Annotated in this window: 55 protein-coding genes (2 of these 55 only partly in view); 32 read left to right on the top strand and 23 right to left on the bottom strand. The window is 55.4% G+C overall.

The window, feature by feature from the left end; all coding sequences use genetic code 11:
* The 13 genes from ACWI0H_RS17345 to tatC all read left to right on the top strand — a co-directional run.
* A protein-coding gene (locus ACWI0H_RS17345) for a primosomal protein N' (RefSeq protein ID WP_485874062.1) crosses the window boundary here: on the top strand, positions 1 to 2158 show its 3' portion. The gene continues 89 nt to the left of window position 1, outside the view; 2158 of the gene's 2247 nt are visible here — the last part of the coding sequence; the start codon falls outside the window, past its left edge; the stop codon is at positions 2156 to 2158.
* 145 nt (positions 2159 to 2303) lie between these two features.
* Positions 2304 to 3989, top strand: a complete 1686-nt coding sequence (gene argS / locus ACWI0H_RS17350; RefSeq protein ID WP_176302324.1) for an arginine--tRNA ligase — start codon at positions 2304 to 2306, stop codon at positions 3987 to 3989.
* Positions 3990 to 3992: 3 nt separating this feature from the next.
* Positions 3993 to 4727 carry an SPOR domain-containing protein gene (locus ACWI0H_RS17355; protein WP_101147564.1) on the top strand — a complete coding sequence of 245 codons (735 nt, stop codon included), beginning with the start codon at positions 3993 to 3995 and terminating at the stop codon, positions 4725 to 4727.
* Between the two features lie 159 nt (positions 4728 to 4886).
* The gene (hslV, locus tag ACWI0H_RS17360) at positions 4887 to 5420 is read left to right on the top strand and encodes an ATP-dependent protease subunit HslV (protein ID WP_035562093.1); all 534 of its coding nucleotides are present in this window, start codon (positions 4887 to 4889) and stop codon (positions 5418 to 5420) included.
* Positions 5421 to 5471: 51 nt separating this feature from the next.
* The gene (gene hslU / locus ACWI0H_RS17365) at positions 5472 to 6794 is read left to right on the top strand and encodes an ATP-dependent protease ATPase subunit HslU (protein WP_035562091.1); all 1323 of its coding nucleotides are present in this window, start codon (positions 5472 to 5474) and stop codon (positions 6792 to 6794) included.
* 112 nt (positions 6795 to 6906) lie between these two features.
* Entirely contained in the window at positions 6907 to 7290 is a 384-nt protein-coding gene (locus tag ACWI0H_RS17370) for a gamma-butyrobetaine hydroxylase family protein (protein WP_101147565.1), read from the top strand.
* Between the two features lie 161 nt (positions 7291 to 7451).
* Positions 7452 to 8207 (top strand): bifunctional demethylmenaquinone methyltransferase/2-methoxy-6-polyprenyl-1,4-benzoquinol methylase UbiE, encoded by a 756-nt coding sequence (ubiE, locus tag ACWI0H_RS17375; protein WP_035562085.1) that lies wholly within the window; start codon positions 7452 to 7454, stop codon positions 8205 to 8207.
* Positions 8208 to 8238: 31 nt separating this feature from the next.
* Positions 8239 to 8898 carry a ubiquinone biosynthesis accessory factor UbiJ gene (locus ACWI0H_RS17380; protein ID WP_101147566.1) on the top strand — a complete coding sequence of 220 codons (660 nt, stop codon included), beginning with the start codon at positions 8239 to 8241 and terminating at the stop codon, positions 8896 to 8898.
* The gene (ubiB, locus tag ACWI0H_RS17385; protein ID WP_101147567.1) at positions 8895 to 10517 is read left to right on the top strand and encodes a ubiquinone biosynthesis regulatory protein kinase UbiB; all 1623 of its coding nucleotides are present in this window, start codon (positions 8895 to 8897) and stop codon (positions 10515 to 10517) included. Before ACWI0H_RS17380 ends, ubiB begins: the two co-directional genes overlap by 4 nt.
* 31 nt (positions 10518 to 10548) lie before the next feature.
* Complete coding sequence (locus ACWI0H_RS17390; protein ID WP_101147568.1) at positions 10549 to 10941, top strand: phosphoribosyl-ATP diphosphatase; 393 nt, start codon at positions 10549 to 10551, stop codon at positions 10939 to 10941.
* Between the two features lie 76 nt (positions 10942 to 11017).
* Positions 11018 to 11296: a Sec-independent protein translocase subunit TatA gene (tatA, locus tag ACWI0H_RS17395; protein ID WP_035562075.1), complete on the top strand. Its 279-nt coding sequence runs from the start codon at positions 11018 to 11020 to the stop codon at positions 11294 to 11296.
* Between the two features lie 3 nt (positions 11297 to 11299).
* On the top strand, positions 11300 to 11752 hold the full coding sequence (gene tatB, locus ACWI0H_RS17400; protein WP_101147569.1) for a Sec-independent protein translocase protein TatB: 453 nt from the start codon (positions 11300 to 11302) through the stop codon (positions 11750 to 11752).
* Positions 11749 to 12540, top strand: coding sequence for a twin-arginine translocase subunit TatC (gene tatC, locus ACWI0H_RS17405; protein WP_101147570.1), 792 nt, complete (start codon positions 11749 to 11751; stop codon positions 12538 to 12540). The genes tatB and tatC overlap by 4 nt, the downstream gene beginning before the upstream one ends.
* A 101-nt stretch (positions 12541 to 12641) precedes the next feature.
* Here tatC and elbB read toward each other — a convergent pair whose 3' ends face one another.
* Positions 12642 to 13301, bottom strand: coding sequence for an isoprenoid biosynthesis glyoxalase ElbB (elbB, locus tag ACWI0H_RS17410; RefSeq protein WP_101147571.1), 660 nt, complete (start codon positions 13299 to 13301; stop codon positions 12642 to 12644).
* Between the two features lie 168 nt (positions 13302 to 13469).
* Between elbB and hemB the strand changes: the two genes are divergently transcribed.
* Positions 13470 to 14480: a porphobilinogen synthase gene (hemB, locus tag ACWI0H_RS17415; RefSeq protein ID WP_035562063.1), complete on the top strand. Its 1011-nt coding sequence runs from the start codon at positions 13470 to 13472 to the stop codon at positions 14478 to 14480.
* A 121-nt stretch (positions 14481 to 14601) separates the two neighbouring features.
* Positions 14602 to 16791, top strand: a complete 2190-nt coding sequence (ppk1, locus tag ACWI0H_RS17420; protein ID WP_035562061.1) for a polyphosphate kinase 1 — start codon at positions 14602 to 14604, stop codon at positions 16789 to 16791.
* Positions 16792 to 16881: 90 nt separating this feature from the next.
* Here the strand turns inward: ppk1 and metE are convergent, their stop codons facing one another.
* Complete coding sequence (gene metE, locus ACWI0H_RS17425; protein WP_101147572.1) at positions 16882 to 19179, bottom strand: 5-methyltetrahydropteroyltriglutamate--homocysteine S-methyltransferase; 2298 nt, start codon at positions 19177 to 19179, stop codon at positions 16882 to 16884.
* 99 nt (positions 19180 to 19278) lie between these two features.
* Between metE and ACWI0H_RS17430 the strand changes: the two genes are divergently transcribed.
* On the top strand, positions 19279 to 20217 hold the full coding sequence (locus ACWI0H_RS17430; protein WP_101147573.1) for a LysR family transcriptional regulator: 939 nt from the start codon (positions 19279 to 19281) through the stop codon (positions 20215 to 20217).
* Here the strand turns inward: ACWI0H_RS17430 and ACWI0H_RS17435 are convergent.
* The 5 genes from ACWI0H_RS17435 to ACWI0H_RS17455 all read right to left on the bottom strand — a co-directional run bounded on the left by ACWI0H_RS17435 (position 20180) and on the right by ACWI0H_RS17455 (position 25214).
* On the bottom strand, positions 20180 to 21775 hold the full coding sequence (locus ACWI0H_RS17435; RefSeq protein ID WP_485876257.1) for an ATP-binding protein: 1596 nt from the start codon (positions 21773 to 21775) through the stop codon (positions 20180 to 20182). The two genes, ACWI0H_RS17430 and ACWI0H_RS17435, sit on opposite strands and share 38 nt — an antisense overlap.
* A 20-nt stretch (positions 21776 to 21795) precedes the next feature.
* Positions 21796 to 22554, bottom strand: a complete 759-nt coding sequence (locus tag ACWI0H_RS17440) for a winged helix-turn-helix domain-containing protein (RefSeq protein WP_008957562.1) — start codon at positions 22552 to 22554, stop codon at positions 21796 to 21798.
* A 474-nt stretch (positions 22555 to 23028) separates the two neighbouring features.
* Positions 23029 to 23208: a PLDc N-terminal domain-containing protein gene (locus tag ACWI0H_RS17445; protein ID WP_101147575.1), complete on the bottom strand. Its 180-nt coding sequence runs from the start codon at positions 23206 to 23208 to the stop codon at positions 23029 to 23031.
* An 84-nt stretch (positions 23209 to 23292) separates the two neighbouring features.
* Entirely contained in the window at positions 23293 to 23820 is a 528-nt protein-coding gene (locus ACWI0H_RS17450) for a retropepsin-like aspartic protease family protein (protein ID WP_008957564.1), read from the bottom strand.
* 44 nt (positions 23821 to 23864) lie between these two features.
* Positions 23865 to 25214, bottom strand: a complete 1350-nt coding sequence (locus ACWI0H_RS17455; RefSeq protein WP_485874063.1) for an MFS transporter — start codon at positions 25212 to 25214, stop codon at positions 23865 to 23867.
* Between the two features lie 226 nt (positions 25215 to 25440).
* On the opposite strand from ACWI0H_RS17455, the gene ACWI0H_RS17460 reads away from it, so the two are divergent.
* From ACWI0H_RS17460 to ACWI0H_RS17470, 3 genes are read left to right on the top strand one after another with little or no spacing between them, the layout of a single operon-like run.
* On the top strand, positions 25441 to 26157 hold the full coding sequence (locus ACWI0H_RS17460; protein WP_485874064.1) for a substrate-binding periplasmic protein: 717 nt from the start codon (positions 25441 to 25443) through the stop codon (positions 26155 to 26157).
* Between the two features lie 42 nt (positions 26158 to 26199).
* Positions 26200 to 26889: a substrate-binding periplasmic protein gene (locus ACWI0H_RS17465; RefSeq protein WP_485874065.1), complete on the top strand. Its 690-nt coding sequence runs from the start codon at positions 26200 to 26202 to the stop codon at positions 26887 to 26889.
* Positions 26886 to 28178, top strand: a complete 1293-nt coding sequence (locus ACWI0H_RS17470; RefSeq protein WP_485874066.1) for a GGDEF domain-containing protein — start codon at positions 26886 to 26888, stop codon at positions 28176 to 28178. The genes ACWI0H_RS17465 and ACWI0H_RS17470 overlap by 4 nt, the downstream gene beginning before the upstream one ends.
* A gap of 93 nt (positions 28179 to 28271) precedes the next feature.
* On the opposite strand, the gene ACWI0H_RS17475 is transcribed toward ACWI0H_RS17470, so the two are convergent.
* Together ACWI0H_RS17475 and ACWI0H_RS17480 are read right to left on the bottom strand one after the other, a co-directional pair.
* Positions 28272 to 28418, bottom strand: coding sequence for a hypothetical protein (locus tag ACWI0H_RS17475; protein WP_008957566.1), 147 nt, complete (start codon positions 28416 to 28418; stop codon positions 28272 to 28274).
* 76 nt (positions 28419 to 28494) lie between these two features.
* Positions 28495 to 30120: a BCCT family transporter gene (locus ACWI0H_RS17480; protein WP_485874067.1), complete on the bottom strand. Its 1626-nt coding sequence runs from the start codon at positions 30118 to 30120 to the stop codon at positions 28495 to 28497.
* A gap of 231 nt (positions 30121 to 30351) precedes the next feature.
* On the opposite strand from ACWI0H_RS17480, the gene ACWI0H_RS17485 reads away from it, so the two are divergent.
* Positions 30352 to 30726, top strand: coding sequence for a hypothetical protein (locus ACWI0H_RS17485; RefSeq protein WP_336273674.1), 375 nt, complete (start codon positions 30352 to 30354; stop codon positions 30724 to 30726).
* A gap of 27 nt (positions 30727 to 30753) precedes the next feature.
* Here ACWI0H_RS17485 and ACWI0H_RS17490 read toward each other — a convergent pair whose 3' ends face one another.
* The 6 genes from ACWI0H_RS17490 to trmB form a co-directional block, all read right to left on the bottom strand.
* Positions 30754 to 31647, bottom strand: a complete 894-nt coding sequence (locus ACWI0H_RS17490; protein ID WP_336273697.1) for an AEC family transporter — start codon at positions 31645 to 31647, stop codon at positions 30754 to 30756.
* A gap of 67 nt (positions 31648 to 31714) precedes the next feature.
* Positions 31715 to 34687 carry a bifunctional [glutamate--ammonia ligase]-adenylyl-L-tyrosine phosphorylase/[glutamate--ammonia-ligase] adenylyltransferase gene (gene glnE / locus ACWI0H_RS17495; RefSeq protein WP_336273673.1) on the bottom strand — a complete coding sequence of 991 codons (2973 nt, stop codon included), beginning with the start codon at positions 34685 to 34687 and terminating at the stop codon, positions 31715 to 31717.
* 49 nt (positions 34688 to 34736) lie between these two features.
* Positions 34737 to 35108 (bottom strand): diacylglycerol kinase, encoded by a 372-nt coding sequence (locus tag ACWI0H_RS17500; protein WP_008957571.1) that lies wholly within the window; start codon positions 35106 to 35108, stop codon positions 34737 to 34739.
* Between the two features lie 34 nt (positions 35109 to 35142).
* Positions 35143 to 36630: a D-alanyl-D-alanine carboxypeptidase/D-alanyl-D-alanine endopeptidase gene (gene dacB / locus ACWI0H_RS17505; protein WP_485874068.1), complete on the bottom strand. Its 1488-nt coding sequence runs from the start codon at positions 36628 to 36630 to the stop codon at positions 35143 to 35145.
* 9 nt (positions 36631 to 36639) lie between these two features.
* Entirely contained in the window at positions 36640 to 36969 is a 330-nt protein-coding gene (locus tag ACWI0H_RS17510) for a DMT family transporter (RefSeq protein WP_008957573.1), read from the bottom strand.
* Complete coding sequence (gene trmB / locus ACWI0H_RS17515) at positions 36966 to 37631, bottom strand: tRNA (guanine(46)-N(7))-methyltransferase TrmB (RefSeq protein ID WP_336273671.1); 666 nt, start codon at positions 37629 to 37631, stop codon at positions 36966 to 36968. Before trmB ends, ACWI0H_RS17510 begins: the two co-directional genes overlap by 4 nt.
* 253 nt (positions 37632 to 37884) lie before the next feature.
* On the opposite strand from trmB, the gene ACWI0H_RS17520 reads away from it, so the two are divergent.
* From ACWI0H_RS17520 to ACWI0H_RS17555, 8 genes are all read left to right on the top strand, one after another.
* Positions 37885 to 39765, top strand: coding sequence for a beta-ketoacyl synthase (locus ACWI0H_RS17520; RefSeq protein ID WP_485876259.1), 1881 nt, complete (start codon positions 37885 to 37887; stop codon positions 39763 to 39765).
* Positions 39765 to 40259, top strand: coding sequence for a pantetheine-phosphate adenylyltransferase (gene coaD / locus ACWI0H_RS17525; protein ID WP_336273670.1), 495 nt, complete (start codon positions 39765 to 39767; stop codon positions 40257 to 40259). Before ACWI0H_RS17520 ends, coaD begins: the two co-directional genes overlap by 1 nt.
* Positions 40260 to 40331: 72 nt before the next feature.
* Entirely contained in the window at positions 40332 to 40580 is a 249-nt protein-coding gene (locus ACWI0H_RS17530) for a YfhL family 4Fe-4S dicluster ferredoxin (protein WP_008957577.1), read from the top strand.
* A 5-nt stretch (positions 40581 to 40585) separates the two neighbouring features.
* A complete protein-coding gene (locus tag ACWI0H_RS17535; protein WP_336273669.1) occupies positions 40586 to 41884 on the top strand; it encodes an MATE family efflux transporter in 1299 nt (432 codons plus the stop codon).
* Positions 41885 to 42057: 173 nt separating this feature from the next.
* Positions 42058 to 43368 (top strand): short-chain fatty acid transporter, encoded by a 1311-nt coding sequence (locus ACWI0H_RS17540; RefSeq protein ID WP_176302306.1) that lies wholly within the window; start codon positions 42058 to 42060, stop codon positions 43366 to 43368.
* Positions 43369 to 43462: 94 nt separating this feature from the next.
* Positions 43463 to 44002, top strand: a complete 540-nt coding sequence (locus ACWI0H_RS17545) for an acyl-CoA thioesterase (RefSeq protein ID WP_485874069.1) — start codon at positions 43463 to 43465, stop codon at positions 44000 to 44002.
* 34 nt (positions 44003 to 44036) lie between these two features.
* Positions 44037 to 45041 (top strand): ion transporter, encoded by a 1005-nt coding sequence (locus tag ACWI0H_RS17550; RefSeq protein WP_485874070.1) that lies wholly within the window; start codon positions 44037 to 44039, stop codon positions 45039 to 45041.
* Between the two features lie 58 nt (positions 45042 to 45099).
* Complete coding sequence (locus tag ACWI0H_RS17555; RefSeq protein ID WP_176302303.1) at positions 45100 to 45705, top strand: LysE family translocator; 606 nt, start codon at positions 45100 to 45102, stop codon at positions 45703 to 45705.
* Positions 45706 to 45710: 5 nt separating this feature from the next.
* Here the strand turns inward: ACWI0H_RS17555 and ACWI0H_RS17560 are convergent, their stop codons facing one another.
* Positions 45711 to 46082 (bottom strand): I78 family peptidase inhibitor, encoded by a 372-nt coding sequence (locus tag ACWI0H_RS17560; protein ID WP_485874071.1) that lies wholly within the window; start codon positions 46080 to 46082, stop codon positions 45711 to 45713.
* 102 nt (positions 46083 to 46184) lie between these two features.
* A complete protein-coding gene (locus tag ACWI0H_RS17565) occupies positions 46185 to 46316 on the bottom strand; it encodes an entericidin A/B family lipoprotein (RefSeq protein ID WP_176302301.1) in 132 nt (43 codons plus the stop codon).
* 174 nt (positions 46317 to 46490) lie between these two features.
* Between ACWI0H_RS17565 and ACWI0H_RS17570 the strand changes: the two genes are divergently transcribed.
* Positions 46491 to 46910, top strand: coding sequence for an HIT domain-containing protein (locus ACWI0H_RS17570; RefSeq protein ID WP_485874072.1), 420 nt, complete (start codon positions 46491 to 46493; stop codon positions 46908 to 46910).
* Between the two features lie 8 nt (positions 46911 to 46918).
* Here the strand turns inward: ACWI0H_RS17570 and ACWI0H_RS17575 are convergent, their stop codons facing one another.
* The 4 genes from ACWI0H_RS17575 to ACWI0H_RS17590 are packed head-to-tail and all read right to left on the bottom strand — an operon-like array spanning position 46919 to position 49539.
* The gene (locus ACWI0H_RS17575) at positions 46919 to 47920 is read right to left on the bottom strand and encodes a nickel/cobalt transporter (RefSeq protein WP_176302299.1); all 1002 of its coding nucleotides are present in this window, start codon (positions 47918 to 47920) and stop codon (positions 46919 to 46921) included.
* A 52-nt stretch (positions 47921 to 47972) separates the two neighbouring features.
* Positions 47973 to 48632 carry a DUF1007 family protein gene (locus ACWI0H_RS17580; RefSeq protein ID WP_485874073.1) on the bottom strand — a complete coding sequence of 220 codons (660 nt, stop codon included), beginning with the start codon at positions 48630 to 48632 and terminating at the stop codon, positions 47973 to 47975.
* Entirely contained in the window at positions 48629 to 48988 is a 360-nt protein-coding gene (locus ACWI0H_RS17585) for a hypothetical protein (RefSeq protein ID WP_485874074.1), read from the bottom strand. Before ACWI0H_RS17585 ends, ACWI0H_RS17580 begins: the two co-directional genes overlap by 4 nt.
* Positions 48985 to 49539: a hypothetical protein gene (locus tag ACWI0H_RS17590; protein ID WP_336273660.1), complete on the bottom strand. Its 555-nt coding sequence runs from the start codon at positions 49537 to 49539 to the stop codon at positions 48985 to 48987. Before ACWI0H_RS17590 ends, ACWI0H_RS17585 begins: the two co-directional genes overlap by 4 nt.
* Before the next feature lie 119 nt (positions 49540 to 49658).
* Between ACWI0H_RS17590 and ACWI0H_RS17595 the strand changes: the two genes are divergently transcribed.
* Both ACWI0H_RS17595 and ACWI0H_RS17600 read left to right on the top strand, forming a co-directional pair.
* Complete coding sequence (locus ACWI0H_RS17595) at positions 49659 to 50792, top strand: glycerate kinase (RefSeq protein ID WP_485874075.1); 1134 nt, start codon at positions 49659 to 49661, stop codon at positions 50790 to 50792.
* Positions 50793 to 51042: 250 nt separating this feature from the next.
* On the top strand, positions 51043 to 51519 hold the full coding sequence (locus ACWI0H_RS17600) for a Dps family protein (RefSeq protein WP_027958621.1): 477 nt from the start codon (positions 51043 to 51045) through the stop codon (positions 51517 to 51519).
* Positions 51520 to 51611: 92 nt separating this feature from the next.
* Here the strand turns inward: ACWI0H_RS17600 and ACWI0H_RS17605 are convergent, their stop codons facing one another.
* Positions 51612 to 53078: an aminoacyl-histidine dipeptidase gene (locus tag ACWI0H_RS17605; protein WP_485874076.1), complete on the bottom strand. Its 1467-nt coding sequence runs from the start codon at positions 53076 to 53078 to the stop codon at positions 51612 to 51614.
* Between the two features lie 28 nt (positions 53079 to 53106).
* A complete protein-coding gene (locus ACWI0H_RS17610; protein ID WP_485874077.1) occupies positions 53107 to 55305 on the bottom strand; it encodes a tRNA(Met) cytidine acetyltransferase TmcA in 2199 nt (732 codons plus the stop codon).
* A gap of 352 nt (positions 55306 to 55657) precedes the next feature.
* Between ACWI0H_RS17610 and dctP the strand changes: the two genes are divergently transcribed.
* Positions 55658 to 56385 carry the 5' portion of a TRAP transporter substrate-binding protein DctP gene (gene dctP, locus ACWI0H_RS17615; protein ID WP_336273656.1) on the top strand. Its footprint extends 376 nt past the window's final position, so only the first 728 of its 1104 coding nucleotides appear in the window; the start codon lies at positions 55658 to 55660; its stop codon lies off the right edge, out of view.

Consider the following 56385-nt stretch of genomic DNA (forward strand, 5'->3'; position numbering starts at 1 on the left):
CGACTACTTGCCGTCTAACGTGACGCCAGCCTGCGGTTGGCAGCCGGGGTTGAGGGTGCGGGTACCTTTTGGGCGCCGCGAAGTCGTCGGTGTGGTCGTGGAACTTACCGACCACAGCGACCTGCCGCGCAGCCAATTGCGCGCGGTCAGCGAGACGCTGGACGACGCGCCGCTGCCAGCAGACTGGCTCTGGTTATGCCGCTTTGCCGCCCGCTACTATCAGCACAGCCTGGGCGACACCTTGCACCACGCCATGCCCGCGCGGCTACGCCAGGGACACGCGATGGCCGGTCGCACGCAAACACTTTGGATGGCCCAAGGTGACGACGCGCAGGAAACCCTCAGCCGAGCACCCAAGCAAGCAGAACTGCATGCGCTTTTACGCCAACACCCCCATGGCCTACCCGGTCGTGCGGTCAGCGCCCATGGCTTTGCCCGCGACCAGCTACTAGCGTTGGAGAAGAAAGGCTTGGCCACGAGCCAGGAACATATTCTTACCGCCCCATCACCGCCAAGCGGTAACTTACTCGCGGCCCCGGCGCTCCCGCTCAACCGCGAACAGGCGACCGCTCTCGCCGCGCTGCATGAAAAGCTAGAGGGTTATCACCCCTGCTTGCTCGAAGGCGTCACTGGCAGTGGGAAAACGGAAGTCTATCTGCAGCTGATTGAAGCAGTGGCCGCCAAAAGTAAGCAGTCGCTGGTGCTGGTGCCGGAAATTGGCTTAACGCCGCAAACGCTGGCCCGCTTTAGAAGCCGTTTTCGCGTGCCCGTGGTGGCGCTGCATTCGGGCCTTACCGACCCTGAGCGCTTAGATGTATGGGAAGCCGCTGCCAGCGGCCGGGCACTGATTATTATCGGCACCCGCTCGGCCATTTTCACGCCATTGGCTAACCCCGGTGCGATCATTGTCGATGAGGAGCATGATGGCTCCTACAAGCAGCACGACGGTTTGCGCTATCACGCTCGCGACCTTGCGGTTGCGCGCGCGCATTACCATAAAATCCCGCTGCTCATGGGCAGCGCCACGCCGTCCTTAGAGAGCCTGCATCAGGCGCTTAACGGTACTTATCGACACCTACGCCTGACCCAGCGCCCCAGCCGCCACCCGCCCGCTAAGCTGGAACTGATCGACTTGCGCCACCAGCGCCGCCAGGGCGGTTTGCTGCCCGGCGCCATTAAGGCGATCAAAAGCACCTTAAGCGCGGGCAAACAGGTGCTAATCTTCATCAACCGCCGCGGTTTTGCCCCAACGCTTGCCTGCCACGCCTGCGGCTGGATGGCCGAGTGCGGCCAGTGTGATGCACGCATGACGCTACACCGTCAGCCCGCCCTGCTTGCCTGTCACCACTGCGATAGCCGCCGCGCCCTGCCGGATGCCTGCCCCGAGTGCGCCAGCGGCGACCTGCGCGCATTGGGTAGCGGCACGGAACGCACGGAAGAGACATTACAGACCCTGTTTCCAAGGACCACCATCCACCGCATTGACCGCGATAGCACACGGCGCAAGGATAGCTTCGAGCAAGTGTTAAAAGAGATCCATCGCGGTGAGCCGTGCGTGTTGGTCGGCACTCAAATGCTCGCCAAAGGGCACCACCTGCCCCACGTTACCTTGGTCGTCGTCGTTAATGCCGACGGCGGACTGTACGCTGCTGATTTTCGTGCGCTGGAACATAGCGCTCAGCTGCTTGAGCAGGTGGCGGGCCGAGCGGGCCGGGCCGCTCACCCAGGTCGAGTGCTGGTGCAAACGCTACACCCCGACGATCCTCATCTGGGCCAGTTGGCTGAACATGGTTATGGAGCGCTCGCACGCAACATGCTGGAAGAGCGTCGTATTGCCCAGCTGCCCCCGTTCTGCTTTATGGCGCTACTGCGAATTGAAAGCCCCAAGGAAGAGGCCGCCTTAGCCATGGCACAGCAGGCCGCCCAGGCCTTGCGCCAGTGGCTCAAAGAGTCCCGCGTGGCGACCCGCTGTCTGGGGCCGGTGCCCGCTCCGATGGAAAGACGTCAAAACCGTTACCATTTACATGTCATGCTGGCGGCAGATAAGCGTAGCCAACTTCACCCCGCCGTCAGCTGGCTCGTGCAGTGGTTGGAAGCCAATCGCGAGGCCCGCAAGGTGCGCTGGTCGATAGATATCGACCCACAAACGCTCTCCTAACTCCTGAACGCTCTCCTATAAATAGGGGCTCACCATCACGCGGCTTTGAAACTGCGGCTCAATTGCTGATAATAGCCGCTTTATCGACGCACCTTTACAGCTGCGCGTTAGCACACGCCGCCACCGACGACACCCGGATACCTAAATGAAAGACACCATAGTTTCTCTGCTCGAAGGCGCGATCACTGCGCTCAAGCACCAAGGCGTGCTGCCGAACGACCTTCAACCCACGATCAAAGTCGACCCCACCAAAGACAAAGCCCACGGCGATTACGCCACTAATCTAGCGCTGATGCTGGCCAAACCGGCAGGCAAAAATCCGCGTGAATTAGCCACTATGCTGGTGGCCGCGCTCCCCGAAAGCGACGCGATCCAGAATACCGAGATCGCGGGCCCCGGTTTTATCAACTTTTTCGCTGCCGCCGATGCCGCGGCGCAAATCGTTGCCCAAGTACTCGACTGCGGCGATACCTTTGGCCGCAGCCTGATCGGCAAGGGTGAAAAAGTGCAGGTGGAGTTCGTTTCCGCCAACCCCACTGGCCCGCTGCACGTTGGCCACGGCCGGGGCGCGGCGATTGGTGACTGTTTATGCCGCCTGCTCGAAGCCACCGGCTATGACGTGACCCGCGAGTTCTACTACAACGACGCAGGTGCCCAGATCGCCAACCTCGCCCGCTCGGTACAAGCGCGTGTAAAAGGCTTGGGCCCTGACGACGCCAGCTGGCCGGAAGACGGCTATCGCGGTGAGTATATCGTCGATGTCGCCAACGATTACCTGGCGGGTAAAACGGTCAGCGCCGATGACCGCGAAGTCACCGCCAAAAAAGATCCTGACGACCTGGACGCGATTCAAGAATTCGCCGTCGCGTGGCTGCGCCGTGAGCAGGATCTCGACTTAAAAGCCTTTGGTGTAGAGTTCGATGTCTATTTCTTAGAGTCGTCGCTCTACGAAGATGGCAAGGTGGATGCCACCGTTGAGAAGCTGGTAAACGCTGGACACACCTATGAAGAAGATGGCGCCATGTGGCTGCGCACCACCGACTTCGGTGATGACAAAGACCGCGTGATGCGCAAACAGGACGGTGGCTACACCTACTTCCTACCCGATGTGGCCTACCACCTGGACAAGTGGCAGCGCGGCTTCAAAACCGTAATTAACGAGCAGGGTGCCGATCACCACTCCACCGTTACCCGTGTGCGCGCTGGTTTACAGGCGCTGGAAGTGGGCATTCCCAAAGGCTGGCCCGACTACGTGCTCCACCAGATGGTGATGGTCACCCGCTCCGGCGTCGAGGTAAAACTCTCCAAGCGCGCCGGTAGCTATGTCACCGTGCGCGACTTGATCGACGAAGTCGGCCGCGATGCCACGCGTTTTTTCCTCGCCGCCCGCCGCGCTGACTCCCAGCTCACCTTTGATATCGACCTGGCGCGCTCGCAGTCGAACGACAACCCGGTTTATTACATTCAATACGCGCACGCTCGGGTATGCAGCATGCTGCGCAAAGCACAGGATGCCGACCAGCCGTTTGATCATGCATTAGCCATAGCCAATCTAGCCCTGCTGGATAGCGATCAGGAAAAAGCCGTTCTTAACCGCTTGGCACGCTTCCCTGAAGTGGTGGAGACCGCTGCTAGAAACCGCGAACCACAGCAGGTTGCCCAGTATTTGCTCGATCTTTCCGGCGATTTCCACACCTGCTATAACGCCGTCAAGGTAATGGTTGAGGACGACACCCTACGCAACACGCGCTTGGCACTCGGCCTCGCTACCCGTCAAGTGCTGCGCAATGGGCTTGATTTAATGGGGGTTAGCGCCCCAGAGGAGATGTAATCAATGGCTAGCCCGCGTAAAAAGCCCGCCTCCCGCCGCGGAGCCACTTCGCAGCGCAAATCCCCCCGTAGCTCTGGTGGCGGCTTTCGCCTTCCTGGTTGGCTATGGGGCTTGGTCGGCATGGCGGCAGGTTTTTTCTTGGCTCAACACCAGCACGGCACCGCGCCTTGGCAAGAGCAGAGCGAAGCGCCTCAGGCCACGGTTCTGCCCAAGCCCGCGGGTAGTGAGGAGCGCGCTGCGGCTCGGGAAACCGAAGAGGCCGCTGAGCCATCAATGCCGACCTTTGAGTTTTATACACTACTGCCGGAAACCGAGGTCATTGCCCCTGGCGTCACGCTGCCGTCAAGCGTTGTGCGCCCGGAAGCTCCCGAGCAAGAGGCCGAGAGCGATACCGCCTCTGGCTCGGCCAGCGACGACCCCATCGCCCAGGTCATTGCCGCTAATACCCGGCCTGAAGACCAGATTTCAGCAGCCAAGGAGAGTGAAGCGGCTACCAACACTCCCGGGCGTTATATGCTTCAGGCCGCCTCATTTCGTGAGGCAAGTGACGCCGTACAGCTGCGCGGCCGACTGCGCAACTTAAGCCTGTTGGCGGAAGTTAGCGAAGTCCAGGCGGATGGTAATACCTGGCACCGTGTTCAAGTAGGGCCTTACGAGGATACCCGCGAGCTGAACCGCGCTCAGGATTTAATGAACACCCAGGGTATCGAACCACTACTTATCCAGCTACAGAACTAATAATCTCATCTTGAACACCCTGCGGGCGGTTGATTTTTTATCAGCCGCCCGCATTTTGTTGTGAACGCTTACACAATGGTCGCTTCCAGAAGCAGTATGTTAAGGAGCAAGTGACCTGCCAGTCATCGGGAGCGCGCCTCCCACCAAGGAGTTATCTCCATGACCACTATTGTCTCCGTTCGTCGTGGTAACCAGGTCGCCCTCGCCGGCGACGGTCAAGTTTCGCTGGGCAATACCGTAATGAAGGGTAACGCCAGCAAAGTACGCCGCCTCTACCGCGGCAAAGTACTGGCCGGGTTTGCCGGTGGCACCGCAGATGCGTTCACGCTATTTGAGCGCTTTGAAGCGCAGTTGGAAAAATACCAAGGCCATCTCACCAAAGCAGCTGTCGAGCTCGCCAAAGACTGGCGCACCGACCGGGCGCTGCGCCGTTTAGAAGCACTGCTGGCTGTGGCTGACCATAGCGCCTCGCTGATCATTACCGGTAACGGTGATGTGGTCGAGCCTGAGCGCGGCATTATTGCGATTGGCTCTGGTGGCAATTTTGCCCAGGCCAGCGCCCGAGCGCTGTTAGAAAATACCGAGCTTTCGGCGCGTGAAATTACTGAGAAATCGCTGGCGATCGCTGGTGATATCTGTGTGTTTACCAATCATCACGTGACGCTCGAAGAGCTGTCGATTGACGATCGCTAATCACTTTACGCGACTCGCAAACGCCGCTCATTGCCCACAAAGGTTACTTATATGACTCAGATGACACCCCGCGAAATTGTTCACGCTCTAGACCAGTACATTATTGGTCAGCAAGATGCTAAACGCGCCGTTGCAATTGCCCTGCGTAACCGCTGGCGCCGCATGCAGCTCGATGACGACTTGCGCCCAGAAGTCACGCCTAAGAACATTCTGATGATTGGCCCCACCGGTGTGGGTAAAACCGAGATTGCCCGCCGTTTGGCCAAGCTGGCCAAAGCACCGTTTATTAAAGTTGAAGCGACCAAGTTCACTGAAGTCGGCTATGTTGGCCGTGACGTTGAGTCGATTATTCGCGACTTGATGGAAGCCGCGATTAAGATGGTGCGCGAACAGGCGAAAGAAGAAGTTGGCAACCGTGCCGCGGATGCCGCCGAAGATCGGGTTCTAGATGCCCTTCTTCCGCCTCCCCGTGGCCAGGAAGATAAGCCACGTGAAGAAGGCAGCACTCGCCAGTCCTTCCGTAAAAAATTGCGTGAAGGCCAACTGGACGATAAAGAGATCGATATTGAAATATCCTCTCATGGCCAAGGCATCGATATTATGACCCCGCCGGGCATGGAAGAGATGACCAGCCAACTACAGAGCATGTTCTCCAACATGGGCCAGCAGAAGCGTGAGAATCGCCGCGTAACGGTCAAAGAAGCGCTGGTTCTGCTGCGTGATGAAGAAGCGGGCAAGCTGGTCAACGAGGAAGAGATCAAGGCGCGCGCGGTCTACTCGGTAGAACAGCATGGCATCGTCTTCCTGGATGAGATCGACAAAGTGGCCAAGGGCAGCGGCCAGTCCAGCGGTGGCGAAGTCTCTCGCGAAGGCGTTCAGCGCGACCTGCTGCCGCTGATTGAAGGCTCCACCGTGTCCACCAAGTACGGCATGGTCAAAACCGATCACATTCTGTTTATCGCTTCTGGCGCCTTCCACCTATCGCGCCCGTCGGACCTGATTCCCGAGCTCCAGGGCCGTCTGCCGATCCGTGTAGAGCTTGATGCACTGACGCCGAACGACTTCAAACGCATCCTCACCGAGCCCTCTGCCTCACTGACCAAGCAGTATCAGGCGCTGCTGGCGACAGAAGGTCTTGATGTGGAGTTTACTCCCGACGGTATCGAGCGCATCGCGCAGATCTCTTGGCAGGTCAATGAAGGCACTGAAAACATCGGCGCCCGCCGCCTGCACACGGTAATGGAGCGGTTGTTAGAAGAAGCCTCCTTCAAAGGCGGCGATATGGAGAGCCCGCTGGTCATCGACGCTGATTACGTCAATGCCCAGCTTGGCGAACTGGCGGTCGACGAAGACCTGTCGCGGTATATTTTGTAAGCTGCGCCTGCGGTTATTATCAGCGCTGGTATCGTCAGCAACAGCAAGCCCGCTCTTCGCGGGCTTGCTGCTATGACATTTAGCCATGGACACTTAGCCATGAGGTCTCATCATGAACGCCCCTACCCCCACTCGTGTTCACTACCATAAGCAGTCCCGTGAGCTGGAACTTGGCTACTCCACTGGTGAGAGCTTTCGCCTCCCGGTTGAGTTTTTACGCGTCTATTCGCCGTCTGCCGAAGTGCGCGGCCACGGTGGCGACACCGCCGTTCTCCAGGTAGGTAAAAAAGATGTCGGCCTGCAGAATATTACCCAGGCAGGCAACTACGCGCTGAAGCTTCACTTTGACGACGGTCATGACAGTGGGCTGTTTAGCTGGAACTACTTATACGATCTGGCTACTCACCAGGAAGCTTACTGGAACAATTACTTACAGCGCTTAGAAGACGCCGGTGCCTCGCGCGAGCCGGCCAGCATTCAATTCAAGCAACTGTGATGGCATGACTCACACCCCTGCAACAAACTAGGCAGGGACGCTAGGCAGACAAGCCAGGGCGGACAAGGCTACAATGACGCTAACTTTTTAATCGCGTCGGCCCTCAGTCAAAAGACCAAAGGTCGATCTGCCATCGCCTAAAATTCGGGAGCTACCGCCCAATGAGCCCCACAGAAAAACGCACGACTCATTTTGGTTACCAGGAAGTACCGGTTGATGAGAAAGCGTCACGAGTAGCTGACGTATTCCACTCGGTAGCCGCCCGCTACGACGTAATGAACGACTTGATGTCGATGGGTATCCACCGGGTTTGGAAACGCATGACTATTGAGCGCGCTGGTGTGCGCCCTGGTCACCACGTGCTTGATATCGCTGGCGGTACGGGCGACTTAACCCTCAAGTTTTCCCGCCTGGTTGGCCCGCGTGGCAAGGTAGTGCTGGCGGATATCAACGCCTCAATGCTCAAAGTCGGCCGCGACAAGCTGATGGATAACGGCGTCGGCGGCAACGTAGAGTACGTTCAAGCCAATGCCGAAAACCTGCCGTTTCCCGATAATAGCTTCGACTGCATTACGATCGCTTTTGGGCTGCGCAATGTCACCGACAAAGACGCTGCGCTGCGCTCTATGGCGCGCGTTCTTAAACCTGGTGGGCGCCTGTTGGTATTAGAGTTCTCCAAACCCAACAACCCTTTGCTGTCTAAGGCTTACGACGAGTACTCCTTCCGCCTGCTGCCCAAAATGGGCGAACTGGTGGCGGGGGACGGCGAAAGTTACCGCTATTTGGCGGAGTCGATTCGGATGCACCCCGACCAGGAAACGCTCAAAGCCATGATGGAAGCTGCCGGGCTAGAGCGGGTCGAGTACACCAATCTGACGGGCGGTATCGTTGCACTACACCGCGGCATTAAGCTATGAGACTTCAGACGCTACAGACCCAGAGGCCAGCATGCTGGTAACCCCGACCCTGCTGTTGGCCGGATGTGAACGCACGCTCAATGCCCTACTCGCCCGCGACCCGGCAGCCCCCGCACGGCTGGCAGCGCTGGTGGGCAGCCGTTTGCTTATACGCCTGGAGCAGCCACATCTTGAGCTTGTGATCCACTATCACCACGCAGGCTTAGACCTGATGCGTGGCGAAGGTGTTGATGAAACCGAGGTAGATGCAGTCGTCGAGCTGACTCCGGAAACATTTTCAGAGTGGATCAGCGGCGCCTCGATTGAGCGGCTAATGTTCGATGGCAAACTGGCCGTGCGTGGGCGCATCCATCTGCTTGAAGCGACCCGCGAGCTGCTTTTCGATTTAGACATTGATTGGGAAAGCGAGCTGGCCCACTGGCTTGGCGATATGCCCGCTCACTCGCTGGCCGAAGGGTTGCGTCGCGCCGCTCGTTGGGGGCTGCGTGCCAAAGATGAGCTGATGCAGGATGTTTCTGAATATGTCTTTGAAGAAGCCCGCCTGCTACCCGGACAGCAACAGCGCAACGTGCTACGCGATCACTTAACCGAACTGGAAATCGCCACCGATCGTCTGGAAGCGCGCTTTAACCGCTTGCAGCGCAAGCTGACGCAACCGCCGCAGAGCGCCTCTCAGGAGCCACGCCCATGAGCCTGCGCCTGCTACGGATTAGCTGGGTAATCACGCGCCACCGGCTAGACACATTACTGCCGCTGGAACGCTTGCCCTGGTGGCTGCGGACGCTACTGTGGTTTTCACCGTTACGCCTGGTGCCGATCGGCAAGCGATCGCGGGGTGAACGCCTGCGCTTGGCGCTAGAAGCGCTAGGGCCAATTTTCATTAAATTCGGACAGATGCTCTCGACCCGCCGCGACTTGCTACCGGCAGATATCGCCGATGAGCTAAAGCGCCTTCAGGATCAGGTGCCGCCTTTTCCCGGTGATCTTGCCGCTGCCCGCGTCGAGAAAGAGCTGGAAATGTCGCTGGCGGATGCCTTTGCTGAATTTGACCACGTACCGCTCGCCTCTGCATCGATTGCCCAGGTACACGCAGCAAGTCTGCACGGCGGTGAAGACGTAGTGGTAAAAATCATTCGTCCCGGCATTGATCGCGTCATGCGTCAGGACATGGCGCTGATGTACCAAGTCGCCAAGCTATTTTCCAAAATCCCCGAAGCGCGACGTTTGCGCCCGGTGGAAGTCATCCGCGACTACGAAGCCACGTTGTTTGATGAGCTGGATCTCTATAAAGAAGCCGCCAACACCTCGCAGCTTAAACGTAACTTTAAAGACTCACCGCTGCTATTTGTACCTACCATCTATTGGCCCTTCACCCGCCGCCACGTGATGGTTCAAGAGCGCATTCGCGGCATACCGGTCGCCGATTTAGACACGCTAATTGCTCGTGGCACGAACCTTAAAAAGCTCGCCGAGCGCGGCGTTGAGCTTTTCTTTACCCAGGTATTTCGTGACAACTTCTTCCACGCGGATATGCACCCCGGCAATATCTTTGTTAACTGTGACAACCCCGAAGACCCGCAGTACATCGCCATCGACTGCGGCATCGTGGGCAGCCTGACCCGAGAGGATCAGGACTATTTGGCGCGCAACTTATTGGCATTTTTTCACCAAGACTATTACGAAGTCGCCGCACTGCATATTGAGTCCGGCTGGGTGGGTGAAAATACTCGCGCCAATGAGTTCGCGGCAGCCATCCGCACCGTCTGCGAGCCTATTTTAGAGAAGCCGCTGAAAGACATCTCCTTTGGCCAAGTGCTCCTGGGTCTGTTTCAAACCGCGCGACGTTTTAATATGGAAGTGCAGCCGCAATTGGTTCTATTGCAGAAAACGCTGCTCAATATTGAAGGCTTAGGGCGTCAGCTCTATCCTGACTTGGACCTTTGGAGCACCGCCAAGCCGTATTTAGAGCAGTGGATGAAAGAGCGTGCGGGTGTCAGCGGTTTATGGGAATCACTCAAGCGGCAGGCACCGGAGCTTTCACACCAGCTACCTGAATTGCCTGTACTCGCGCACCAAGCGCTTAGCCGCATGGAGCATGAGCATCGTCAACGTCATCAGCAGGTGGACTCCATTAACGCCATGCGCGTACAGATGGTGCGGCAGGGCAAGCGGCTTTACCGCCTGCGCCTGGGTTTGATTCTGCTGGCACTGGCACTGGCTTGGCAGCCATTAAGCGGTTGGATTGAGCTCCAGGAGTGGCCAATACTGGCTGCCGCTGCGATTGGCCTCTTACTGCTGGTATGGCAATAGCGCAGTGCATTAAACGTTTATAAGGATTCCCATGGACAGCAACTCATTATCGCCTGACAATTTACCAACCAACACTTTTTCGACAAACAGTGCGTCTGTGCTGGATACTCTCAATGAGGTACTAAAGCAGCGGCGACACGCAGCAGCAGAAGATTCTTATGTTGCCTCCTTGCATCATAAGGGTTTGAACATGATACTCGAAAAGATTGGCGAAGAAGCGACTGAAACAGTGCTTGCGGCAAAAGATGCGGAGCACGGTGGTGAGGCTGAGCGCCAAGCGTTGATTTCTGAAACGGCCGACCTGTGGTTTCATAGTATGGTGATGCTGTCGCACCTGGGGATGGATCATCAGGCTGTTTTAGACGAACTGGCGCGACGCGTTGGCATTTCCGGGCACGAAGAAAAAGCGTCTCGTCAGCCATAGCGGTCACAGAAACTGTCGTATAGTGAAAACCAAGCTGGAAAAAAGATAGTCAACCTGCTCCCATGAGGAAACGCATATGTTAGGTGGTATTAGTATTTGGCAGTTGCTGATTGTCCTGGGCATCATCATCCTGGTTTTCGGCACCAAAAAACTGCGTAATGTGGGCACCGACCTAGGCGGGGCGGTCAAGGGCTTCAAGAAAGCCATGCACGATGAAGAGAAAAATAAAGAGACGGATAAAGAAGACGCTGACCAACCGCATGCCAAAGTGAGCCATGAAGAGCCTGGCAACACTTATGACGTTCAAGCCGAAGAGAAACAGGCCGCCAACGAACGTAACGAAGAGCGCAAATAAACCATGCTGGATATCGGCTTTCTTGAACTAATGCTCATTGGCATCGTCGGGCTGTTGGTGCTTGGCCCGGAGCGGCTGCCTAGGGCCGCTCGCACGACGGGTATGTGGATTGGCAAAATCAAGCGCACGGTATCCGGCATGCAGCGTGAAATTAGCGCTCAGCTTGAAGCAGAAGAGTTACGCCAAAAGCTTAACGAACAGCAGAAGAAGCTCGACGATAGCTTGAAAAAAGCCAAGCTGGATGTAGAGAGTATTGCCGATACCCCTTCTACTCCTCGGTCAGCGCCAGCAACCAAAGCGACGCAGAGCGAGACAGAGCAGCGCGTCGCCAAGGCGAGCTCCCGATTGGATGATGCCCTGCAAACGGTACGTGAAGAAACGCCTCCTTCATCGATAGAACCTGAGCCGACTGAATCACAAAAGGCTGCATCAAATAAGGATCGTAACCACCAATGAGTATGTCTGGCGATTCAAAGGAGCCGCGTGAAGACCAAAGCCAAGCCCCTCTTATTGAGCACCTGATTGAACTACGTTCACGGTTGATGCGCGCCGTGATCGTGATTCTGGTAGTCTTTTTGGGCCTTTATTCATTTGCCAATGATATTTATACCTTCGTCGCCGAGCCGTTAATGGATCTGCTGCCCGAAGGCTCGCAAATGATCGCCACAGAAGTGGCCTCGCCATTCTTAGCGCCATTTAAGCTTACCCTGGTCGTCGCGGTGTTTATCGCCATTCCCTTTGTGCTGCATCAGGCCTGGGCGTTTATCGCGCCGGGGCTTTACGACAATGAAAAAGCACTGGCGATCCCGATTCTGGTCTCAAGCATTGCGCTGTTCTATGGCGGTGCGGCGTTTGCCTATTACGTGGTTTTTCCGCTGCTGTTTGAGTTTTTCACCCAAACCGGGCCTGACAACATCGCGATCATGACCGACATTAACCAGTATTTGAACTTTGTTCTTAAACTGTTTTTTGCTTTCGGGGTAGCGTTTGAAATTCCTATTGCGACCTTCTTGCTTATCCTCTCTGGCGCCACGACGGTGGAAAGTCTGTCTAAAAAACGTCCCTATATTCTTTTAGGCTGCTTTGTCATCGGTATGCTGCTAACCCCGCCGGATGTGATTTCCCAAAGCCTCCTGGCGATCCCCATGTACCTGCTCTACGAAGTAGGGCTACTGTTTGGCCGTTTGGTGCGCAAACGCAAAGAAGAGAAAGAGGCTGCTGAAGAGCACGAAGCCGATCTCTAAGCGGATCAGCGCAGCACGCAGATACTGAAAAAGCCGTCGCCATTAACCATGGCGACGGCTTTCTTATCTGCAATACGATGTTCTAAAATGCAACGGCGTACTTAATCCATCATTTCAGCAATACGATCTACCAATTTAAAGATACCAGTGGCCGCTTCACTAATGCGCGTAGCCAGCATATAAGCAGGCGTGGTCACCACGCGGTGCTCAAGGTCGACGACAATATCTTCTACTGCACAGCTGCGATGCAACCCGCCCATGGCACTAATCGCCCCGGAAACCGCCGGATCATTACCCACGGTCACTGCAATACCGTCACCCAATAGACGGGGCACCAGTACGGGGGAAATACACATCAAGCCAATGGGTTTGGCCTCTTGACGAAAACCAAACAGCGACTCTTTTAGTGCTTCCAGCACCTGCATATTGTCGCTGGCACTGGCGAAATCCGACAGATTTTTGGCGACACCGAAACCACCGGGCACAATCACTGCATCGAAGTTATCAGCGTCTAGCTCACTCAATGGGCGGATGTTTCCACGCGCCAAGCGGGCAGACTCCTGCAGCACATTACGCTGTTCACCTTCCGCCACCTCTTGCGTGAGGTGATTGATAACGTGATGCTGTTCTATATCCGGGGCAAAACAGTGGTAACCAATACCCAACTGATCCAAGCGCAACAGCGTTAACGTCGTCTCATATATCTCTGAACCATCATAAACGCCGCAGCCAGCTAAAATCACCGCCACCTGTTTGGTCATGCCTATCTCCTTATCCCAGGGTCTGCCGATTGCAATACAGCAAAGCAATTGCTCACTTTAGTCAGTCTACCTTGTTGCCACAAGACGGCTTTCGCCGCAGGGTATGGCTGATATACTCCATTCAGGCCTTCGGGCACCCTCATTTGCGTTCTTTAATGGAGACACCCCTTGAGCATACCTACCCCCCGTCACTTCCCCGCCACACGCATGCGTCGAATGCGCCGCGATGATTTTTCACGCCGCTTGATGCAGGAGAACAGCCTTAGCCCGTCAGATTTGATCCTGCCGGTGTTTGTACTGGAAGGCGACAACCAGCGTGAAGCGGTGGCCTCAATGCCCGGTGTGGAGCGGCTCTCGATCGACCTACTGATTGAGCAAGCCCGCGAAGCTTATCAACTGGGCATCCCTGCGTTGGCGCTTTTTCCAGTTGTCGGCCCTGAGCACAAAACTGAGTTAGCCGAAGAGGCCTATAGCGCCAGCGGCTTAGTACAGCGTAGCGTGCGCGCCCTTAAAGCAGCCCTGCCCGAACTCGGCATTATCACCGACGTGGCGCTCGACCCGTATACCAGCCACGGCCAGGACGGCATTCTTGATGAACACGGCTACGTGCAGAATGACCGCACGGTGGATACGCTGCTTAAACAGGCACTCTCCCATGCCGAAGCGGGCGCTGACGTGGTGGCGCCTTCCGACATGATGGATGGGCGTATCGGCGCGATCCGCCAAGTGTTGGAACAGGAACATCTCCACAACGTGCGGATTATGGCTTATAGCGCCAAGTATGCCTCCCACTACTATGGGCCCTTCCGCGATGCCGTTGGCTCAGCCACCAACTTGGGCAAAGCCGACAAACGCACCTATCAAATGGACCCTGCCAACAGCGATGAAGCATTGCATGAAGTAGCCATGGACATCGCCGAAGGCGCCGACATGGTGATGGTCAAGCCGGGTATGCCTTACCTGGATGTCGTTCGCCGTGTAAAAGCTGAGCTAAAAGTGCCGACTTTCGCTTATCAAGTCAGCGGTGAGTACGCCATGCATCGCGCCGCCTTCGACAATGGCTGGCTGGAAGCGGAACCGGTGATTTTGGAATCATTGATGTGCTTCAAACGAGCAGGTGCCGATGGAATTTTGACCTATTTCGCTCTCGACGCAGCGCGTTTATTACAGCGCCACTAAACTACTGCGACAAAGATGACAACAAGGTGACACTTGTTTGTCATCTTCTCCCCGCATACTGCCTTCCTATACAAGTATCAGGCTATGATACCTTCGAGCCATCAACGCGGGGAGATCCACCATGGACGAGCAAGCGACAGATTCTTTACCATTATCGTCTACTGATCAAACCAGCAGCGACGGCGATATGCCGCTACGAATTAACCGCACCCCCACCGGGGTTCAAGCGCGTGACACGTTGCCTGAAACCGACCTTGACGACACTCAGCTTTACTTCAATCGCGAGCTGTCGCATCTACAGTTCAATATCCGCGTGCTGGAACAAGCGCTAGACGATGCCCACCCGTTGCTCAACCGCTTGATGTTCTTGCTGATTTTCTCATCCAATATGGATGAGTTTTTCGAAATTCGCGTAGCGGGATTAAAGCACCAGATCGCCCTTGGCGACGACACCACCGCGGCCGATGGCCGACTGCCTAAAGCCGTATTGGCCGAGATTTCTCAGATCGCACATACGCAAATTGATCGCCAGTATCAAATACTCAACGATACCTTGTTGCCCGCCCTGGAGACTCATGGGTTGCGCTTTCGCCGTCGCGATCAGTGGACTGATCAACAAAAGGCCTGGACGCGGGCGTTTTTCGATAACGAAATTATGCCGGTTATTAGCCCCATCGGTCTCGACCCTTCGCATCCCTTCCCGCGTCTGGTCAATAAAAGTCTTAACTTTATTGTTGAGCTGGAAGGCAAAGATGCCTTTGGCCGCGCCGGAGGTATGGCTATTCTACCAGCCCCACGCTCGCTGCCTCGCTTAATGGCGCTACCGAAGGAGTTATGCGAAGAGGGTTTCTCCGAGTATGTGTTCCTGTCCTCGATGATTCATGCCCATGCCGATGAGCTATTTCCCGGCATGCGCGTGCGCGGCTGTTACCAGTTCCGTTTGACCCGCAATGCGGATATGAGCGTTGACCCTGAGGAAGTCTCAGACCTTGCTTCCGCGCTGCGTGGCGAACTACTGGCACGCCGTTATGGCAGCGGTGTGCGGCTGGAAGTGGCGGACAGCTGCCCCGATGACTTAACTAATTTTCTGCTGCGTCAATTTGAGCTTGAGAGCGACGATTTATATCGGGTCAAAGGGCCGGTGAATTTAACCCGCATGATGTCAGTTCTGGGTGATGTGGACCGTCCAGAACTGCTCTATCGCCCGTTTACTCCCAGCATTCCGAAAGCGCTCAAAGCGGGCAGCTTGTTCGATGCTATTGCTAAGAGTGACATTCTGCTCCATCACCCTTTTCAATCATTTACTCCGATTGAAGACCTGCTGCGCGAAGCCGCCCGCGACCCGCATGTACTGGCTATAAAGCAGACGCTATACCGTACGGGCTCAGACTCGCCTATCGTTAGCGCGCTGGTAGAAGCGGCTAGCCAGGGCAAAGAAGTCACCGTGGTCATTGAACTACGTGCGCGTTTTGATGAAGCCGATAATCTACAGCTGGCTTCTCGTTTGCAGGAAGCGGGGGCAATCGTTGTCTACGGCATTATGGCGTATAAAACCCATGCCAAGATGCTGCATATAGTACGCCGCGAAAAAGGCGAGCTGTGCTACTACGCGCACCTCGGCACCGGTAATTACCACTCAAAAACCGCCAAACTGTATACCGATTACAGCCTGCTGACTGCCAATAAAGCGCTGTGCGCCGATGTGCATAAAGTGTTTCAGCAGCTGTCGGGGATGGGCCGCGCACGCAAAATTGACACGCTGTTGCATGCGCCATTCACGCTGCACGAGCGGCTAGTGGAAATGATTGACCGTGAAGCGCAAATAGCGCGCAAGGGTAAACGCGCCCATATCATCATTAAATGCAATTCGTTAACCGAGCCTAAACTTATCAAAGCGCTCTACCGTGCCTCCCAGGCGGGGGTTGAGTGCGATTTGATTATTCGCGGTATGTGCTGTTTGAAGCCTGGGGTGCCGGGGGTTTCCGAGAATATTCGTGTGCGCTCCATTATTGGCCGTCTGCTTGAACACACCCGTGTATTCCACTTTCACAATGATGGCAAATCGGAGACTTGGTGCTCAAGCGCCGACTTTATGTCGCGCAATATGTTTCACCGTGTTGAAACGTGCTTCCCGCTGCTGGATAAGAAGCTCGCCACCCGTGTGCGCAAGGATCTCGAAACCTACATGGTGGATAACTGCCAGAGCTGGCTGCTACAGACCGACGGCAGCTACCAGCTTCAGGATCCAGGTAAAAGCGATGCCATCAGCGCCCAGGAAACCCTGCTCTACGCCTACGCATCGAAAAGCTAAGTGTCGACAAGCTAGTTTTTAAGCCAAAACCCCGCTTTTTAGCGGGGTTGATTCTCACCAGAAAGGCTTAATCAAAGTATTTACAACCGTTTACGCATAGCGTTGGCGCAGTACTTTGGCAGCTTCGACCATATTAGCCAGCGCTGGCTCTACTTCCGCCCAGCCGCGCGTTTTCAGGCCGCAGTCCGGGTTTACCCATAGCCGCTCAGCCGGGATCTTCTCTAAGGCTTTTTCCATCAAATCGACCATCCAGCTCACCTCAGGAATATTCGGGGTGTGGATATCGTAAACCCCTGGGCCGATTTCGTTGGGATAAGCAAAGTCCTGGAAGGCGTCCAGCAGGTGCATATCCGAGCGCGATGTTTCGATGGTGATCACATCGGCATCGAGTGCGGCGATCGCACCGATGATGTCGTTGAACTCCGAGTAACACATATGGGTGTGAATTTGCGTGGTGTTAGCAACGCCTGCGGCACTTAGCTGAAAGCTCTCGACTGCCCAATCCAGGTATGCCTGCCACTCATGCTGGCGTAGCGGCAGCCCTTCGCGCAGCGCCGGCTCATCGATTTGAATCACATTGATCCCAGCTTTTTCCAGATCCAATACCTCATCGCGCAACGCCAAGGCAATCTGGCGGCAGGTGGTTTCCCGCGGTTGGTCATCGCGGACAAACGACCACTGCAGAATCGTCACCGGCCCCGTTAACATCCCCTTCATGGGCTTGCTGGTCAGGGTTTGCGCATACTGGCTCCAGCGAACGGTCATGGGCGCAGGGCGTGAAACGTCGCCGAAAATAACCGGCGGCTTAACACAGCGTGAACCGTAGCTCTGCACCCAGCCAAAGCGGGTAAAGGCAAACCCTTCAAGCTGTTCGCCAAAATACTCCACCATGTCGTTACGCTCGGCTTCGCCGTGCACTGGCACATCGATATCCAGCGCTTCCTGACGCTCAACCGCGTAAGCAATTTCATCCTGCATGCGGGCTTCGTAGTCAGCTGATGACAACTCGCCGACTTTAAACGCGCGCCGTGCAGCACGAATCTCATCGGTTTGCGGAAAAGAGCCAATTGTCGTCGTCGGGAACAACGGTAGCTTAAGCGCTCGCCGTTGTGCGTCAGCACGCACGCTGTAGGGCGCCTGTCGTTGGCTATCGGCAGGGCTAATCGCGGCCAGCCGCTCACTAACCGCTGCCTGGTGGATACGCGTTGATTCACGCCGGGCATCCAACGCTCGGGTTGCTTCATCCAAACGCTGCTCATCCTCAGGCATGGTACGGTTATCAATCAACCGCGCCAGGGTGACCACTTCCGCCAGCTTTTGCTGCGCGAAAGCCAGCCAACTCACGAGCTCCTCACCGAGTTCTGTTTCCTGCGCCAAATCTACCGGCACATGCAGCAACGAGCAACTCGGCGCCAACCAAAGCCGCTGCCCAAGGCGCACTTTTAACGGCAGCAAGCGTTCTCGCAATGCAGCTAAGTCGGCTCGCCAAATATTGCGTCCGTCAACAAACCCTATTGACAGCACCTGATGCGGGCCAAGACGGTCAATCACGCTCTCGACTTGTTGCGGCGCGCGCACGGCGTCGATGTGCAACCCAGCGACGGGTAAACGGGTAGCTAATGAAAGATTGTCGCCCAGGCCACCGAAGTAAGTAGCTAACAGCAGCTTTAGCGGTGCTGACTGAAGACGATGATAGGCACGCTCATAGGCCTGCTGCCACGCCAACGGGAGATCCTGCACCAGCGCGGGCTCGTCCAGCTGCACCCACTCAATGCCTTGGGTAGCGAGCCGCGCTAATATTTCGCCATACACGTTGAGTACGCTGTCTAGTAGCGTCAGGCGATCAAAATCACCGCCCTTGGTTTTTCCCAGCCATAGCCACGTTAGCGGCCCGGTTAGCGTTACTTTCGGAGTAAAACCCGCGCGTAACGCTTCATCCACCTCGTCGAACAGGCGGTTCGAAGCCAGGTTAAAGGTTTGCCCTTCGTGTAGTTCGGGGACGAGGTAGTGGTAATTGGTATCGAAGTATTTAGTCATTTCACAGGCGGCGGCGGGTTCACCGCTGGGGGCGCGGCCCCGGGCCATGCGAAAGGTGGTGTCGAGGTCGATATCGCCACCAGCCACTTCATGCTGGGCATTAAAACGGGCAGGTACGGCACCCAGCGCAACTGAAACATTAAGCACTTGATCGTAAAAAGCAAAATCACCAACACTAACAAAATCCAGCCCAGCATCCTGCTGCGCCTGCCAATGGCGCAAGCGAAGCTCGCGACCAGTGCTTTCAAGTTCGCTACGAGTGCATTCGCCCTTCCAGTATGCCTCAGTGGCCTTTTTGAGTTCGCGCTGAGCACCGATACGGGGATAGCCGAGAATATGAGAAACTGTCATGATGAACCCTACCAACGTGAATGAATTCACACAGTCTGGGCACCACGCCTTAGTGAATCAAACTAAAGTTTCTAATAGTAAAAATGAAAAATACTCACAATGATTGAACTGCGACATCTACGCACCCTGCTGGCTCTGCGCGAAACCGGCTCTTTGGTCGATGCTGCCGAGCGCGTGCATTTAACCCAATCGGCGCTTTCTCACCAGCTGAAAGACTTGGAGAGCCGCGTGGATAGCCCGCTATTCGTGCGCAAAACCCGCCCTGTGGAATTTACCCGCGCAGGCTTACGGCTGCTCGCCTTAGCCGATCAAGTATTGCCCGAGGTACGCAAAGCAGAGCGGGATTTGGCGCGCTTGGCAGGCACCGAGCAGGGGCGTTTGCATATGGCCATTGAGTGCCACAGTTGCTTTCAGTGGCTGATGCCGACGGTGGATTACTTTCGCGATCACTGGCCGGAGGTGGAAATCGATATTCCCAGTGGCCACCACTTCGACCCGCTTCCAGCGCTTGCCCGCGAGCAGTTGGATCTAGTGATCACCGCCGACCCCCAACCGCTTGATGGCATTCACTACGCCCCGCTGTTTCGCTATGAAGGATTATTAGCCGTCGCCCGCCAGCACGCTTTTGCAGGCCAGGGCTTTATAGAGCCCCAGGCACTGGCGGATGAAACCTTGATCACGTATCCCGTTGAGCAATCACGGTTGGATATTTTTACTCAGTTTTTGCAACCGGCGAATGTACGCCCTCGGGAGATCCGCACCGCCGAATTGACGATTATGATGATGCAGTTAGTAGCCAGTGGGCGCGGCGTATGCGCGCTGCCCAACTGGGCGCTCACCGAGTATTTAGAACGCGATTACGTCAGCGCGGTAAAGCTGGGCGAGCATGGGGTATGGAGCACGCTGTATGCGGCGATTCGTGAAGAGACCAGGGAAGCGCCGTGGATGCAGGATTTTTTGCGCACCGCGCGGGAAACCTCCTTTGCGGTGCTGACGGGGGTTAAGCCAGCGGATCGCGACGGGGAACCAGCAGCGTAAAGCGCGCACCGCACAGGGTGGGGCTGGTATCGATGGTTACGCTGCCGCCGTGCCCGGCCATGATTTTCTGCACAATCGAAAGCCCTAACCCGTAGCCGCCGGAACTGCGGGCGCGGCTGTCATCCAGCCGGGCGAACGGTTTAAAGATATCTGCCCGCGCTTCGGGCGGAATACCCGGGCCGTCATCTTCGACATCGATACGCACCAAGTTAGGCTCGTCCCACAGCTGAATCACCACCTGAGACTTGGCATGCCGACAGGCATTACCGACTAAATTCTGCAGGGCGCGCTGAAGATAGCGTGGCTCCGCCAACAGCTCAATTTCAGGACCGGGCGCCAGCGTTAACGTTAACTCTTTATGCAGCGGTGAAAGGGTATCAATCACGCGTTCCGCCATGGCACGGCACTCCACCAGTGACGTTTCAAGTTCAGCGCCATTGACCGTTTCACCGCCTAAGCGTGCATAGGTGAGTATTTCATCGACTAATTCATCAAGTTCGGCAATATCTGCATCAATGCCCTGCAACTGACGGCGAATAGCAGGCTGGTCGGTCATATCTTCGACCATCTGTACGGCAAAGCGAATACGGGCGACCGGGGTACGCAGCTCGTGGGAGACCGCGCGAATCATCTCTTGCTGACCACGCAGCAGGCTCTGCACTTGATTGGCCATGCCGTTAAACGCCATGCCTAACCGCCCTAAAAAGTCACCGCTTTCAACTTTTACCCGCGTTTCCAAACGGCCACTGGCGATCCTTGTCGCGGCCAGCTCTAGCCGCGCCATACGGGCCTCAATACTGCGCATAATTAAATAGATGATCAGGCTGAGCACGATCATCAGCCCCACCAGAAGCGGCAGGTGCAAATTAGGTGGCAGTGTATCGCCGCGCGAGATAGGCCCAGCTTGCAGCCACTGGGATTCGCCTGGCAGTTGATAAAGCAGCGTGATGGAGAGCTTATCAGAGACTAACTGAGTGATGACGCCGCCACTCGCCAGTTGGGCCTGCTGCTGGGGCGATAGCCCGGCTGGCAAAGTAGACAATAGCTGAAGCGGCCAGCTGCCTTGGCGCAACTGGGCGATGCGGTTTTCTCGCTCATTTTCGGGCGCAGCCGCGAGCCAGTCCCCCAACAGAGCAATGCTGCCGTGCCACTGATGCTCACTCCACTCTTCAAGCCTGGCTTGCAGTAACCATGTATCGCCCGGTAAGCGTTGCTGTAATAACCACGGCCTCTCGGCAACCAGTATCTTGCCCTGCTCTAGACGTGATCGCTCAAAATAGCCAAGATCAGCTTCGTTGATAGGCTGCAGGGTCAACTGCAACTCAAGTTGCTCGGAAAAACGCGCAAGCAAAGCGTTTCGCTGGCCTGCAGGCAGGTCGGCTAATTGTTGCGTCATCAGCGACATAGGTAACGCAGCTAGCTGCTCGCGGTAATCTTCGCGGCGCACCTGCTCGATAAACGAACGCCCTGCTAACGCAATCACAAACACCACCAACAACGCTACGCCCAGCAACAAATAGAAGCGTAAAAACGAGCCGTTACTGAGCACCCGCCGCATGATGCCTTCCCTCTGCATGATCAACTGTCTTTAACGAAGAGATAACCTTTACTGCGCACGGTTTTAATTCGGTGAGGCTGATTAGGGTCATCGCCAATTTTAGGCCGGATACGCGACACACGAACATCAATAGAGCGGTCCTGGCCGTCATACTTAATTCCCCGTAAGTCACTGAATATCTCTTCACGGGTAAGCACTCGACCGGCATTTCGGCCCAACAGCCACAGCAGGTCAAACTCAGCGCTGGTTAGGTCGATACGCTCCCCAGAGAGCCAGGCTTCGCGGGTCGCGTTATCGATCTCTAGGTTTTCAAAGCGCAACCGCATTTCACCGTCCGGTGCAGGCCCATCAGCGCGACGTAGCAGTGCTCGCATACGCGCCAGCAGTACCCGCGGTTGAACAGGTTTCGGCACATAGTCATCAGCGCCCATCTCAAGCCCCAAGACTTGATCCAGGTCGTCGGTGCGCGCGGTCAGCATCATGATCGGGCCAGCAAAGTTAGGTCTAACGCGACGACAAATAGCCAAACCATCTTCACCTGGCAGCATTAGATCTAAAATGACTAAATCGGGCTGCAGAGTTAAAATACGGTCAACCCCTTTCGCCCCATCAGCTTCCAGCGTTACTTGAAAGCCATTCGCTTCCAAGTAATCACGGGTAAGTTCCGCCAAGCGCTGATCATCTTCAATGATCAGGACATGATCTTGATCGGGATAGTCAGGCATGACAGGTTCTTGCGACTCAAGCGCCTGAAACTGCTGTTCCAAATGATCTACCATCCTCTTTTTGCACTCCGCTTAGGCTGTTTATTTTTTCACCCGCTCACCCAGTAACAACGCAGGTGTCCTATTGTTGGCTCTCAGGATAACTCAAAACCATCAAAACACCTGCCTCTGTCGTTATCATTGCGCTTATTGATGGATCCGGAAGGCCTGACACTTGATTCTCACAGCAACGGAAGCTAATGTAGAAACGCTAACTGTCGACAATTTGACAGAGGAACCTGCCATGGGAAGTAGCAAAACGAAAAGTGTTATTAAACGTGTTTACATTCCAACCCAAGTGCGCGACCTGCCCAACGGGGAAAAGTTAAAAATACCCGGGCATTATAAAGCACCACCCGGTGAAGGAAACGACACAATTGAGTAATGCTCTATTGAGTAGTCCTTTATTCAGTGAGTAAGCCTCAAATTAACAAAAAGGCAGGCCATCACAGGCCTGCCTTTTTCATTTGATCGCACTCAGCTAGGCCGCTATCCCTTCGGACCAAACAAGAACCACGCAATCAAACCGATCAATGGGAAGAACAGCAATACTAGAATCCAGATCAGTTTAGCAAAACCACCTGCATCGCTTTTGGCCACTTTGACGATGGCCCAAATAACGATAATAAGCCAAATTAGTCCTAATAATCCACCTACTTCAATGCCCATAGCAACTCCTTAGCGTGTTGGCACTCTGTTTCTGAAACCTAGCTGTTTAACTCTTGCTATCAACTCCACCTTCACAAGCTGAACTCACTGCTCGGGAAGGCTTAACACCATCTCACCTGCCTGTATTTCAATCGACAAGAGGTTCAAAAAACTCATGCCGAGCAGGACGGTGTCGCGATCCATGCCAGGGCTAATAGACCCCTGTACATTTTGCACTTTTAACCCGCCCAGGGAAACCTCATCCAGTTCGGTTAAGGTACCTTCTACTCGGCCATTGGCGGTATTAAACCAAGCACTGCGCCCCGGCGCCAAGCCCAGCTCATCGGCCAAAGCGGCCGATACCGCTACATAAGTGGCGCCCGTGTCGAGCAAAAAGGTGACGGGCTCACCATTAATTCGGCCGGGCGCCTCAAAATGACCAGCACGATTACGCTTTAAGGTAATCGGCTCACCCGCAGGCAAGGTATGCACGATGTTGGCGTTGGGGCGCATCATCTCCTCCAGGCCACCGTGTATCCACCACGTCCCAACGGCCATTAACAGCACCCAAAACAACAGCATCATGACGATGCCACCACGCTGTGCTATTGGCGTTGCTGTCTGCGTCACCATCGTTCACCTCGCAGAGGTAGGGGCGTAGGGGCACCCTGCTATCCCTATTGTGTGTTTTCCCAGGCAAGCGCAGCCTCCCGGCCGCGGCGCTCGTTGACCTTAGCGCAAATAAGCATCGCGATAACGAACAAGGCCACACATAATAGAATAGACGCTTGCAAGCCAATGAGCGTTTGCAACACACCCAGCATGACGATACCAAACACCCCCGCCAACTTATTGGCCAACCCCCAGAAACCGAAAAACTCAGCTGATTTTTCCAGCGGTGAAAATAGACCAACCAGTGCCCGGCTGGCAGATTGGCTAGAACCAAGGCTCAGCCCCGCCAAGCAACCCACTACCAAGAATACGTACTGGGCCTGCCACTGCACCTCAAACTGTTCGTTGATCCACTGGGTAAGCTCCGGGGTTGCCCAGATGGCAATAATCGCCAGCACCCAGAGCGCCAGCGTCATTTGGTAAGTGTGCTTGGCACCTAGCCGATCCTGTAACCAACCAAACCCCAGCGCCCCCGCCGCCGCGGTAACTTGAACAATAATAAACATGATATTGCGTACATTCTCGTCCCAGCCAATCACTTGGGCACCATAGATAAATGCAAACGCGATAATGATGTAAACACCGGCCATTGAGAACAACAGCGATATTAAAAACACGGCCAGGTCTTTGAAATAACGCAGTTCATGCAGCGTGGATGTCACCCGCTTCAAGGCAATATGACGGTACGAGACGCCACGAGGCTGAGGCGCACCACGCTCTTTTAACCATAAAAAAGTAGGGATAGCCGTAATCAGAAAAAAACCAGCGGCAAAGGGACCCACCCAGCGTATACGTTCAAAATTATCCGCGCTTGCCTCACCTAGCACCACCAGAGTAAAGCCTGCTGCAAATAGTCCGCCAATGTAGCCTAACGCCCAGCCAAAGCCGGAAATTTTACCCAGCGACTCTGGCGGCCCCAGTTCAGGTAAAAAGGCGGCTATAAACGACTCCCCCATGGAATAAGCGTAATTAGACAGCACAATTAATAGCAGGCCAATAATGACGTAGCCGGGTTCAACAAAGTACAGCATGGCCGTCGTGACCACGGTGGCAAGATAGCTGATGAGCAGAAAACGCTTTTTCTCAGCCCGGTAGTCCATCACCGCGCCACACAATGGGGCCGTGATCACTACCATCAGATAGCTGATAGCCAGACCAAGGCTCCATAAGAAGTTGGCAAGTCGGAAGTTATCACCCCGATCCCCGACGATGACCGTGGTAAATAGCTCGCCAAAGACCACGGTAATGATCAGAAGCGTGTAAGCCTGGTTGGCAAAATCAAACATCGCCCAACCGAAAATCTCTCGACGCGATGCGTAGCCATTCATCGCCTTAGCAGTAGTAGCAGGCAGCATTAGTTTACTCTCACAGAGGAAGTCGTAAGCCTAGCAGGTGGAGCCAGCAATATGCCACGGCTTGCGTTGGCATATTAGAGGTGACAGATGACCAGCGTTGCTCTAAGTTTGATTGACTGATAGGTCAAATGGGTAGACAGCAATGGGATTAGTCCCACCACCTTCACGGTTATTATATCCATGCCTTTTAAAAAGGTTGATGGCTGTGTTGTGTCTTTGCCTAGCCATGGTTGCTAACACATATGCTGAAGCGCCCCTCACCTTGGCGTCATTAACCTTTATCACTGAAGAATACCCTCCCTACAACTATATCGCTGATAATAGCAATGTCGACAATCAGCAGTTAACAGGTCTATCAATTGAGTTATTGGAAGAGATGTTTGCCGCGACTAAAACACCATTTAGTCCTCAGGATATTCGTTATTATCCATGGGTTCGCGGCTATGAGATGGCGCTAAGTCAGCCTAACATGGTGCTATTTTCAACTACTCGCACGCCTGCACGGGAGGCCAATTTTCACTGGGTGGGGCCGATTGCTCAGGATCGAGTCGTACTGCTCGCCCATCGTGACGCACCAATCACGATTGATTCGTTAGCTCAAGCCATTGATCGCGAACTGACCGTGGCAGTGATTCGTGAAGATATTGGTGCCCAGGCACTGTTGGAAGCAGGTTACCCTGATCGCCTGCTAGTACCCGCCATTGATAACCGCAGCGCGCTCAATATGCTGACCCGTGGGCGGGTTGATTTATGGGCTTATAGTGAGGATGTAGCTGCCTGGATAGCTAAATCCAGAGGTTACCCTAAAGATAATTTAATCCCGGTTCACACGCTCAGTGAATCCTCTCTATACTTTGCCATAAACCAAGCTACAGACCAGCGCTTGGTAGCGCTGATGCAACAAGCATTAGACAGAGTGCAGGCAGAGCGGTCTCAGAGGTAAATAATGGTGGCTAATGACGTAATTTGCCAATGGCGATACCGCATGGGCGTTGCTCTTATCAGCGCTATGGGTAGCTGCAGCCTGCCGCTTCAAGCGATGCCGCTCACTATCAACACGGAAGAGTACCCGCCGTTTAACTATGCGGACGACCAAGGCCAAATCATCGGCAGCGCGACGATGCTCCTTCGCAACGCGCTACGCCAAGCGGATATTGAGGCCTATTTTCGGTTGCTGCCTTGGGCCCGCGCTTACACCGAAGCACGCTTAAGCGACAATCACTGCGTTTATTCCACGACTCGTACTCATGAGCGGGAAGCGTTATTTCAATGGGTTGGGCCGCTGGTAGTCAATGAGTGGGCTGCGTTCAGTTTAGCCGAACGCGAGCTAGATGTTACATCGCTTTCTGAGCTGCGCGACTGGCGTGTAGGAAGCTTTCGGGAAGATGCTGTAGGCGATTACGTTGCTTCTAGCGGCAGTAATGTTCTACTTGCCCCCTCAGAGCGAGAAAATATCGCGCGCTTAAAGGCGGGCCTGCTTGATGTCATTGTGACAGGCAAAGCAACCGGTGAATTTATGGCACAAGAACAGAACATAGCGCTCGAACATTTGTTTACCTTTCACCGTGCACCGCTTTATCTCGCCTGCCATCCCAGCGTTTCTGAAGCGCTTCTGGCACGTTTGCAAACGCAGTTGGATGCCCTGCATCGCGATAGGCAGGAGGAGAGCCAGTGATAAGCCCTCGCCCGCGGTTTCCTCTCTCTGCCCCTGGCATCGCGCCTAAAAAAGGCAGCTTAACCACTAAGCAAGCGCTGCTCACCCTGCTGATTGCGTTACTGATTAGTAGCGTGGCGGGCAGTATTGAACTGTTCAGCCACGCCACCAATATGCGCCAGGAAGTGCAACTGCGTGTTGCCCAGCAACTGGCGATTGTTAATGGGGCAGCCGCCGAAGCCGCCTTCCAACTAAACCCCGACCTCGCCCACCAAATCGCTTACGGGCTGTTTAGTGATGATGAGGTAGCGTGGGTCTCCATTCGCGACGATTTTGGCCGTGCGCTGGCTGAATTTAACACCCCCGAACAGGCGGATTCGACCTGGCTCAGCCAGTACCTGTTTGGCGATATACTGCATCACCAAACCGCCCTCCAATATTACATGGGCAGTGATATGCCGGAAGCCATTGTCGGCGAAATTGAGCTGATGCTATCAGAAGGCTATTTAACCCAGCAGTTTCTGACGCGGATTTATGCGGTGGTTGGCTTCAGTATTCTGGAAGCGTTTATTCTAAGCATTCTGGTCATCGCATTTTTCCACGTGTTTATTACCCGCCCCCTGCTCAAAGTACATGCGGCGATTGCCCAAACCGATCCCAATCGCCCTGGTCAGTGGCCCAAACCAGCGTTACACGGCCACCGCCATGATGAACTGGGACACCTGGTAGATAGTTTGGATCATTTGTTGAAAGCCTTTCAGCAAGGCCTGGAACAACGCGACCAGTTACATCACTTATCCAATATGGATGGCCTAACAGGGGTAGCTAACCGCCGCCACTTCGATGAGTTTTATAAACAACACTGGCTCTTGGCGCAGCAAACGCAGCAGCCGCTATCAGTGATTTTTATCGATATCGATAACTTTAAAGAGTTTAACGACCACTATGGCCATGCCATGGGTGACGAGACGCTGCGTGCGGTCGCCAATGCACTCAATCAGTGTATTGACCCTGCACGGGATTTACTCGCCCGCTATGGCGGCGAGGAGTTTGTTTGTGTACTGCCAGACCAAGACCATGATGACGCGGTAGACGTTGCCAACTGTTTGCGCGAAGCCGTGCTGTCGCTGGCCATTCCTCACGCTTTTTCAAGCACTCATTCAGACCTCACCGTTAGCATGGGTGTTGCTAGTATGTCCGCGGGCGTTTTGATTAGCGCTGAAGCATTGGTTGAACACGCTGACCAGCACCTTTACCGCGCCAAACGGCTGGGCCGGAACCGGGTAGAGACACGCAAACGCCCGGCTTAAAAAAGCCGGGCGTTGTGATACGACCATTGCGAAAAGCTAACTTTGCGAAGAGCTGGCTTTGCAAAGAGCTAACTTAGCAAAGAGCTAGCAGCGTCAGAGCAACCAGTGGGCAGCCACCGCGGCCAAGCCAATGACCATGGCCGTCAGTACGGCTACGGTCACTACCCGGTCAAGCCAACGATCAAAGGCAACCCCTTTGGGCTGCCTTCGCGTTGCGCCATGGCGTCCTTGCCGAGCCATTAGCCTGTTCGCTCCATTATCGTGCTCCTGAAATAGCAAGCTCCCGCAACAAAAAGCTTGCCTGTCCCTAGCGTTACTAGCTATTAATGCGCCGGTTGACCACATTGGGCGCACGACGAAGACGCTCTTCTTCCCCTAATAGCTCGGCTTCAAAGGCGTCAGCCCCCACTGGCGTTTCCCCATGGCGGCGATAAAGCTGCGTCAGCATCGCCTTGCGGTCTGCGCGCAGTTCCTGCACTAAAACAAACACCATCATATACAGAATAAAGGTGAACGGTAGTGCCGACAGCACCGATGCGGACTGCAGCCCCGTTAAACCACCAGATGCAATCAGTGTCAGGCAGATGGCGGCGATCAGCACGCCCCAAATGACGCGCTTATACAGCGGCGGATTGATCGAACCATTATCGGTCATTTGCGCCACGATATACGAGGCCGAGTCAGCGGAAGTGACCAAGAAAATAAAGATCAACATCATCGCAACGATTGAAAGCGCGCCCGTAAAGGGCATCAGCTCAAACATCTCAAACAGTGCGACCGTTATATTATCCTGGGTCGCGGCAGCTAGGCCGACATCCGTACCATTCAACTCCATATGCAACGCCGCGCCACCGAACACACCAATCCACAAACAGGCGAGCAGCGGCGGTACGAAAAGCACCCCAAACACATACTCTTGGATGGTACGACCACGGGATACGCGGGCAATAAAGGTACCCACAAACGGCGACCAGGCGATTACCCAGGCCCAGTAGAAAATCGTCCAGCTGCTTGCCCATTCATTATCGCTATAGGGGGAAATACGCAGGCTCATACCGATAAAGTTCTGCAGGTAATCACCAATACCCACCGTGATGATCTCTAATATCGCCACGGTGGGGCCGGTGAACAGCACATAGAGCATCAACCCAATACACAACACCATATTGAGATTAGACAGGCGTTTAATGCCTTTATCCAAGCCCGACCAAGTCGATGCCATATAAGCGCAAAACATGACGAACAGAATCACAAACTGCCAAAAGCCGTTTTCCGGCAGGCCGAACACGGCGTTTAAGCCGCCATTCATCTGCAGCACCCCCAGCCCCAGCGACGTAGCGACGCCCATGACCGTGGCGACCACTGCAAAGACATCCAACCAGGAAGCATAAGGGCGAATTTTAGGGTTTTTAGCCGTTATCGACGACAACACCGAAGACACTAGCCCGGCCTGCCCTTTGCGGAACTGAAAATAGGCAATGATCAACCCCACAATCGAGAACGCTGCCCACTGATGAATGCCCCAGTTAAAGTAGCTGTATTGAATTGCATAGCGAGCAGCCGCTTCGGTTTCGGCGGTTCTATCACCATAGGGCGGTTCGATGAAGTGAAACATGGGTTCCGCCATGCCATAGAACACCAGCCCGACACCAAAACCAGCGGCCAGCAGCATGCTGATCCACGAGAAAAACGTATAGTTGGGGCGGCTATCCTGAGGGCCTAAACGCACTTTGCCGTATTTACTCAGTGCCAAACCAAACAGAAAAATCACAAAACCAAATACCGAAAATAGATAAAACCACCCAAATAGCCCGGTAACAGTGGTCAGCGCCCCCTCTGCCGCGCTGGCAAATCCTTCAGGAAATGACGCCCCGACCACTACCAAGCCAAAGATAATCACCACCGATGCGATGAAAACCGACTTGCCTCCATGATTAGCCATATAACCGTCCTGTTAGATGAGCCTTGTTTAGATAAGCACTGCCTACTAAGCGCATGCTTGTACAACTAAACTTGTTTTGTACAGTTTAATGGTAACAGTTGAAAAACCTAATCGCACTGTCAGTAGTGCATGGCCCGGCGCCGCCGACGACGCATTGCGTCCTATTGCCATGCAGTGAACTTGCTAGACCAACTGTGTTCCAATGGGTGCGAATAACCGATGGAGGCTCTCATGCCACAGATGAATCGCGACCAACGCAACGCAGCATGGCAAGCGGCAAACCAATGGCGCGCCCGTGCAGCGCAAACCCAACCCACCGGCCTAGCAGGTAGCTTAAAGCTGCTGTTTACGTGGTTGGCTTTTGGCGCGTTGATGATAGTAGGTGTGGTACTCGGCCTATTTTTCTTATTGATTGGCTGGGCAATGATGCCGTTTATGCGTCATAAAATGAAAAAGCGTATGGAGCAAATGCGTGCTCAGCAGGCGCAGGATATCGGCGGCGGTTATTCTCACGGAAATACCTCTACGAACAGCCGCCCAGGTCATCAGGATGCATTAGAAGGTCACTATAAAGTTAAAGACAGTGAAGTTAAAAATGGTCGTTAAGTAGGTAGTCACTGATTGCGCCGCCTGTTAAAGCGGCGCATGTATCCACGTAAATGTTGCCGCTAGCGTTAGCGGCATAACTACCAAGCTCCCCAGGTTGCCAATCAGGACCAGCGACGCCACTTTCTGTGGCGCAAGCTGGTACTGCTCTGCCACCAAATAATTCAATACCGCGGGGGGTAACGCTGCAAACACCAGCAGCACGGCCATCTGCATGTCATTAAGTGGCAGTAGCCACATTAATGGCAACGCAATCACTAACCCCGACAGCGGACAGAGCACCGCCCCCAGCATCCCCGTGCGCCAATCGCTAAAGTCGATTTCCAGCAGCCGCACCCCTAGCGCAAACAGCATTAAGGGGATACATACTTCGCCCAGCATACGCATAGCCTCCAGCAGCCAGCCCGGTAGTGGCAATCCACTGATATTCACCGAAAGCCCCGCCAAGCTCGCCAACACGATAGGCATGCGCAGCATCCGCCATAGCGAAGTACGCGGATTTAGCATATAAAGGCCTACCGAGAAGTGCAGCAGCATCTCAACAATAAACACCACTACGGCGGCAGGCAGCGCGTCAGGGCCGAATGCGAGTACCAGTAACGGCACCCCCATATTGCCTGAATTGTTGAACATCATAGGGGGAAGAAAGGTTTTAATATCCAGCTTAAGCCACTTAACCACCGGCAACAGCACAATCCCCGACCCCAGCACCACCGCAACAGCTGCCGTAGCAAGCCAGGCGTATTCAGCAAGTGGCGCCTGGCGGTCAGCCAGCACGGCGAATACCAGTAGGGGAACGAACAGCTCCATATTGAGAGTATTAAGGCTGCGAATGTCTGGTGTCCGGTAGCGTCCATAGGCAGCGCCACAACCGGTAATTAAAAACACGGGCAATAGCGTGGCCAGGATATGTCCAATCATGCGGGCCATCCCGCCTGACTCCATGGCTTCATTGTTCCTTCCTAGTCAGAGTGACCCGTTTGCCGGGCTAGTTATTATCAGTGGCGGGTGGCTCAAGAAAGCGCTGCCAGAGCGCGGTGACGATATCGCGATGTTCCCTAAACTCTTCACCATCGGTAAGCGCTTTTTCACCGGTGAGCGCCGCTCGATGGGTAGCGCTGCGATAGGCCAAGTAAGCTTCTCTCAGTCGCTCCGCTTCTTCATAAGGTAAGTGCCCACTCTCCGTCAGGCTCTCTAAAATACGGATATTGTCACTATACGTCAGTAGCGCTGGGGTTTGGTGAGCGAGCGCTAACACCGCGTATTGGCAGAGAAACTCAATATCCACCATACCGCCCGCATCTTGCTTAATGTTAAACGTATCACTGGTCGCTTTACTGCCCAGATGGTCGCGCATTTTCTGGCGCATTTTGACCACTTCTTCGCGCAGCGCGGCTTTATCACGCTCATTGCCTAAAATATCGCCGCGCAGCTGGGCGAATTTTTCGGCCAGCACATCACTACCCGCCACGACACGGGCGCGCACTAACGCTTGGTGTTCCCACGTCCAGGCGTTCTGCCGCTGATAGTCTGCAAAGGCTTTAAGCGATGTTACCAATAGCCCTGAATTCCCCGAAGGCCGTAGACGCATATCCACTTCATAAAGCGTGCCGGTGGGGGTTATCGCGGTAAGCAGGTGAATAATACGCTGGCCCAAGCGGGTGAAAAATACGGGGGTATCAATGGGCCGTGGGCCATCCGTCGCGCCTTGGCCATCGCTATCATGCAGGAAAACAAGATCTAAATCGGAGCTGTAGCCCAGCTCAATGCCGCCCAGCTTGCCGTAGCCGACAATCAGAAAGGCTGCCTCACGGGTGTTCAGGCCCTCAGGCACGCCATGCTTACGGGTAATATGTTTCCACGCCATGGCCAGCACAGCATCAAGGATGACTTCGGCGATAAACGTTAAGTAATCACTTACTTTCATTAGGTGCCGAGTGCCCATGATATCTGACGCCGCCACATGAAGCGTTTGCGCGTGCTTAAAGACACGCAGCGCCTCCAGTTGCGCCTCTTCGTCATCCTCTGGCAAGCGGTTCAGCGTTTGACGTAGCTCATCGGCTAGGCGCGCTTTATCGGCTGGAGTGTAGAGCGTTTCCGGGGTCAGCAGTTCGTCGAGTAGGATGGGGTAACGTGCCAGCTGTTCGGCGATCCAGGGGCTGGAAGCACACAAGCGCATCAGGTGTTCAAGCGCCTGAGGGTTTTCGCGCAGCAGGGCAAGGTAAGCGGTACGCCGTAAGACGGACTCAATCAGCGGCTGCACCCGCGCCAGCGCAGTATCCGGAGCCTCGTTGTCGGCCACGGCATCCAGTAGTAGCGGCATTAACGCATCCAACCGTTCAAAGCCAATCCGCTGCATGCTTTGCACTTGCCGGGAGTGGTAAAGACTCTGCAGTCGCTTTAAGGCTTTTTCCGGCGCATTAAAGCCCGCCTCGGCAAGGTGCGCAGTGGCTTCCTCCGCCTCTAGCTCGCCGCGCCAAATCAGTCGCCACTGGGCCAAGCCAAGCTGGCTGTCGTCGTTGGCCTCATCCACGTCTTCTTCAGGGTCCGCGATCACTGCATCAAAGTGCTGGCGCACGCGCTCGCGCACTTCATCAAGCTGGGCAATCAGCCCCGGCCAGTCTTCATGGCCCATGGCGAAGGCTACCCGCTCACGGTCGCTGTCATCGCTGGGTAGGGTTTGCGTCTGGCGGTCTTCCAGCGCTTGAAGGGCGTGTTCAACGTCGCGCAGAAAAGCGTAATCGGGCAACAACTCATCAACCACTTCTTGCGGCAACAGGCCCAGCTCGGGCAAGCGATTGAGCGCGGTTTTCAGCGATGTCACCTGTAGCTCGGTATCACGGCCGCCGCGAATCAGCTGGAACGCCTGTACCACAAATTCAACTTCTCGAATGCCGCCGGGGCCGAGCTTGATATTGCTCTGCATACCCTTGCGCTTCACTTCGCGATTAATCATCGCTTTCAACTCACGCAGCGACTCAATCGCGCCGAAATCAAGATATTTGCGATACACAAAGGGGCGTAGCCCAGCGAGCAATTCATCGCCTGCGTCTAAATCACCTGCCACAGGACGCGCTTTCAGCATTGCGTAGCGCTCCCACTCGCGGCCTTGATCCTGGTAGTAGCTGGAGAGCATGGAAAAACTGCCCACCAGCGGCCCGCCGTCGCCTAAAGGCCGCAAGCGCATATCTACGCGAAAGGCGAAACCGTCCGCCGTGATAGCATCTAGGGCGCCGATGAGCTTTTGGCCAAGCTTGGTAAAGTACTCTTGATGCTCTAAGGGCTTGCGCCCGCCCTGGGTTTCGCCTTTTTCAGGAAAGGCAAAGATCAGATCAATATCGGAGGAGAGATTCAGCTCACCCGCACCCAGTTTGCCCATACCCAGCACAACCAAGCGCTGGGGCGAGCCGTCTTTGCGTGGCGCGGGCTCACCCCAGCGCGGCGCGTAAAATTGCTCAAGCCAGCTCAACGCGGCTTCCAGGCAGATTTCGGCAAGCTCAGACACCGCCTTGGCGGTATCCCACATAACGTGGCCGGGCGCACGATTAAGGTCACGCCAGATAATGCCGACCATCCGCTTGCGGCGAAAACGGCGAATAACCCGCTGCATGGCCTCTTCGTCGTCGGCGCTCTCAAGCAACTCATTCAGCCAGCTAGCCAGTTCATCCCGCCCGGGGTTTATGTCCAATTCACCGGCAATATCCAACTCAGCCAACCACTGGGGGTAGCGGGCCAGGGTATCCAGCGCGAAGGTTGAAATGGCTAACACTTTAGCAAGCGCCTCGCGGCGCTGCTCAGAAAGCCCCTGCCAACTGCTTGAAGGCAGTTCTTGCTGGGTCATCTCAGCAATATTATCGGCTTGGGTCAGCGCCTCAATTAAGCGCTGCCAAGCGGCCTGGGTAGTTTTTTGTAACGACGCTGGCAGCGTCGACAACGGTAAAAAATCGTCGTTCACTTGCATAACTACCTCGCTGTCCAGCGTGTTAAAAATATTTAGCTCTTAAACCAGCTTAGCTATAAAACTTTTCCCAACCTAATAGACCCCAAGTAAGGCCGGCCATCATCAGTGACAGCATAACAGCGGCGGAGCCAATATCCTTGGCCCGGCCAGAAAGCTCGTGGTGCTCAGTACCAATGCGATCAACCACGTTTTCAATGGCACTATTAAGTAACTCTACGATTAGCACAAAAAACAGGCTACTTACCAATAGTAGCCAACTGATGATGCTGTCCCCTATCCACCAGGCGAAGGGGAGTAACAACGCAGTAATCACTACTTCTTGGCGAAAGGCTGCCTCGTTTCTAAACGCTGCCTTAAGCCCCTTCCACGAATAGCGCGTGGAGTGGACCAAATGGGTTAAACCGGTATGCCCTGGTTTCATGCAGGTCGCCTCACCTTGTGAGCGTAAAGGGAAATCAGTTCGCTAAAATCATGGCGTCCAGATCCAGTGATAAGGGATCCAGCACCTCAGACCAGCTTAAGTACGGCGTACTGCCGCTACCATTGACCATGACACTAAATACTCCCCAGCGTCCTTGCGCGGTGCGAAAATAGCCCGCCGCGGCGCGCACCGCAAAGGGTTGATTAAGAGTACCGGTTTTTAACATGACATTGTTTTGAAACGTGGCTGAACCACGCCGAATAAAGCGCATAACGCCGTTGGCTGGTGATTGAAAGGCGGCCACGAAGCTTGGAAACAGCGCGCTCTGCCGAAACATGTCTTCCAGTAACACGTTAACTCCCTGAGCCGATGTGCGGTTTTCCGTGGTCAGCCCACTGCCGCTATACAACGTTAATGGCCCATGGCCGGGAAGACGCTGCACATAAGACTCAATGGCTTGGCCTGCCTGGCGTAACTGCGCCTGGGGCGTCTCGACCAGATCAAGCGCCAGTACATCAGCCATGTAGTTATTGGAGTAGTTCATGATGCGCAGCAATATTTCTTGCAGGGGCTGACTGTCGACGGCGGCCAAGCGCTGAGCCGTGCTGGGCGGCTGGGTCGAACTGACGCGCCATGAGTCGCGCACCTGTATCCCCGCCTGATTTAGCATCCCCGTCAGCACTTGTGCGGTTTTCTCGGCCGCATCGCCCGCGCCACGATAAACATCCCGGGCAGTGGCATTAGTCGAAATCTGTCCCGTCAGGCGCATCACATCACCACGTTCATCGGTGATACGTTCAGCGCTAATCTCTGTGCCGCTATTGGCTGGGCGAGTGACGACTTGATTATCAATGGTGATCAGCGAGGTCTGGCTATCGCACAGCCCCACCCGGGCTGGCTCACCTGCGCTAGCAGCGGGGGCGACATTGACACACCAACTGCCGAAATTAACGCCTGCTGACGAAAGCGGCGCGCTGTAGGCGTTGGCGACCCGCGTGAGGGCATCGCAGCGGTCGGTAGTAATACAGTCAACCGGCCCAAACCGCCACTGGCTGATCACCAAAGCGCCATCAATTTCACGCACCCCGGCTAAGTGCAAACGCTGCACCAAGCGCCATAGGTTTTCCGTGGTCAGGCCGGGGTCGCCACCGCCCTCAAACACTAAATCGCCACGCAGCACACCGCCTTCAGCTCTATCCTCAACCCTGCCCGAGCTAACTAGCTGGCTGGTAAAGCGATGCTGAGGACCAAAACGGTTCAGCGCCGCCGCCGCCAGGTATGCCTTGGTAACAGACGCGGGCGATAACTGGCGCTCTGGATTAATGCTGCCCAGCAGCGCATTGGCGCCTGTGTCGGCGTCAAGCAGGCGCGCTTCAGCACTGATCGAGAAACCTTTGTTCTGCAGTTGGCTCAGGCGGCTGAAATCAGCGAACAGGCTGGCACTGGCGCACAGGGCCAGCGAGGCAACCCCGGACACCAGCGACCAGCGCCGCAGACGCTTAACAGTAAAAAAAGAACCCATTAAATTACCTCAATGCACGTTCATTTTGGAAAACACTTGCAGCAGAACCACACCCGCCACAATCAGGCTAATCCCCAGTACCGCCGGTAAATCGGGCTTTTCACCAAACACCACAATGCCGACCAAGGTGACCAGCACAATGCCCAGGCCCGCCCAAATCGCATAGGCGACCCCCACCGGCAGCGTACGCAGCACCAGGCTGAGCAGATAAAAAGCGAGCCCGTAGCCAACCACCACCACAACGCTCGGCAATGGACGTGTAAAGCCCATAGAAGCCTTTAATGCACTCGTAGCAATGACTTCGGCCACAATCGCCAACACTAAATAAACAAACGTCATTTTCGCTCCAAATCAACCCATAACCGCCACAGCGCTTGGCCACTTTGAGCATACTTCGCCTCAAACGGAGTTAAATAGTCACCTTCAGGTGCAAATTCAGCCACTATCGCCTGCTTGCCGGTTACCTGCGCCACCGCCAAGGCAAACTCTTCAACGTAAAGCGACCAATTTGAGCGCAGCTCAAGGTGCCCGCCAAGCGCCAACAGTGTGGGTAAAACCGCATGGCCATGCCAGCGCATTTTAAGATGCCCTGCTTTGGGGTAAGGATTGGGGTAAAGCAAATAGTGATATTCGGGCGCCCAGCCTGCCTGATAAGCCAAACGCCAGAAATCGACCAGATCCGCGCGCACTAGCAGTGCATTATGTGGCAATTCGCCGTGATCACGCCCCAAACGATCCTCGCTGCGATCAATGCCAATCACGGCATGGCCGGGGAACTGCGCCGCCAGTTGGCGTGTCGATACCCCGACGCCACAGCCGGAATCAAATATCAGCGGCGCCTGACGGCTCGCCAACCATTCAGCCGCCTGCGCAAAGTTGCGCTGCGTGTGTTCGGCGATCGGTTTACGTAATGGGTGCGTGAGCGCTCGGTTGACCCTGCGCGCCAAATCCTGATGCGGGCCTGGCTGATTAGACGTCACTGGTCGAGAATTATGCTGCATGCCATCTCTCGGCTGAAAAGCGTGATTCTATCAGTCTCAAACGCTTGCGGCATGACGCCGTTGCGTGGCCGGTGCTATGATCACGCATTAGGTACTTATTAAGCGCATCGCTTTGGTCATCATAGAGCTAGTTATAATTGACTTTGTCATAATTTAATTAGCTATAATTGACTTAGAGCGTTGTCAATAATTGTTATTACCACCACCGCATCACGAGGAACCCGGCTTGTCACACTTACCGGTGATTGTCGGCATGGGCGGCATCAACCCTGCTGGCAGAACCTCTGGCCATCAGGCCTTCCGCCGCACTGTGCTTGATGCCCTCCCTGCTGACCAGCAACGCCAGACACTGGAAGGCTTGGCGGCGCTTATGCGCCTAGTAGAGCACTCCGAAAAGGGGTGGCAGGACAGTCAAGGCCAGCCCGTAGACGCCCCGGCTCAGTCGCTGCGTGATCAGGTATTGAACCATACCCTGATCCGTCGCAACGAAGACCCGCGTTTTCTCGCCCCCGGCCTACCGTCTAACCGCCAGGCCAGCATGCAGTTTGCTGAGCCGATGCGCTTTACCCTGCGCCGTCGTCAGCTGCCCGACAATCTGCCGGCCGACTGGCAGGTGCGCGATATCGATGCCCGCGAGGTAGAGGTCAGCGTGCCCGCAGGCATACTAGAGGTATTGCTGCCCGATGCGCAGGTACCCAAGGTACGCGCAGCGGCGCAGTTGCCTAGCGGTTTTGACCCCGCCAGCCTCTATCGCAGCGTGCATCACCCGCGCGGTCTCTCGCTAGCGGTGTTTGGTGCCAGTGATTGCCTGGGCGCCAGCGGTTTCTCCTGGGAGACACTGCGCCAACAGCTGAACCCGGACCATATTGCCGTGTACGCGGGCAACTCCATCGGCCAGTTGGATGACCAAGGCTGGGGCGGCTTGCTCAAAAGCCTGGTGACCGGCCAGCGCGCTACCTCCAAGCAGATGCCGCTAGGCTATGGCCAGATGCCCGCCGACTTTTTGAATGCCTATGTACTCGGCAGCGTCGGCGGCACCGGCGCGGCGCTAGGCGCCTGCGCCAGCTTTCTCTACAACCTGCGCCTGGGTATTGACGACATTCGTGCTGGGCGCCGCCGCGTGGTGATGGTCGGCACGTCCGATGCGCCGATTACGCCGGAAATCATCGAAGGCTTCCGGGCGATGGGCGCTCTGGCTGACGATGCTGGGTTAAAAGCGCTGGACGCGCTTGAGTTGCTGACCGACAGCGACTACCAGCGCGCCTGCCGCCCGTTTGCCCGCAACTGTGGCTTTACCATGGCGGAAGCCAGCCAGTTTGTGCTGCTGATGGACGACTCCCTGGCGCTGGAGGTCGGTGCAGATATTTTGGGCGCGGTACCCGAGGTATTCGTCAACGCCGACGGTTATAAACGTTCGATTTCGGCGCCGGGTATCGGCAACTACATTACCCTCGGTAAAGCGGCTGCACTGGTGCGCGATATGCTCGGTGAAAAAGCCCTCAAAGAGCGCAGCTTTTTGCACGCCCACGGCACCAGTACTCCGAAAAACCGCATTACCGAGTCCCATGTGTTCGATGAGATTGCCCGCGCCAACGGTATCAGCGATTGGCCAGTCGTGGCGATTAAAGCGTTTATCGGCCATTCGCAAGGTTCAGCGGCGGGTGATCAGTTGGCTAGTGCCCTGGGCAGCTTTGCCCACGACCTATTGCCTGGCATTCCTACGCTTGATGCTGTAGCCGACGATGTCTATGCCGAGCGGTTACGGTTTTCGCAAACCACCCAGGCCTTCCGTGCTGATGCCTCTTTTATCAATGCCAAAGGGTTCGGCGGCAATAATGCCACCGGTGTTGTACTTTCGCCTGCGGTGACCGAACGCTTACTTGCCCAGCGCCATGGCGCAGCGGCGATCCGTGCCTGGAAAGCACGTCGTGAGGCAACCCGCGAAGCAGCGGCAAGCTACCTCGCTCAAGCTGACCATGGCCACTACGCGCCACGCTATCAGTTCGGTGAAGCAGTGCTGGAAGGCCCAGAGTTGGATATTTATGCCGACCGGGTTCATATTCCCGGTTACGACCACGCGGTTTCGCTCACCAGTGACAATCCGTTTGGCCGTTTGGACGAGGAGACATCGTGATGAGCAGCGGCAAAATCAATATCGCCGTCTATCCAGGCACTTTCGACCCGATCACCAATGGCCACTTCGACCTCATTGAGCGCGGCGCGCGCATGTTCGACAAAATCGTTATCGCAGTGGCGGCGAGCCCTGGCAAAAGCCCCAATCTCGACCTGGAAACGCGCATGGAGCTGGTCAAAAAGGTCTGTGTGTCGTTACCCAACGTAGAAGTTATCGGCTTTTCCACCTTGCTGACTACGATGATGCATGAGCAGGGAGCGACGATTATTCTGCGTGGCCTGCGCGCGGTCTCCGATTTTGAGTATGAGCTGCAGCTTGCCAACATGAACCGGGCGCAAAACCCAGAGCTGGAAAGCGTGTTTTTAACCCCAGCGGTCGAAAACTCATATATTTCTTCGACCATTGTGCGCGAAATTGCCAAGTTGGGCGGCGATGTTTCTCGCTTGGTGCATCCACAGGTCGCCGAAGCGCTACGTAAGCACTACACTAGCTAGCCAACGCCATTGTTGAGTAAAACACTCGGGTATTAGACAGCCCGAGTGTGAACGTATACGCGAGGTATGCCCATGGCCCTGATGATTACCGACGAGTGCATTAACTGCGACGTCTGCGAGCCCGAATGCCCTAATGATGCTATCTCCCCAGGCGAGGAGATCTATGTCATCGACCCCAACCTATGCACCGAATGCGTAGGTCACTATGACGAGCCTCAGTGTCAGCAGGTTTGTCCGGTGGATTGTATCCCGCTTGACCCAGAGCGCCACGAAAGCCAAGAGCAGTTGATGAAGAAGTACCGCATCATCACGGCCGCTTAAGCCTAATGCGTATCTGGGCCCTCGCTTGGCCAATCATTCTTTCTAATATCACCGTTCCGCTACTTGGGTTGGTCGATACCGCCGTGGTCGGGCATCTGCCCGACTCTCGCTATTTGGCGGGCGTCACCCTGGGTGCGACTCTGTTCAGCTTTCTCTATTGGGGCTTTGGTTTCTTGCGCATGGGCACCACGGGATTAGTCGCACAAGCCATGGGCCGCGAGAGCGACACGGATGTGCGCAACCTGCTGGGGCAGTCGCTGATCATGGCGCTGGTGATTGGCTGCCTGCTGATTGTATTTGCCTCGCCGCTGATTACGTTAGGCTTGTGGCTATTGGATGGTAGTGAAGTAGCCACCGATTTAGCGCGTGAGTACGCCCATATCCGTCTCTGGTCTGCGCCCGCGGTACTTGCCAACTACGCCATTTTGGGCTGGTTTTTAGGCCAGCAAAATTCCCGCGTCACGCTAATGATTTTACTGCTGACCAACAGCGTTAATATCGTGCTGGATTTATGGTTTGTAGTGGGGCTGGGGATGACCAGTAATGGCGTGGCCTGGGCCAGCGTCATCGCCGACTACAGTGCTTTAGCCTTCGGCAGCTACCTGGTGCTGCGCCAATTAGCCAACCTGAACGGCCACTTTTTGCGCGAGCGCCTGCTGGCTCTGGCGGCCTACACCGCGCTGTTTAACGTCAACGCCAACCTCTTTGTGCGCACTCTCGGCCTGCTGTTTGCCATGGCGTTCTTTACCGCCCAGGGCGCCCGCCAGGGCGATACGGTGCTTGCCGCCAACGCTGTACTGCTGCAGTTCATTATGCTCACCAGCTATGCGCTGGATGGGTTTGCCCATGCCGCGGAATCATTGGTCGGACGTGCTTATGGGCGCAAGGATTGGCGTGAGTTTGCAGCCACCGTTCGCGCCGCTGCCGTTTTTTCCTTCTGGACCGCGGGCGCAGCGGCTCTTCTGTTTGCGCTAGGCGGCAACGGCCTTATTGCCCTGCTCACCGGTCTTGAAGAGGTGCGCGAGACCGCAGCGCACTACCTGCCGTGGATGGTTGCGATGCCGCTGATTGCGGTATGGAGCTACCTGCTTGATGGGGTATTTATTGGCACCACCGCCGTGCGTGAAATGCGTAACAGCATCTTTATCGGCCTCGCCGTCTACCTGCCCGCTTGGTGGTTAACCCAGGGGCTGGGCAATCATGGCCTGTGGCTTGCGTTTATGCTCTTTACGCTGGTTCGCTCGGCGGTACTCATTCACTACTATCGTCTTTACTACCACCGCCGCTACCGGTTAAGACACTGACGCTGGCGCTAAAACAACCACGTTGAGCAGCAACTGAGCTAATGTGAAATGAAGCGGGCAGCTTCAACGTGAAAAACAGCGCGCTCCCCCGTATATTAGCCATGCACTTCCTAGGCACTGACTAGCAAGACACTGACTAGGCACTTTCTAATAATGAATAAAGAGAGCATCCCATGCTTAAAATGATCTCAAAACCGGCCGTAAAGCTGGTGGAGCGCTATCTACCCGACCCGTACATTTTCGTTCTGCTGCTGACGTTAATCGCGTCGGTTGCCGCGATCGCTATAGAGCGCCAAACGCCGCTGGCGGTGCTGCGCTTCTGGGGCGATGGCTTCTGGGGTTTACTTACGTTCTCTATGCAGATGCTGCTGGTGTTGGTTACCGGTTTTATGCTGGCTAGCTCCCCGCCGGTAAAACGTATTCTGCAAAAAATCGCTGGTACGGCTAAAACGCCCGGTGGCGCCATCATTCTGGTGACGCTGGTTTCCTTGGCGGCCAGCTGGATTAACTGGGGGTTTGGTCTTGTGGTCGGCGCGCTGTTTGCTAAAGAGCTGGCCCGGCTGATTCGCGTTGACTATCGGCTACTCGTTGCCAGTGCCTACTCGGGTTTTGTGGTGTGGCACGGCGGCCTGGCAGGTTCGATCCCCTTGACCATCGCCACCGAAGGCCATTTTACCGCTGACCAGATTGGCGTCATTAGCACCGGCTCAACGATTTTCGCCTTCTTCAACCTCGCCATTGTGGTCTGCCTGTTTATCGCCATCCCACTGGTGAACCGTATGATGCTGCCGGATGAGAAGGATAGCGTCTACGTCGACCCCGGTGTACTGAACGACGAGCCAGAGCCGGTAGGACGCATTACTCGTCCGGCAGAGCGTCTTGAAAACAGTTTGACCCTTTCCCTACTCGTAGGGGTGCCTGGGGTGCTGTTTCTGCTTGATCACTTTTTGCTGCGCGGCGGTGGCTTGAACCTTAACGTCGTTAACTTCCTGTTTCTGTTCCTGGCTATTGTTCTACATCGCACGCCACGCAACCTTCTCAATAGTTTGAACGAAGCGATCAAAGGCGGCGCGGGTATTGTTATTCAGTTCCCCTTCTACGCTGGCATCATGGCCATCATGGTTCAATCAGGGCTGGCTGAAAGCATGTCTGAGTGGCTGATCTCATTTGCCACCGCCAGCTCACTGCCCTTCTGGTCATTTATCAGCGCCGGGATTGTGAACCTGTTTGTCCCTTCTGGCGGCGGCCAATGGGCCGTACAAGCACCGGTGATGATCCCTGCGGCTCAAGCGTTAGGTGCCGACATTTCACGGGTGGCCATGGCAGTCGCTTGGGGTGATGCCTGGACCAACCTGCTGCAACCCTTCTGGGCGCTACCGGTACTCGCTATTGCCGGGCTGAAGGCAAAAGACATTATGGGCTTCTGCCTGATTCAACTGTTTATTACCGGTATTATCATTTCAGTCGGCCTAATGTGGTTTTAAAAAAGACCTAGTTTTAAAAAACAGCCAATGACTGCCCGCCGCCCAATTTGCCCAGCATCTGGGCGGCGGGAAGCGATAACAGAAGGAACACCGTATGTCCGAGACGGAAACCAGCGCGAGTACCACTATCAATACTGCCCTGCCTGGGCAGCACGAACTCTCCATGACGGTATTAATGACACCTGACATGGCGAATTTCAGCGGCAAAGTGCATGGTGGCGCTATTCTTAAAAAGCTCGATGAAGTCGCGTTTGCCTGTGCCAGCCGTTATTCAGGTCACTATGTGGTGACACTGTCGGTGGACCAAGTGCTGTTTAAACAGCCTATCCATGTGGGGGAACTGGTTACCTTCTTAGCCTGCGTCAATCATGTTGGCCGCTCATCAATGGAAATTGGTATTAAGGTCGTAGCCGAAGATATTCGCAATAAGCTAATCCGCCATACTAATAGCTGCTACCTCACCATGGTCGCGATTGATGCTGAGGGCAAGCCCGCCAGTGTACCGCCACTCACGTTGGCAACACCGCTGCAGAAACTACGCTTTGAAAAAGCAGCGCTGCGCAAAAAATTACGCAAACAGGCGGAGCGAGAAGAGCTGTTGACCCAACAGCAGCATCAGTCACAGGTTCAGTAACAACCGTTGCAACGTCCCACCATAAGGAGTTCGCATGCCCGCCAGGGAACGCTACCCGCACCTGCCTAAAGCTGTCGAATACGCCCATATCGGTTGGGATTTTTTCATTTTAACGCTTGTGGTGATTAACCTCTCGCTACTGCTGTTTGATTCACTGTTTTTGCTTGGCCCTATCAACCAAGGTATCGCTGGCATCGCGCCTGACTTTCACGCGTTCTACGATGACACCATCCATAGCCGCTTTATCGCCATCGACTTGGTGTTTGTAAGCTTTTTTATTGCCGATGTACTGCTTGGCTGGTCCATTGCGATTGCCGAACGGCGCTACCACCGCTGGTTCTTTTACCCCTTCGTGCACTGGTATGACGTGCTGGGCTGTATTCCCCTGGCAGGCTTCCGCCTGTTGCGTATTCTGCGTGTCGTATCGCTGCTCCATCGTCTGCACCGGCTGGGCTTAATTGACGTCACCCGCTGGGATATTTACCTATTTTTTGCCAAGTATTACGACATTTTGCTCGAAGAGCTTTCCGACCGTATCGCCTTAAAACTCTTGGGTAATGTTCAGCAGCAGATTCGCGCCAGTGACTCGCTCACCGAACGTGTCATCGACCGAGTGATCATGCCCCGCAAAGCGCAGTTAATTCATGAGATCGCCCAGCGGTTAGAGAGCACAATTGGCAAAGCCTACCAGCATAACCGCCAATCTATCATGGCGGCGATCAGCGACTTAGTTAGTCGTACGCTAAGAGAAAGCCCCGAGATTCAGCGCTTTAACCGGTTGCCCATGGGGCAGCAAGCCACGAGTGCAATGGAAGCCTCCCTAAGCGGTGTTGCCCAGCGACTAGTCGATGAGCTACTGCTTGGCATCCATTCGGATGAGTTTAAGGAGTTAGTTGAGCGCACCGCCGACAGCGGCTTTGACACCTGGCTAACGGTTGACGAAGGCAGCAACCGGGTTACCGAACAGATGCTGTATGACATCCTCGAAATGCTTAAGGAGCAGGTCAATCGTCAACGCTGGAAAGACCGCTATGATTAGTCATGGCGCGTTCATTACACAACCACTCAGCACAACCGCCTGGTATGGATACACTTAAATGAACAGCGAATGGTTAATCCTCGGTCCTGCCGCGCTCTATATGATGTCGATGACGCTTACGCCAGGGCCGAACAACGTGATGCTCACCGCCTCAGGCGCCAACTTTGGCTTTAAGCGCACGCTACCGCATATGTGGGGGATTTTAGGCGGCTGCTTTTTGCTGTTTGCTGGCATCGCACTGGGGTTAGGCGTGCTATTTGAGCGCTATCCCGCTGTTCAAACCGCGCTTCGCTGGATAGGCAGCGCCTACTTGCTCTATCTGGCATGGAAAATTGCCAGCGCGCCACCGCCGAATTTGAAGGCACGCGAACATAGCGTACCGTTTACGTTTTGGCAGGCGGCAGCGTTTCAGTTTGCCAACCCTAAAGCGTGGGTGATGGGTCTTGCGCTAATGGCGGGCTTTCTACCCGAAAGTGGTCAGCCGGTCTTCAATGCGCTGGTGCTTGCTGGCTTTGCTGAGGTGGTAGCACTGCCGTGTATTGCTTTATGGGCGGCCTTTGGCACGGCCATTGGGCAGTGGATCAAAAGCGACGGCGCATGGCGGGCGTTCAACATTACAATGGGGATATTGACCGCCGCCTGCGTCGTGCTGATTTTACGCTAGAGGCGTTAGCCGCAGCGCAAGTCCTCAATAACATCTTGATCATCAAGGTGGATATTCAAACGATCCGGACGATGATCCATCGTGGCTGCATCACCAGGTCGAAGCACACGCACTTGGCGAGCGCGGCTATCACTTTGCAACTGCGATACCTTCGCTTCATCGAATGGCTCGCCTATCGCGTGTTGAATAGCCTCCAGGTCACAGGCAGTCGCCTGATCATCACTGGAGTCATTCGGCGCTACCGTGGGCGGCGGTGGTGCTGCGTCGACATCGTCGCTGGCTGGGGAAATCGGCATCTGTGAGCTGACGCAAGCGGTCAGCAACATCGTAGAAGCGCTAACTAGGGCGAATTTAGCCAGAGTCATACGGGGCTTCATCCTTGAATCTCCAAATAGCAGATTATGAATAAATAAGTGCTAAACACCACCGGGCCGGGCGTTTGCCCGGCCCGGTGGAGAACATCAGCTTACTAGTGCAGCTTAACTGGCTGCATCCTGGACAGCTTGGCCGCCCTCTTCCACATCCTGGCCAGCACCAGAGATGGTGTTACAACCGGTAAGAACACCCGCGGTCATCAACAGCATAAAGCTCATGGCTAATAATTTTTTCATTTTCCGTTCTCCTTAACGAATCATTCAACATCGGGAAACTCCACTGGCAACTCTCATTGCCGCTTGGGAGTTTTTTCAGGGTAACAGCGTTTTCATGATCATGCTCGCTTTCCCTACTTCACTTTGCGACTGCTATGCTAGCAATTATTTAAACTGCTGTCTGGAGCCCATGACTTGAACAATTTCGAGCTAGATGAACGCCTAACGGCTGATACACTTCCTATCGCAGAGCTTCCCCTCAGCCGCGTACTGCTTATGAACGATGCGCGCTATCCGTGGGTTATTCTGGTACCCCGCCACGGCTCTGTCAGCGAAGTGTTTGAGCTTTCCCTTGATGACCAGCAGCAGCTGTGGCGGGAAGCCACCCAGCTTGGCGAGGCCATGAAAACATCACTAGGAGGTGACAAAGTCAACATTGCCGCGCTAGGTAATGTCGTCAACCAACTGCATGTCCATGTCATTTTACGGCGCCACTCGGATGCCACCTGGCCTGCACCGGTATGGGGCAATGGCTCCCCCGAACCCTACGACCTGGATGGCCAAGCGCAGTTACGTCACCAACTTTTAGCGCTTATTGATGGTCTTGATGTATAGCCTGGGCGTTACCCCGTCAGAGGATGACTTTGCCGAGTGGGTGGTTCATTCAAAAGCGGCCCACTCGCGGGCTGCGCAACGCCCGCGACGCTAAGCGAAATACCCAGCATGACAATCAGCGCACCACCGGCCAAGGCCAGCCAGCCGGTGGCTTTTTGTACACTGCGCTGACTATGTTGTTGCTTGGACAAGCGCCGCTGCGCCCAACCACGGGCGAGGATACTTGCCAGCGCGAGCGCCGAGACGGTAATGCCCGTGCCCAGCGACATCGCCACCACGGATGCCACTCCCACCTCGAACTGGCCCAGCAGGCTAGCAGCCCCCAGCATCAATACCGCCCCACTACAGGGCCGCATACCAATAGCACCGACCGTTATTATCGCCGTGCGCCAATCTAACGCCTGCTGCGGCTCAATATGATGAGCACCGCCACAACAGTGACTATGGGTATGATCATGTCTGTGACTGTGGCTACGGTCATTTTCATGGGCCTGATAGGCTGCGCGCAATTGCTTGATTGCTCGCCAGCATAGCCACGCGCCTAACGCCGCTACCAACAGAAAACTAGCTTGCTCTACCCAAACAACACTGCCCATGGCTTGCCGGGTTATCCAGCCTAGGCCGTATACCAGCACCACGACCAATATTATGGCAGTCATACCCTGAAGCAAGGAGGCGGCAAACGAGAGCCCTAAGGCGCGCTTAACAGCTCCGCCATGCGTCGCCAAATAGGTCGCCAGTACGGCTTTACCATGCCCCGGCCCAGCGGCATGAAACACGCCATAGGCAAAGCTAACGCTCAGCAGGGTCGCCCACGTGGCCATACTAGGAGTACGGGAGAGTTCGGTAATCGCCAGCGTCAGCGAGCGATGCAGATCACGCTGCCAGCCGAGCAGTTGGTAACTCACACCCTGAAACCCACCTTGCCAAACAATGACGAGCACCACCGCGGCTAACAGAAGGCCCAGCATTAGTCCTAAGTGACGTGTAAAAGGCCGCGTTAAGGCCATCTGTCGCTCCATCGTGTAAAAATTATCAATTAATATTGTTAACAAATAGCGCCTAGCGGCAATCTACTTGGCCGGTCTCGGCAAAGTAGCGCCCCAACCCTGGCTCACCGCTTTCATCTTTATCAAGCAGCGCGGCTTCCATCACCACTTCTGGGTCAGGATCTGCGGGCAGAATAGAGAGTTCACAGGCAAGCTCGCCGTTAAGTATCAGCGCATCATCCCGTGGCTGACCGCCCTCCTCTTCATGGACAACTTCGATGTAGTAAGTGGGGTCAAATACTTGATAGCGAAGCAGAGAATCTGCCAACGGCTGGGGCGTTTCCAGCGGCAGAATAAACATAAAGGTCAGCCGACCATCGCGCTCCAGGGCAGTATATTCACTCACCTCGCCCAACGCCTGCGGCTCGTCGTTGATGCGTACTTCGGTTAAATAGTGTTGACCGGAAAGATTATCGCGAATCTCTTTGCCAAGCTGATCAAGGCCCTGCTCAAGGCTGGCGTTCTCTACCTGCTGCAGTTCTTCGAAAACCACCAGGCTGTAAAAAGGGTCCATCCGCCACGTTTGATGCAATCCACTTACCATGCCCTGATCATCGGTGATGATCCGCACACTCACGTCGATCCAGCCATGAGGGTGGGCACGTGCATCCGGGCTAACCAGCAAACTACTTCCTGCCAAGACAAACGCCACGGCGATACCCGCCCCCCTCATGGCGCGACTCCCAACTTATGCTGCAAGTCGACAAGCCATGGGTCGAGCAAATAGGGTGGCAACGGTTGACTACCTCTTAAGGCTGATACACTCACTCGACTACCGCTGCCCTCTTCACTCACCTGCAGCTGCAGCTGATACCCCGGCCAGCGGGCAAGCGATGCTTCCGCACGCCCCAAGGCAATATCCGCATGGCGCACCACATAGCCTTGCTCAACCATCAAGTCTATTGCTTTACGAAACGTTTCCTCTGTCGGCGTTGTGTAAACTAACTCACGAGGTTCCAAAGGCGCTGTGGTGGCACAGCCGGCCAACCCCGCCAGTAGCCCTATTAATACCCAGTGGCGAAGATTCATAACGGGCTCCCAGCGGCAGGCACGCTCTGCTCGAAAGCGGTTTGAAAGCGCTGACAGAAATCATCATTGCTGGCGCTATAGGATTCGCGTAAATCGCCCATGTGATCAAAGCGGCGAATATCACGGGAGATACGTATATGCGCGTCGTTCACAAAAATCGAGACACGCTCTACCTCCACAGGCTGCTGACCTATTCCGCCACCAAAGCCTATCCCACCGCCAAAACCGATGCTGGAACCACCACCAATGCCCAAGCCACCGAACATACGCATGCCACTTCCATAGCCATACGCATTATCGTAAGGGTCATAATAACCGTGCAGTTCACGTTCACGACTGGCGCTAATTAAGCCCAATGTGGTATCGGTAGAGGTCAGAGTAAACCCCCACTCGGTCAGGATATCTACGCTGGTTTCAAGCGCCCGCGCATCCGTTGCAGGGAAATAGCACGCAGCAGCAGGCGCTGGTTCGGCTTGAGGCAGGCTACTTGGAGTCACTTGACAGCCAGCAAGCGCTAGCAGGCAGGTTAAGCTTATGGGTATCGACTTCATGTTAGATCCTCTAACGGACGAGGCCGCTGGTTTGGCGCAGGCTAGCGCGCTAATCTCGCCAACGGGGGCATACTTAACTGACACTGTAGTGAAGACACCGTTTTGCGGAGATCGTGCTAATGAATGTTTTGCTTTGCCCCGACAGCTATAAAGATGCGCTGAGCGCCCAAGACGCCGCCGCCGCCATGGCTCGGGGCGTCAAGCGCGCCATACCAAGTGCCCAAGTGCAGGCTTGCCCATTGGCTGACGGTGGCGAAGGAAGCCTAGATGCACTGATCGCAGCGACAGGTGCCGAGCGCCGCCAGTTGGATGTTCACGACGCCCTGGGGCGCCCGAGAAAAGCCGCCTGGGGCTGGCTTAGCGACCAGCGTACAGCGTTTATTGAGCTGGCAGAAGCCAGCGGTTTACAGCACCTTACCGCCGATGAGCGCAATGCATTGCACACCTCCACCTTTGGGGTGGGTGAACTGCTGCTGGCAGCGTTGGATCAAGGCGCTGAAAAAGCGCTTTTACTGCTCGGCGGTAGCGCTACCAATGACGGCGGTGCCGGTATGTTGCAGGTATTGGGTGCTCGCTTTTTGGATCAAAACGACGAACCGTTACCTCCTGGCGGTGCGGCGCTTAGCCAACTGGCCCGTTTAACACTGGATGGGCTAGACCCGCGGTTGGCTGGGCTCGCCCTTGAGGCGGCCGTGGATGTTGATAACCCGTTGCTGGGCGTGCGCGGTGCTACCGCAGTATTTGGTCCTCAGAAAGGCGCCTCACCTGAGGAAGTCGAACAGCTAGACCGCGCGCTGGGCCACTTTGCTGATATTAGCGCTCAGGTACTCGGCGAGGATTACCGAACGCTACCGGGCGCAGGAGCGGCAGGCGGCATGGGGTTTGCGGCCAAGGCCTTTTTAAACGCCACGCTAAAACCCGGTATCGAAATGATTATGCAGCAGGCTGACATGGCAACGCTCTTGGCCAACGCGGATCTAGTGATTACCGGTGAAGGCCGCCTGGATGGCCAGAGCCTGGCGGGTAAAACGCCCATCGGCGTTTCCCGTGCCGCCAAGCGCCTTAACAAACCCGTTATCGTGCTGGCGGGTAGCCTAGGCGATGGCTGGCAAGCCTGTTTTGATGAAGGCGTCACGGCCGCCTTCGCGTTAGCCGACGGCCCCATGACGCTAGCTGATGCACTACCGCGCACCGCCGAGCTACTCGAAGCGCGCTGTGAAAATCTGCTGCGACTGTGGGCGCATAAACGTTGAGGTATATAAGCGTTGAAAAGCATGCAGGCCTTGAAAAGAGCTCTCAGCGCCAGCATTTAAATGGTAGTCAAAGGGTAACGGCAGGCATCTAATGGCTTAGCATTGTTTAATGTCTCAGCACTATGGCGGCGATGCAAAAAACTTGTTTTGCATTGCACCAAAGACGCCCTACTCTGTAACACTGTTATTAAGATTTGTGCTGGAAAACGCCTTAACCGCCGCTCATTGCGGCATAAAGAGGGAGCAGGATATGACTGACACTAATAGCATTGGCCTACACGAAGGTAGCGCTAGTCAACTCGCCGAAAAGCTCAACCACCTGCTAGCCAACTACCAAATTTTCTACATGAACGTGCGCGGCTACCACTGGAACGTTCGCGGTAGCGACTTTTTTGAGCTGCACGCCAAGTTTGAAGAGTTCTACACCGACCTGCTGACCAAAGTGGACGAAGTGGCCGAGCGTATTCTAACCCTGGGGCACAAACCGGTACACGCTTACAGCGATTACGTCACGCTATCGCGCATCCAGGAAGATAAAGACGTTCATGACGGCACCACCTGCGTTAAAGGCGTGTTAAAAGGCTATCAAACGATCATTGAGCTACAGCGCGAACTACTGGCGCTCGCCTCTGACGCTGATGATGAAGGCACCGCGGCACAAGCCGGTGACTACATCCGCGAGCAGGAAAAAACCATCTGGATGCTCAACGCCTACTTGAGCAAATAAGGGTTAAGCAGACTAGCGCGTTCGCTTAGCGTAAAAACGGCACCCACTTGTTGGGTGCCGTTTTTTATGCGCGGCCATTCACGCGACAAGGACTAGCGCTGATCGGCAAGATCCTCGATCAATGCCCTCAGCATCGCCCAAAACTCTTCAACCGATTCAAGCTCCACCCGCTCATCCGGCGAGTGAGCACCGCGAATTAGCGGGCCAAACGAGATCATATCCAAATGCGGATACTTGCTGCCCAGAATACCGCACTCCAGCCCGGCATGAACCACCTTCACCTCTGGCTCACGGCCCAACAGTGCCGCGTGGCGCGCTTTAAAGGTCGCCAATAACTCGCCATTGGGATTGGGCGCCCAACCTGGGTAGCTGTTTTCCACTTTTACCCGCGCGCCAATCAAGCCAAACAGCGCTTGAAAGCGATCCGCCATAGCGACCACGGCACTGTCGTGCAGCGAGCGAACCAATGCGCAGAGGTGCAGCCGCCCATTTTCCAGGCTTAATACGCCTAGATTATTGGACGTTTCCACCACGCCCGGCACATCGGCACTCATCCGCTCGACCCCACAAGGGGCCGCGTGAAGCGCGGCCAACAGCATGACACTGGCATCCAGCGTTAGCGGTTCTGCTTCAGGCACCTCAGTCAGTTGTTGGGCGCTGATTTTAAGGCCGCTATCGCCACTGCCCAGCTCTCTTAAAAGAATGGTTTCCAGCCCGGCGATGGCCACCAGCGCGGCGTCTACTTCATCGGCAGGCAGCGCCACCTGAGCAAAGGCTTCACGGGGGATTGCATTACGCAACGTGCCGCCGTGGTAGCTGATCAAGCGCGCATCAAAGGCTTCTAACGTCCTTAACACTCTAACCAGTAGCCGGTTGGCATTGCTCAGCGGCTTGTGAATATCGATACCCGAGTGACCGCCTTTCAGGCCTGTCAAGGCAATCTCAATGACCTGTTCGTGGTCGCCAGCAGCGGCGCTCGGCAGCTGGGCATCGACTTCTACATCAGCCCCGCCCGCGCAGCCAATATAGACCTGTCCCCGGTCTTCACTGTCCAGGTTGAGCAGCAACGAGCCTTCCAGCCAGTTCTCAGCCAGGTTCAGCGCGCCGCCCATGGAGGTCTCTTCTTCCAGGGTAAACAGCGCTTCCAACGGCCCATGGCGCAGCTCCGGATCTTCCAATACGGCGAGAATCGCCGCCACACCTAATCCATTATCAGCCCCTAAGGTGGTGCCTTCGGCGTGCAGCCAACCGTCGGCGACATAGGTGCTGATCGGGTCGCGAGTAAAGTCGTGCGCGTGATCGCTATTAGCCTGGGCCACCATATCCAGGTGGCCCTGAAGCACCACACCTGGAGCTTGTTCACAGCAGGGAGAGGCCGGTTTACGTAGCCGTAAATTGCCGAAAGCATCGCGGTCGTGCGTCAAGCCTTGAGCATCGGCCCACGCTTCGAGGATGGCGACAAGCGCCGCTTCATGCCCAGAGGGGCGAGGCGTATTACAAAGGGTTCGAAAGTGGCGCCAAACTAAGGAGGGCTCCAGCGCTTCAAGATGTGCGTTCATTAAAGACTCTTCGTTATCGGCAATCGGCCTACTTTACCTCAATGAGGTTATTCACGGCGAGGCGCAGGGCCTTCAACGCATCATTGTGGGCCGTCGCCAGGGGTATATTTTGAAACGCCCACGCCGCAACTTGTCTATGTGACTGCTGTTGCGCTTCCGTTAAGGGGCAGTGGCTGGCTTGCCGGGCCAAGGCTTGCAAGGCCGGGCGAGCAAGAACAGGATCGCGATGAGCGGTCGCCACATCTTCAATATCCTGCCAATCGCGCGCACTAAGTGAAACGCTCGGCATCTGACCGAGCAACAGCACGACAACCGAGGCAGGCAACGCCTTCAACTCAAACGCCAACAGGCTGGCTAATGCCGCCTGAAAGCGCTCATTCAGGTCGGCAAGCACCGCTTCACCCTGTGTGTTTAACGCTTTCGCCACCATCACAGCAAACTCACCGGTGGAGGCTTCACGGGTAATGCCTAAACGCACCGGCGTAAACCCCAGCGCCAACCAAAACCGTAACAGCGACGCCTCCGCACCAAAGGTGGCGCCATACAGCGCGACACCCTGCTGCTTGGCGGCGGCCATATCATCATGCAGCAGCGCTTTCCCCAAGCCTTCGCGGCGCCGTTCAGGATGCGTCGCGATCCTCACCACCCGCCGCCAGCGGGCGGTCAACGCCTCACGGCTACCGGCGTGAGTGGCCAGCGACTGCGCCAACAAATGCCCCTGAGGCCGACGTTCACCGCGGGCGACTTGATGGGCGAGGGTGGCCTCAAAACCGCCCTCCTCCCGTGTCACCAGCACCGCCTGAGGCTCGCTCACCTGCTCGATCACGCGCAATGCCGTACCGGGGCCGTCCAGCAATTGGCGCAGGTCGTTGGGGGAAGTACGGTAGTGCGACTGCACCAGCAGTCCAAACAGCTTTTCCAATGCCGCGTCTTGCTCGGCAAGCCAGGCACGATCAACCACTTTTGTAGCTACGTCGCTGTCATTCGGTTGAGCCATGGGCAGCGCTGCTTTTAACAGCAGCAGTTGATTGACCAGCGCTTCCAGCGGGTCGCCACCTTGCCAGCGAATGGGCGACTCAAGCGCCAGCGCTTTCCACTGGGGCGTCAGCCGGTCAAGGGTGTCGCGAAAGCGCAGCGCGAATCCGCGACCGGAGCCCTCATAGCCATGCACCGTCGTGGCAAAGGCAATGCGCGGAAAAGCCACCAGCCACTGCCCCAGAAGCGTAGCGGGAATTGCCGCCGCCTCATCCACCAATAAATAACTGCCATCGCCACCCTGCAGCTGCGCATTGACCTGTTCGGTCAAGTCGTCCGGGGATAAAAAAATCAGCTCGCGGCCCTCGGCCAGCACAAAGTGACCTTGGGCGACCCGACGGCCTGCCGGGCAGAGCGCAGCCAGCCGTTCAAAAACGCTCTCCACCGCACTTAGGTGCGGCGCGGTCAGCACGATGCGCTGGGCTTTGTCCATTAGCAGCCGGGCGCAAGCGATACCCAAGGCGGCGCTTTTGCCGCGCCCACGGTCGGCAGTTATTACCAGCGGGCGACGCCGCTTTAGGCCCACCAATTGCTTTACGGCGACTGCTTGATCTAAGGTCAGGCAGTCGCTATCACCAGCGCGGGGATCACCTGCTCCACGCGAAGCTAATTGAGGCAATTGAGGCAGCTGCAACGCCTGACCAGCACGCCAGCGCACTACCTGAGTTGAGGCCTGCAGTTGACGCGCCAAGCGCGTTAGGTAATGGCAGCTCAGTTGCGACCAGTGCCAGGGGTGATCAGCAAAACGCGCGTAGTCCGGGTCAGGTGCTTCACCCCACGGCTGGGGTGTGAGCAATATCAGTAAACCACCCGCCGTGATCGTTCCCGCCAGCGCCCCCAACGCTTCAGGGTCAAACCCTGCGCTGTGTGTATCGATCACGACCAGTTGATGCTCAGCCCCCAGTCGTGCCCGTGCCTTGCGCGGTGAGAGAATAGGCGCGGAAAACTGCAATGCGGTGTTCTCATTGGTCACCCACAGAGGCGCCTGCCAGGAGAAGGCCTGCCATACGTCCTGGGCGATTGAGCGACACAGTGCTGCCTCACCGCTTAACCACACCAACTGGCGCCAGCCGCGGCGGTTGAGACGCTGTGCATGATGAACTAACGCTGCCACCCTTCGCGGTGGGTGTTGGCTTTTTGACAGCTGATTATTCAGCAAATAATTGCCTACTCCGGCGCGCCTGTTTCCCATCACGTTACCCTATAAAGTGTGCCGCTGAGCCTCTTATGGTGAGCCTTCTGCTTACAACTTTGGTTGAACAATTTAACTACTTTCAACGTTTCTGTACTACTTTACGACTCATCTCAACATTCAAAAACCCTATAACTGTCTGTTTTATTTACATATATAAAATTTACTTAATAAACTATGGAAGAGCTTTCTTACATTACTGATATTGCGCTGCAGCGGGGTTGGTGTGCTAGTTTAGCTCTGTAGCGCTTAAATTCCCTTGTTTACGTAAACGTAACCCTGTAGCACTGCACTTTCCTGACTTCAGGTAACCAACACTAATAACGCCACAAGCCAAACCAGGAAATACATCATGAAAAAAATGACCAAATTCGCCCTCACCGGCCTGGCTGCCGGTATTGCTTTCGCTACGTTAACAACCACCGCACAAGCACAAGAAGAGTGGACAATGACCACTACCTGGCCGGAAAACCTTGATCTAATCAAGATTGACCAGCACTGGGTGGAACTGGTCAATAAACTGGCGGGCGAAGAGCTACAGATCAATTTCCGCGCAGGCGGCACACTAATGCCTGGCACCGAAGTATTTGACGCCACAGAAACGGGCAGCATCGAAGCCGCAGGCGACTGGCCGGGTTACTGGGCCGGCTTGAATCCCGCCTTTTCACCACTGGCCACCACTACCAGCCTGTTTAATGGCGTTGACTACCTTAACTGGATTCAGCAGTGGGGCGGCCGTGAGCTGTATGAAGAGATCTATGGCCAGTTCAACATGGTGTATCTCCCCTACGGCATTACCAACAATGAGTCCGGCTTTATGGGCCGCACCCCGATTGAAAGCATTGCCGATTTAGAAGGCAAGCGTCTGCGCCTTTCGGGTCGTGATCAGGGCCGCGTACTCGAAGAGCTAGGCGGCTCACAGGTCACTCTGGCAGGTGGTGAAGTCTACCAAGCCATTGAACGCGGCGTTATCGATGCGGGTGAGTTTTCGACCCCTGGTGTTGATTTTAACGCCGGTTTTTCCGAAGTGGCTGACTACTGGGCAACCCCGGGCTGGCACCAGTCGGCCAGCGTATTTGG

The sequence above is a fragment of the Halomonas sp. NYA30 genome, assembly GCF_976980765.1.

Bases quoted from the DNA above. Each gene is read 5' to 3' on its own strand.
- argS (WP_176302324.1), top strand. From the start codon at position 2,304: ATGAAAGACACCATAGTTTCTCTGCTCGAAGGCGCGATCACTGCGCTC.
- ACWI0H_RS17355 (WP_101147564.1), top strand. From the start codon at position 3,993: ATGGCTAGCCCGCGTAAAAAGCCCGCCTCCCGCCGCGGAGCCACTTCG.
- hslV (WP_035562093.1), top strand. From the start codon at position 4,887: ATGACCACTATTGTCTCCGTTCGTCGTGGTAACCAGGTCGCCCTCGCC.
- hslU (WP_035562091.1), top strand. From the start codon at position 5,472: ATGACTCAGATGACACCCCGCGAAATTGTTCACGCTCTAGACCAGTAC.
- ACWI0H_RS17370 (WP_101147565.1), top strand. From the start codon at position 6,907: ATGAACGCCCCTACCCCCACTCGTGTTCACTACCATAAGCAGTCCCGT.
- ubiE (WP_035562085.1), top strand. From the start codon at position 7,452: ATGAGCCCCACAGAAAAACGCACGACTCATTTTGGTTACCAGGAAGTA.
- ACWI0H_RS17380 (WP_101147566.1), top strand. From the start codon at position 8,239: ATGCTGGTAACCCCGACCCTGCTGTTGGCCGGATGTGAACGCACGCTC.
- ubiB (WP_101147567.1), top strand. From the start codon at position 8,895: ATGAGCCTGCGCCTGCTACGGATTAGCTGGGTAATCACGCGCCACCGG.
- ACWI0H_RS17390 (WP_101147568.1), top strand. From the start codon at position 10,549: ATGGACAGCAACTCATTATCGCCTGACAATTTACCAACCAACACTTTT.
- tatA (WP_035562075.1), top strand. From the start codon at position 11,018: ATGTTAGGTGGTATTAGTATTTGGCAGTTGCTGATTGTCCTGGGCATC.
- tatB (WP_101147569.1), top strand. From the start codon at position 11,300: ATGCTGGATATCGGCTTTCTTGAACTAATGCTCATTGGCATCGTCGGG.
- tatC (WP_101147570.1), top strand. From the start codon at position 11,749: ATGAGTATGTCTGGCGATTCAAAGGAGCCGCGTGAAGACCAAAGCCAA.
- elbB (WP_101147571.1), bottom strand. From the start codon at position 13,301: ATGACCAAACAGGTGGCGGTGATTTTAGCTGGCTGCGGCGTTTATGAT.
- ppk1 (WP_035562061.1), top strand. From the start codon at position 14,602: ATGGACGAGCAAGCGACAGATTCTTTACCATTATCGTCTACTGATCAA.
- metE (WP_101147572.1), bottom strand. From the start codon at position 19,179: ATGACAGTTTCTCATATTCTCGGCTATCCCCGTATCGGTGCTCAGCGC.
- ACWI0H_RS17430 (WP_101147573.1), top strand. From the start codon at position 19,279: ATGATTGAACTGCGACATCTACGCACCCTGCTGGCTCTGCGCGAAACC.
- ACWI0H_RS17435 (WP_485876257.1), bottom strand. From the start codon at position 21,775: ATGCGGCGGGTGCTCAGTAACGGCTCGTTTTTACGCTTCTATTTGTTG.
- ACWI0H_RS17440 (WP_008957562.1), bottom strand. From the start codon at position 22,554: ATGGTAGATCATTTGGAACAGCAGTTTCAGGCGCTTGAGTCGCAAGAA.
- ACWI0H_RS17445 (WP_101147575.1), bottom strand. From the start codon at position 23,208: ATGGGCATTGAAGTAGGTGGATTATTAGGACTAATTTGGCTTATTATC.
- ACWI0H_RS17450 (WP_008957564.1), bottom strand. From the start codon at position 23,820: ATGGTGACGCAGACAGCAACGCCAATAGCACAGCGTGGTGGCATCGTC.
- ACWI0H_RS17455 (WP_485874063.1), bottom strand. From the start codon at position 25,214: ATGCTGCCTGCTACTACTGCTAAGGCGATGAATGGCTACGCATCGCGT.
- ACWI0H_RS17460 (WP_485874064.1), top strand. From the start codon at position 25,441: ATGGTTGCTAACACATATGCTGAAGCGCCCCTCACCTTGGCGTCATTA.
- ACWI0H_RS17465 (WP_485874065.1), top strand. From the start codon at position 26,200: ATGGGCGTTGCTCTTATCAGCGCTATGGGTAGCTGCAGCCTGCCGCTT.
- ACWI0H_RS17475 (WP_008957566.1), bottom strand. From the start codon at position 28,418: ATGGCTCGGCAAGGACGCCATGGCGCAACGCGAAGGCAGCCCAAAGGG.
- ACWI0H_RS17480 (WP_485874067.1), bottom strand. From the start codon at position 30,120: ATGGCTAATCATGGAGGCAAGTCGGTTTTCATCGCATCGGTGGTGATT.
- ACWI0H_RS17485 (WP_336273674.1), top strand. From the start codon at position 30,352: ATGCCACAGATGAATCGCGACCAACGCAACGCAGCATGGCAAGCGGCA.
- ACWI0H_RS17490 (WP_336273697.1), bottom strand. From the start codon at position 31,647: ATGATTGGACATATCCTGGCCACGCTATTGCCCGTGTTTTTAATTACC.
- glnE (WP_336273673.1), bottom strand. From the start codon at position 34,687: ATGCAAGTGAACGACGATTTTTTACCGTTGTCGACGCTGCCAGCGTCG.
- ACWI0H_RS17500 (WP_008957571.1), bottom strand. From the start codon at position 35,108: ATGAAACCAGGGCATACCGGTTTAACCCATTTGGTCCACTCCACGCGC.
- dacB (WP_485874068.1), bottom strand. From the start codon at position 36,630: ATGGGTTCTTTTTTTACTGTTAAGCGTCTGCGGCGCTGGTCGCTGGTG.
- ACWI0H_RS17510 (WP_008957573.1), bottom strand. From the start codon at position 36,969: ATGACGTTTGTTTATTTAGTGTTGGCGATTGTGGCCGAAGTCATTGCT.
- trmB (WP_336273671.1), bottom strand. From the start codon at position 37,631: ATGCAGCATAATTCTCGACCAGTGACGTCTAATCAGCCAGGCCCGCAT.
- ACWI0H_RS17520 (WP_485876259.1), top strand. From the start codon at position 37,885: ATGGGCGGCATCAACCCTGCTGGCAGAACCTCTGGCCATCAGGCCTTC.
- coaD (WP_336273670.1), top strand. From the start codon at position 39,765: ATGAGCAGCGGCAAAATCAATATCGCCGTCTATCCAGGCACTTTCGAC.
- ACWI0H_RS17530 (WP_008957577.1), top strand. From the start codon at position 40,332: ATGGCCCTGATGATTACCGACGAGTGCATTAACTGCGACGTCTGCGAG.
- ACWI0H_RS17535 (WP_336273669.1), top strand. From the start codon at position 40,586: ATGCGTATCTGGGCCCTCGCTTGGCCAATCATTCTTTCTAATATCACC.
- ACWI0H_RS17540 (WP_176302306.1), top strand. From the start codon at position 42,058: ATGCTTAAAATGATCTCAAAACCGGCCGTAAAGCTGGTGGAGCGCTAT.
- ACWI0H_RS17545 (WP_485874069.1), top strand. From the start codon at position 43,463: ATGTCCGAGACGGAAACCAGCGCGAGTACCACTATCAATACTGCCCTG.
- ACWI0H_RS17550 (WP_485874070.1), top strand. From the start codon at position 44,037: ATGCCCGCCAGGGAACGCTACCCGCACCTGCCTAAAGCTGTCGAATAC.
- ACWI0H_RS17555 (WP_176302303.1), top strand. From the start codon at position 45,100: ATGAACAGCGAATGGTTAATCCTCGGTCCTGCCGCGCTCTATATGATG.
- ACWI0H_RS17560 (WP_485874071.1), bottom strand. From the start codon at position 46,082: ATGAAGCCCCGTATGACTCTGGCTAAATTCGCCCTAGTTAGCGCTTCT.
- ACWI0H_RS17565 (WP_176302301.1), bottom strand. From the start codon at position 46,316: ATGAAAAAATTATTAGCCATGAGCTTTATGCTGTTGATGACCGCGGGT.
- ACWI0H_RS17575 (WP_176302299.1), bottom strand. From the start codon at position 47,920: ATGGCCTTAACGCGGCCTTTTACACGTCACTTAGGACTAATGCTGGGC.
- ACWI0H_RS17580 (WP_485874073.1), bottom strand. From the start codon at position 48,632: ATGAGGGGGGCGGGTATCGCCGTGGCGTTTGTCTTGGCAGGAAGTAGT.
- ACWI0H_RS17585 (WP_485874074.1), bottom strand. From the start codon at position 48,988: ATGAATCTTCGCCACTGGGTATTAATAGGGCTACTGGCGGGGTTGGCC.
- ACWI0H_RS17590 (WP_336273660.1), bottom strand. From the start codon at position 49,539: ATGAAGTCGATACCCATAAGCTTAACCTGCCTGCTAGCGCTTGCTGGC.
- ACWI0H_RS17595 (WP_485874075.1), top strand. From the start codon at position 49,659: ATGAATGTTTTGCTTTGCCCCGACAGCTATAAAGATGCGCTGAGCGCC.
- ACWI0H_RS17600 (WP_027958621.1), top strand. From the start codon at position 51,043: ATGACTGACACTAATAGCATTGGCCTACACGAAGGTAGCGCTAGTCAA.
- ACWI0H_RS17605 (WP_485874076.1), bottom strand. From the start codon at position 53,078: ATGAACGCACATCTTGAAGCGCTGGAGCCCTCCTTAGTTTGGCGCCAC.
- ACWI0H_RS17610 (WP_485874077.1), bottom strand. From the start codon at position 55,305: ATGGGAAACAGGCGCGCCGGAGTAGGCAATTATTTGCTGAATAATCAG.